At 67.8% G+C, this 46,899-nt stretch carries 45 protein-coding genes and 1 tRNA gene (1 of these 46 running past the window's edge); 19 read left to right on the forward strand and 27 right to left on the reverse strand.

The genetic code is table 11. The features are described 5' to 3' along the window. The 3 genes from Cte04_RS14385 to Cte04_RS14395 form a co-directional block, all read left to right on the forward strand. Window positions 1-470 carry the end of an aldehyde dehydrogenase family protein gene (locus Cte04_RS14385; protein ID WP_066479115.1) on the forward strand. It extends 970 nt beyond the left edge of the window, so 470 of the gene's 1,440 nt are visible here — the last part of the coding sequence; its start codon lies beyond the left edge, outside the window; it ends in the stop codon at window positions 468-470. A 22-nt stretch (window positions 471-492) separates the two neighbouring features. Beyond that, window positions 493-2,637 carry a TonB-dependent receptor family protein gene (locus Cte04_RS14390; protein WP_066479119.1) on the forward strand — a complete coding sequence of 715 codons (2,145 nt, stop codon included), beginning with the start codon at window positions 493-495 and terminating at the stop codon, window positions 2,635-2,637. A gap of 109 nt (window positions 2,638-2,746) precedes the next feature. Further along, window positions 2,747-2,983 carry a putative hemolysin gene (locus tag Cte04_RS14395; RefSeq protein ID WP_066479400.1) on the forward strand — a complete coding sequence of 79 codons (237 nt, stop codon included), beginning with the start codon at window positions 2,747-2,749 and terminating at the stop codon, window positions 2,981-2,983. A 153-nt stretch (window positions 2,984-3,136) separates the two neighbouring features. Here the strand turns inward: Cte04_RS14395 and Cte04_RS14400 are convergent, their stop codons facing one another. Next, window positions 3,137-3,544, reverse strand: coding sequence for a hypothetical protein (locus tag Cte04_RS14400; protein WP_066479128.1), 408 nt, complete (start codon window positions 3,542-3,544; stop codon window positions 3,137-3,139). Between the two features lie 310 nt (window positions 3,545-3,854). Between Cte04_RS14400 and Cte04_RS14405 the strand changes: the two genes are divergently transcribed. From Cte04_RS14405 to Cte04_RS14420, 4 genes are all read left to right on the forward strand, one after another. Beyond that, the gene (locus Cte04_RS14405; protein ID WP_066479402.1) at window positions 3,855-4,892 is read left to right on the forward strand and encodes a methionine ABC transporter ATP-binding protein; all 1,038 of its coding nucleotides are present in this window, start codon (window positions 3,855-3,857) and stop codon (window positions 4,890-4,892) included. A gap of 24 nt (window positions 4,893-4,916) precedes the next feature. Next, window positions 4,917-5,582 (forward strand): methionine ABC transporter permease, encoded by a 666-nt coding sequence (locus Cte04_RS14410; protein WP_066479130.1) that lies wholly within the window; start codon window positions 4,917-4,919, stop codon window positions 5,580-5,582. Window positions 5,583-5,728: 146 nt separating this feature from the next. Beyond that, window positions 5,729-6,037 (forward strand): single stranded DNA-binding domain-containing protein, encoded by a 309-nt coding sequence (locus tag Cte04_RS14415; RefSeq protein WP_066479135.1) that lies wholly within the window; start codon window positions 5,729-5,731, stop codon window positions 6,035-6,037. A gap of 205 nt (window positions 6,038-6,242) precedes the next feature. Then, complete coding sequence (locus tag Cte04_RS14420; RefSeq protein ID WP_066479138.1) at window positions 6,243-7,043, forward strand: MetQ/NlpA family ABC transporter substrate-binding protein; 801 nt, start codon at window positions 6,243-6,245, stop codon at window positions 7,041-7,043. A gap of 237 nt (window positions 7,044-7,280) precedes the next feature. Here Cte04_RS14420 and Cte04_RS14425 read toward each other — a convergent pair whose 3' ends face one another. From Cte04_RS14425 to Cte04_RS14465, 9 genes are all read right to left on the reverse strand, one after another. Next, the gene (locus Cte04_RS14425) at window positions 7,281-7,973 is read right to left on the reverse strand and encodes a nitroreductase (protein ID WP_066479140.1); all 693 of its coding nucleotides are present in this window, start codon (window positions 7,971-7,973) and stop codon (window positions 7,281-7,283) included. Between the two features lie 4 nt (window positions 7,974-7,977). Next, on the reverse strand, window positions 7,978-9,183 hold the full coding sequence (locus tag Cte04_RS14430) for a thiolase family protein (RefSeq protein WP_066479148.1): 1,206 nt from the start codon (window positions 9,181-9,183) through the stop codon (window positions 7,978-7,980). Then, window positions 9,180-10,703, reverse strand: coding sequence for an AMP-binding protein (locus Cte04_RS14435; RefSeq protein WP_066479152.1), 1,524 nt, complete (start codon window positions 10,701-10,703; stop codon window positions 9,180-9,182). Before Cte04_RS14435 ends, Cte04_RS14430 begins: the two co-directional genes overlap by 4 nt. Next, window positions 10,700-11,308 carry a biotin transporter BioY gene (locus Cte04_RS14440; RefSeq protein WP_066479155.1) on the reverse strand — a complete coding sequence of 203 codons (609 nt, stop codon included), beginning with the start codon at window positions 11,306-11,308 and terminating at the stop codon, window positions 10,700-10,702. The genes Cte04_RS14435 and Cte04_RS14440 overlap by 4 nt, the downstream gene beginning before the upstream one ends. Window positions 11,309-11,508: 200 nt before the next feature. Next, complete coding sequence (locus tag Cte04_RS14445; RefSeq protein ID WP_066479161.1) at window positions 11,509-12,102, reverse strand: CbiQ family ECF transporter T component; 594 nt, start codon at window positions 12,100-12,102, stop codon at window positions 11,509-11,511. After that, window positions 12,095-12,838 (reverse strand): energy-coupling factor ABC transporter ATP-binding protein, encoded by a 744-nt coding sequence (locus Cte04_RS14450; protein WP_066479163.1) that lies wholly within the window; start codon window positions 12,836-12,838, stop codon window positions 12,095-12,097. Before Cte04_RS14450 ends, Cte04_RS14445 begins: the two co-directional genes overlap by 8 nt. Before the next feature lie 724 nt (window positions 12,839-13,562). Then, window positions 13,563-13,653: transfer RNA gene (locus Cte04_RS14455), tRNA-Ser, on the reverse strand. A gap of 170 nt (window positions 13,654-13,823) precedes the next feature. Continuing rightward, on the reverse strand, window positions 13,824-14,234 hold the full coding sequence (locus Cte04_RS14460; protein ID WP_245633389.1) for a hypothetical protein: 411 nt from the start codon (window positions 14,232-14,234) through the stop codon (window positions 13,824-13,826). A 296-nt stretch (window positions 14,235-14,530) separates the two neighbouring features. Beyond that, complete coding sequence (locus tag Cte04_RS14465; RefSeq protein ID WP_066479167.1) at window positions 14,531-15,148, reverse strand: FMN-dependent NADH-azoreductase; 618 nt, start codon at window positions 15,146-15,148, stop codon at window positions 14,531-14,533. Window positions 15,149-15,354: 206 nt separating this feature from the next. Between Cte04_RS14465 and Cte04_RS14470 the strand changes: the two genes are divergently transcribed. Further along, window positions 15,355-16,269: a LysR family transcriptional regulator gene (locus Cte04_RS14470; protein WP_066479415.1), complete on the forward strand. Its 915-nt coding sequence runs from the start codon at window positions 15,355-15,357 to the stop codon at window positions 16,267-16,269. Between the two features lie 19 nt (window positions 16,270-16,288). Here the strand turns inward: Cte04_RS14470 and Cte04_RS14475 are convergent, their stop codons facing one another. Further along, on the reverse strand, window positions 16,289-17,299 hold the full coding sequence (locus tag Cte04_RS14475; protein ID WP_066479170.1) for a bile acid:sodium symporter family protein: 1,011 nt from the start codon (window positions 17,297-17,299) through the stop codon (window positions 16,289-16,291). Between the two features lie 135 nt (window positions 17,300-17,434). Between Cte04_RS14475 and Cte04_RS14480 the strand changes: the two genes are divergently transcribed. Next, the gene (locus Cte04_RS14480; RefSeq protein WP_066479173.1) at window positions 17,435-18,379 is read left to right on the forward strand and encodes a LysR family transcriptional regulator; all 945 of its coding nucleotides are present in this window, start codon (window positions 17,435-17,437) and stop codon (window positions 18,377-18,379) included. Window positions 18,380-18,389: 10 nt separating this feature from the next. On the opposite strand, the gene Cte04_RS14485 is transcribed toward Cte04_RS14480, so the two are convergent. From Cte04_RS14485 to Cte04_RS14500, 4 genes are all read right to left on the reverse strand, one after another. After that, window positions 18,390-18,695, reverse strand: a complete 306-nt coding sequence (locus Cte04_RS14485) for a hypothetical protein (protein WP_066479179.1) — start codon at window positions 18,693-18,695, stop codon at window positions 18,390-18,392. 224 nt (window positions 18,696-18,919) lie between these two features. Then, window positions 18,920-19,633, reverse strand: coding sequence for a sulfite exporter TauE/SafE family protein (locus Cte04_RS14490; RefSeq protein ID WP_066479183.1), 714 nt, complete (start codon window positions 19,631-19,633; stop codon window positions 18,920-18,922). Then, a complete protein-coding gene (locus Cte04_RS14495) occupies window positions 19,630-21,066 on the reverse strand; it encodes an amidohydrolase family protein (RefSeq protein ID WP_066479188.1) in 1,437 nt (478 codons plus the stop codon). Before Cte04_RS14495 ends, Cte04_RS14490 begins: the two co-directional genes overlap by 4 nt. Window positions 21,067-21,102: 36 nt before the next feature. Next, window positions 21,103-22,479 carry a uracil-xanthine permease family protein gene (locus Cte04_RS14500; RefSeq protein ID WP_066479198.1) on the reverse strand — a complete coding sequence of 459 codons (1,377 nt, stop codon included), beginning with the start codon at window positions 22,477-22,479 and terminating at the stop codon, window positions 21,103-21,105. A gap of 224 nt (window positions 22,480-22,703) precedes the next feature. Here Cte04_RS14500 and Cte04_RS14505 point away from each other — a divergent pair, with 224 nt between their 5' ends. After that, a complete protein-coding gene (locus Cte04_RS14505; RefSeq protein ID WP_066479207.1) occupies window positions 22,704-23,729 on the forward strand; it encodes a LacI family DNA-binding transcriptional regulator in 1,026 nt (341 codons plus the stop codon). 7 nt (window positions 23,730-23,736) lie between these two features. Here the strand turns inward: Cte04_RS14505 and Cte04_RS14510 are convergent, their stop codons facing one another. Continuing rightward, window positions 23,737-24,660 (reverse strand): LysR family transcriptional regulator, encoded by a 924-nt coding sequence (locus Cte04_RS14510; protein ID WP_066479210.1) that lies wholly within the window; start codon window positions 24,658-24,660, stop codon window positions 23,737-23,739. A gap of 132 nt (window positions 24,661-24,792) precedes the next feature. Between Cte04_RS14510 and Cte04_RS14515 the strand changes: the two genes are divergently transcribed. The 5 genes from Cte04_RS14515 (at window position 24,793) to Cte04_RS14535 (ending at window position 34,120) form a co-directional block, all read left to right on the forward strand. Further along, on the forward strand, window positions 24,793-26,811 hold the full coding sequence (locus Cte04_RS14515) for an alkyl/aryl-sulfatase (RefSeq protein WP_066479215.1): 2,019 nt from the start codon (window positions 24,793-24,795) through the stop codon (window positions 26,809-26,811). Between the two features lie 248 nt (window positions 26,812-27,059). Beyond that, a complete protein-coding gene (locus Cte04_RS14520) occupies window positions 27,060-28,385 on the forward strand; it encodes an efflux RND transporter periplasmic adaptor subunit (protein ID WP_066479216.1) in 1,326 nt (441 codons plus the stop codon). 32 nt (window positions 28,386-28,417) lie between these two features. After that, window positions 28,418-31,591: an efflux RND transporter permease subunit gene (locus Cte04_RS14525; protein ID WP_066479226.1), complete on the forward strand. Its 3,174-nt coding sequence runs from the start codon at window positions 28,418-28,420 to the stop codon at window positions 31,589-31,591. Further along, window positions 31,588-33,048 (forward strand): efflux transporter outer membrane subunit, encoded by a 1,461-nt coding sequence (locus Cte04_RS14530; protein WP_066479237.1) that lies wholly within the window; start codon window positions 31,588-31,590, stop codon window positions 33,046-33,048. Before Cte04_RS14525 ends, Cte04_RS14530 begins: the two co-directional genes overlap by 4 nt. A gap of 220 nt (window positions 33,049-33,268) precedes the next feature. After that, window positions 33,269-34,120, forward strand: coding sequence for a MetQ/NlpA family ABC transporter substrate-binding protein (locus Cte04_RS14535; RefSeq protein WP_066479247.1), 852 nt, complete (start codon window positions 33,269-33,271; stop codon window positions 34,118-34,120). Between the two features lie 9 nt (window positions 34,121-34,129). Here the strand turns inward: Cte04_RS14535 and Cte04_RS14540 are convergent, their stop codons facing one another. From Cte04_RS14540 to Cte04_RS14580, 9 genes are all read right to left on the reverse strand, one after another. Then, window positions 34,130-35,359, reverse strand: a complete 1,230-nt coding sequence (locus tag Cte04_RS14540) for a protein kinase domain-containing protein (protein ID WP_066479250.1) — start codon at window positions 35,357-35,359, stop codon at window positions 34,130-34,132. Window positions 35,360-35,391: 32 nt separating this feature from the next. Continuing rightward, entirely contained in the window at window positions 35,392-35,751 is a 360-nt protein-coding gene (locus tag Cte04_RS14545) for a copper-binding protein (RefSeq protein ID WP_066479253.1), read from the reverse strand. Between the two features lie 27 nt (window positions 35,752-35,778). Next, window positions 35,779-36,297, reverse strand: coding sequence for a DUF411 domain-containing protein (locus tag Cte04_RS14550; protein ID WP_066479266.1), 519 nt, complete (start codon window positions 36,295-36,297; stop codon window positions 35,779-35,781). Window positions 36,298-36,322: 25 nt separating this feature from the next. Further along, a complete protein-coding gene (locus Cte04_RS14555) occupies window positions 36,323-36,814 on the reverse strand; it encodes a cupredoxin domain-containing protein (RefSeq protein WP_066479268.1) in 492 nt (163 codons plus the stop codon). Window positions 36,815-36,834: 20 nt separating this feature from the next. Further along, entirely contained in the window at window positions 36,835-38,217 is a 1,383-nt protein-coding gene (locus Cte04_RS14560; RefSeq protein WP_066479271.1) for a multicopper oxidase family protein, read from the reverse strand. Between the two features lie 152 nt (window positions 38,218-38,369). Next, entirely contained in the window at window positions 38,370-39,824 is a 1,455-nt protein-coding gene (locus tag Cte04_RS14565; protein WP_066479278.1) for a TolC family protein, read from the reverse strand. Beyond that, the gene (locus Cte04_RS22015) at window positions 39,821-40,003 is read right to left on the reverse strand and encodes a hypothetical protein (RefSeq protein ID WP_066479282.1); all 183 of its coding nucleotides are present in this window, start codon (window positions 40,001-40,003) and stop codon (window positions 39,821-39,823) included. Before Cte04_RS22015 ends, Cte04_RS14565 begins: the two co-directional genes overlap by 4 nt. A gap of 293 nt (window positions 40,004-40,296) precedes the next feature. Continuing rightward, on the reverse strand, window positions 40,297-40,707 hold the full coding sequence (locus tag Cte04_RS14575) for a hypothetical protein (RefSeq protein ID WP_083526680.1): 411 nt from the start codon (window positions 40,705-40,707) through the stop codon (window positions 40,297-40,299). Window positions 40,708-40,850: 143 nt separating this feature from the next. Then, window positions 40,851-42,980, reverse strand: a complete 2,130-nt coding sequence (locus Cte04_RS14580; protein WP_083526681.1) for a heavy metal translocating P-type ATPase — start codon at window positions 42,978-42,980, stop codon at window positions 40,851-40,853. A 39-nt stretch (window positions 42,981-43,019) separates the two neighbouring features. Between Cte04_RS14580 and Cte04_RS14585 the strand changes: the two genes are divergently transcribed. From Cte04_RS14585 to Cte04_RS14600, 4 genes are all read left to right on the forward strand, one after another. Further along, entirely contained in the window at window positions 43,020-43,496 is a 477-nt protein-coding gene (locus Cte04_RS14585; RefSeq protein ID WP_066479303.1) for a MerR family transcriptional regulator, read from the forward strand. A 75-nt stretch (window positions 43,497-43,571) separates the two neighbouring features. Next, window positions 43,572-44,375 carry an MlaE family ABC transporter permease gene (locus Cte04_RS14590; protein ID WP_066479306.1) on the forward strand — a complete coding sequence of 268 codons (804 nt, stop codon included), beginning with the start codon at window positions 43,572-43,574 and terminating at the stop codon, window positions 44,373-44,375. 65 nt (window positions 44,376-44,440) lie between these two features. Further along, complete coding sequence (locus tag Cte04_RS14595) at window positions 44,441-45,469, forward strand: MlaD family protein (RefSeq protein WP_157082036.1); 1,029 nt, start codon at window positions 44,441-44,443, stop codon at window positions 45,467-45,469. Next, entirely contained in the window at window positions 45,466-46,182 is a 717-nt protein-coding gene (locus tag Cte04_RS14600; RefSeq protein WP_066479309.1) for a hypothetical protein, read from the forward strand. The genes Cte04_RS14595 and Cte04_RS14600 overlap by 4 nt, the downstream gene beginning before the upstream one ends. 108 nt (window positions 46,183-46,290) lie before the next feature. Here Cte04_RS14600 and Cte04_RS21775 read toward each other — a convergent pair whose 3' ends face one another. Further along, window positions 46,291-46,452 carry a hypothetical protein gene (locus tag Cte04_RS21775; protein ID WP_169798054.1) on the reverse strand — a complete coding sequence of 54 codons (162 nt, stop codon included), beginning with the start codon at window positions 46,450-46,452 and terminating at the stop codon, window positions 46,291-46,293. Window positions 46,453-46,707: 255 nt separating this feature from the next. Beyond that, the coding region (locus Cte04_RS14605; RefSeq protein ID WP_157082038.1) for a porin at window positions 46,708-46,899 on the reverse strand (192 nt) is incomplete at its 5' end.

Raw genomic sequence — 46,899 nt, forward strand, 5'->3', positions numbered from 1 at the left:
AAGCCCAGTTCCACAAGATCCAGGCCCTGATCCAGAAAGGGCTGGACGAGGGTGCCACGCTGGTGGCCGGCGGCACGGGCCGGCCCGAAGGGCTGGCCAAGGGCTATTTCGTCAGGCCCACGGTGTTTGCCGATGTGCGCAACGACATGGCGATTGCCCGCGAGGAAATCTTCGGCCCGGTGCTGGTGATGATTCCCTATGACAGCGAGGAAGAAGCCATCCGCATGGCCAACGACACCGTCTACGGCCTGTCCGGCTATGTGCAGTCCGGCAGCCTGGAGCATGCACGCCGGGTGGCTTCGCGCCTGCGCACCGGCATGGTCCATCTCAATGGCGCGGGGCCGGACTTCGGCGCGCCCTTTGGTGGCTACCGGCAGTCGGGCAACGGCCGCGAGTGGGGCGAGCACGGCCTGCGAGAATTCCTGGAGGTCAAGGCCGTGATGGGCTATGGGATCAAGGAAAAAGAATGAGCACAAGAGGCAAGCCCGCGCAATGGCGAAACACGTGAATGACCGGCCACCGCCTGGGTGCAGCAGCACGGCGCTGGCGCTGGCCGCCGGGCTTCTGGGGCTGCCCGGCATCGGCCTGGCGCAGGAGGCAGAGGCCCCCGGTCCATTGCCCGAGGTGACGGTGCGCAGCACCTTGCTGGCATCGCCGCTGGAGCAGGCGCCTGCTTCCGTGACGGTGGTGGACGGCGCGCGGGTGCGCGACCGCCAGTGGCAGGTCAACCTGTCGGAATCCCTGGCGGCGGTGCCTGGCCTGCTGCTGCAAAACCGTCAGAACTACGCGCAGGACCTGCAGCTGTCCATTCGCGGCCAGGGCGCGCGCTCCACCTTCGGCGTGCGCGGCATCCAGATCTATGTGGACGGAATTCCCGCCACCATGCCGGACGGCCAGGGCCAGACCAGCAACATCGACCTGGCCTCGGTGGAGCGCATCGAGGTGCTGCGCGGCCCGTATTCCGCGCTGTACGGCAATGCCTCGGGCGGCGTGATCAACATCTATACCGAGCGTGGCGAGGGCCGGCCCGAAGTGCACAGCAGCTTCACCGTCGGCAGCAACGGCCAGAAGCGCCTGGGCCTGAAAGCCAGCGGCGAGAGCCATGGCGTGGGCTATGTGGTCAGCGCCAGCCGCTACCTGACCGACGGCTACCGGCCCCAGAGCGCCGCCGACAAAAACCTCTTCAATGCCCGCCTGGACACGCAGCCCGATGAGGACAGTCACCTGACGCTGGTGGCCAGCCATACGGCGATAGACGCCAAGGACCCCGGCGGCGTCACGCCTGCCGAATGGCGGGCCGACCGCCGGGCCGTCGCGCAGGGGCCGCTGGACTACGACGCGCGCAAGAGCGTGAGCCAGACCCAGGCCGGCCTCGGCTACGAGCGGCGCATCGGCAGCGGCAGTGCCCTGCGCCTCATGGTCTATGCGGGCCGGCGCGAAACCACGCAATACCAGGCAACACCGGCCGCCGCGCAAAGGCCGGCCACCAGCGCCGGCGGCGTGATCGCGCTGCAGCGCGACTATGGCGGGCTGGACCTGCGCTGGGCCGCGAGCCGCGAAACGTCGGCCGGCCGTTTCGAGCTGGCCACGGGCCTGGCGGCCAATATCACACGGGAAGACCGGCAGGGCTACAACAATTTCATCGGCAGCCGGTACGGCGTGATGGGCGCGCTGCGCCGCGACGAGCGCAACACGCTGGGCAATATCGATCCCTATGTGCAGGCCTCCTGGGCCTTTGCACCGGCCTGGAAGATGCAGGCCGGGCTGCGCTGGAGCAATGTCAGCTTCGAATCGCACGACCGCTACATGGCGCCCGGCAACGGCGACGACAGCGGCAATGCCGCCTATCACCGCCTGCTGCCCGTGGTGACGCTGCAGCATCAGCTGGACGAGCGCACCCACGTCTATGCCTCGCTGGGCAGCGGGTTCGAGACGCCGACCTTCAATGAAATCTCCTACCGCCCGGCGGGCCTGCCGGGCCTGAACTTCGGCCTTCGGCCTGCCGTCTCGGCCAGCGCCGAAGCCGGCATCCGCCAGCGCTTCGAGGGCGAAAGCATGCGCGGACAATGGGCTGCCGCGCTGTTCCGGACCCAGACGCGGGACGAGATCGTTGCCGCGGAGAATGCCGGCGGCCGCGCCACCTACCAGAATGCCGGCCGGACCCGGCGCCAGGGCATGGAGCTCAGCGCCACGGCCTGGCTGACGCGGCAGCTCAAGATCGAGGCGGCGCTGACGCTGCTCGATGCCCGGTTGCGCGATGGCTTTTGCGATGCCCGGGGCGGCTGCATCGCTGCAGGCCGGCGCATTGCCGGCACGGCGAGAAGCCAGGCCTACCTGGCCCTGGACTGGCGCCCGGCGCAGGACTGGAGCCTGGGCCTGGACTGGCGCCAGGTGGGGCGCGTCGCCGCCAACGACGACAACAGTGTCCATGCGCCCGGCTATGGCGTGGCCGGCCTCAGCGTGGGCCATGCCATGCGCCTGGGAGCCTGGACGCTGAACGCCTTTGCGCGGCTGGACAACCTGGCCGACAGGAAATACGTGGGCTCGGTCATCGTCAACGAAGCCAATGGCCGCTACTACGAGGCCGCGCCGGGCCGGCAGTGGATGGCGGGCATGAACCTGGCGTACCAGTTCTGAGCGCCAGCTTGCGATCTCCCGGTCGCCGGCCGGCATTTGGCGCATGGCGCCGTGCTAGGCTGGGCGCTCTTTGTTTTCTGTTCGATTTGCCGTGTACAAGATCTTCTTTATGGCTGCTTGCCTGGCGGTGACCGCGTGCGGCACCTCGGCTCCCGGCCCTGCGCCGGCATCGGCGCCGGCGGTGCCCCCGGCCGTGGGCATGGCCAATCCGGCTTCGGTCCACTGCGCCAGGCTGGGCGGCCGCCTGGTGATCGAGGGCACGGCGCGGGGCCAGGTGGGCATGTGCCATCTGCCCGACGGCTCGGTGCAGGAAGAGTGGGCGCTGTACCGGCGCGACCACCGCTGAAGAAGAGCCTGTCTGGTGCTTTGAAATCGAGAGCAGGCAGCGCTTGCTTTCACTGATTTTCTGATTCTAAATGCCCTGAACCCAAGGCGCTTCACGCGCCAGCTGCTTTGATTTTTGAAGCGCGGCCTTCTTGGGCCGTATCGTCCTGTACGGCTAGGCGCCGGGCATGCCGAACAAATCGTGCGCATCGAGCAGCGCAAAGGCGATCTCGGGATTGCGCTCCAGTCCCTTGCGGATGGCCGCCGGAATGCTTTGCCGCGTCTTGCGGCACAGGCCGGGCAGGTCGGACAGCTCGATCTGTATGCCGCGCATGCTGCGCACCTCGCCGCTGCCGGGCGCGATGGTGATGGACAGGCCCAGCTGCTCCTGGATGCGCTGCTGCATATGGGCCAGATCCTGCAGGCTGCTGATGCGCTCCAGCCGCTCCAGCAGCTTTTTCTCTTCCTCGCGCGTGAGCCGCAGGATGCGGCAGTCGGCCTGCGGATCGCTCAGCAGCTGCTCGCGCTGGCAGACGCAGGCCCCGGGCGGGCATTCGACGCGGACAGGAAAGGGAAGCTGCATACCGGACGGCAAAGGGGCGGGGCACTTGGGTCCATGATGCTACGGGCAGCCCGCCCCCAGGGAAAAGCAGGGAAAGCGTGAGGTGCCGGCGTTGCTGCCTTGCCCGACTTGCTGCCAGGCTTGCCCGGTTTCAGGCATAGTTGCGGGTTATTACCAAAAAGACCGGCTGCAACCACCTGGGCAGCGGGTCGAGAAAATTCGGGTGAAGGCCTGCGTTGCACGCGCCGGCTCCAGCCCTTGTCTCCATTGACTTTTGATCGCGCACCGTCCGGCTCCTTGCGGGGGCTTTGTGCGGCGTGCCTATATCTTCATGATTGAAATTCGGGATCTGTCCCTGACTTACCAAGGCCCCAAGGGGCCTGTCCACGCCCTGCGCGGCATCGATCTGCAGGTCCGGTCGGGCGAGGTGTTCGGCATCATCGGCCGCAGCGGCGCCGGCAAGAGTTCCCTGGTGCGCTGCCTGAACCTGCTCAACCGGCCCACGGGCGGCCAGGTGATCGTGGGCGGGCGCGACCTGATGCAGCTGTCCGAGACCGAGCTGCGCGCCGCACGCCGCGACATCGGCATGGTGTTCCAGCATTTCAATCTGCTGTCCTCGCGCACGGTGTTCGACAACGTGGCGCTGCCGCTGGAGCTGGCCGGCATGGCCAAGAACGAGATCCGCCAGCGCGTGACGCCGCTGCTGGAACTGGTGGGGCTGGACCACCTGGCAGACCGCTATCCGGCCCAGATCTCGGGCGGCCAGAAGCAGCGCGTGGGCATTGCGCGCGCGCTGGCCAGCCATCCCAAGGTGCTGCTCAGCGACGAGGCGACCTCGGCCCTGGATCCCGAGACCACGCGCTCCATCCTGGACCTGCTGCGCAAGGTCAACCGCGAGCTGGGCGTGACCGTGGTGCTGATCACTCACCAGATGCAGGTGATCAAGCAGATCGCCGACCGCGTGGCCGTGATCGACGGCGGGCGGATTGCCGAGATGGGCTCGGTCATCGAGGTGTTCACGCGCCCGCAGCAGGCCATCACCAAGAGCCTGATCGACGAGATCGTGCCGCAGGAGCTGCCCGCGTCGGTGTCGGCCCGCGTGCACCAGCTGTCGCAGAAGCTGCAGGCCGGCCAGGTCGGCCAGCTGCTGCGCCTGTCCTATGCGGGCGAGAGCGCATACCAGCCCATCCTGTCGCACCTGATCCGCGAGCTAGGGCTGGACCTGTCCATCCTGCACGGCCAGATCGACGAGATCCAGGACCAGACCTTCGGCTCGCTGGCCGTGTATGCCAGCGGCGAGCCTGCCAGGATCGAAGCAGCCGTCACCCATCTGCGCGCCGGCGGCGTGCAGGTGCAGATCGTGCACTGAGCGTGACCTAAAGGATTGAGAGCGATGTTTGAGAATTTTTCGGAAATGATGCTGCAGCTGCTGCTGGATTCGCTGTGGGAGACCCTCATCATGGTCGGCGTCTCCGGCCTGATCGGCGGGCTGATCGGCATTCCCCTGGGCGTGTTCCTGCGCGTGACGGACCAGGGCGGCATTTTGCAGAACGGCCCGGCCAACAAGATCGTGGGCTGGATCGTGAATGCGCTGCGCTCCACGCCGTTCATCATCTTGCTGGTGGCCATCATCCCGCTGACGCGCCTGATCACGGGCTCGTCCATCGGCACCTGGGCCGCCGTGGTGCCACTGACCATTGCGGCCGCGCCCTTCGTGGCGCGCCTGGTGGAAACAGCCCTGCGCGAAGTGGACAACGGCCTGGTCGAGGCTGCCCAGTCCATGGGCGCGAGCACCGCGCAGATCGTGTGGAAGGTGCTGCTGCCCGAGGCGCTGCCCGGCATCGTGGCCGGCCTGACCATCAGCTTCGTGAGCCTGACCGGCTACTCGGCCATGGCCGGCGCCATCGGCGGCGGCGGCCTGGGCGACCTGGGCATCCGCTATGGCTACCAGCGCTTTCTGCCCGACGTGATGCTGGTGGTGGTGGTCATCCTCATCTTCTTCGTGCAGGCCATCCAGAGCCTGGGCGACTGGGTGGTGCGCCGCCTGAGCCACCGCTGACCGTGCCTGGCGAAAGATACGGCTGCCAAAAAAGCAGCAAGGCCGGCGCCGCGGTTGTTGGCGCTGGCCCTAAAATGAGTGCTTCAATTTTTTCCAGGCCACCCAGGCAATGCGGTGGCCGCTATTTTTTTGGATAGACAAAGCAAATGATGGATGGTCTGATCACCGGCCGGCTGACCGGTATTCCCGAAAGCCGCGTGGACCGCAACCGCCGCCCCTACATGGTGGCGCGCATGCGCGCCAACGCGGGCGACGGCTCTTCGATTCCGGTCAATATCGTGTCCTTCGACAATGCCCCCTGCGCGGTGCTGCGCAGCCTCTCCGAAGGCGATGCGATCGCCTTGCGCGGCAGCTTCACGCCCAAGGTCTGGATCGACCGCCAGGACCAGTCGCATGCCGTGCTCGACGTGGTGGCCCAGCAGGTGCTGGCCGCGCCCAGCCTCTCGGATCTCTGAGCACCCGCCCGGCGATTTCCGAAAAGCGCGCCCAGGCACTGCCGGCGCGCTTTTTTCATGCCCGCTGGCAGGCCGGGCGTTTTGCAGCGCCCTTGTGCCATTCGGTGCTTTGCATGTGAGCAATCTGTCTGAAGCGGCGGCGGAAAAAGGCGCTCTGCCGAAGTAAAGTGTTGCCACTCGTTATTTGCTCCCACAAGGATTTCCCATGCTGAACAAGCGCACACTCCTGCGCAATACCCTGGCCGTTGCAGCGGCTGCCACCTTGGCCTTTGCCGCCCAGGCACAGGACAAGACCATCAAGCTCGGCGTGACCGCCGGCCCGCACGCCCAGATCATGGAAGTGGTCAAGAAGGTGGCCGCCAAAAACGGCCTGAACATCAAGGTGGTGGAGTTCGGCGACTATGTGCAGCCCAATGCAGCCCTGGCCGCCGGCGACCTGGATGCCAACAGCTACCAGCACCGCCCCTATCTGGACGCCCAGGTCAAGGACCGCGGCTACAAGATCGGCTGGGTGGCCGATACCGTCAACTTCCCGATCGGCATCTACTCCAGGAAGATCAAGAAGCTGGCCGACCTGCCCACGGGCGCCAAGTTCGGCCTGCCCAACGACCCGACCAATGGCGGCCGCGCCCTGCTGCTGCTGCAGGCCCAGGGCCTGATCAAGCTCAAGGACAACGCCGGCCTCAAGGCCACGCCGCTGGACGTGGTCTCCAACCCCAAGAAGCTGCGCTTCGTGGAACTGGACGCTGCCCAGCTGCCGCGCTCGCTGGACGATCTGGATGCCTCGACCATCAACACCAACTTCGCCATCTCGGCCGGGCTGAACCCCAAGACCGACGCGATTGCGCTGGAGTCGGCGAAGAACCCCTACGTCAACATCCTGGTCGTGCGGGATGCCGACAAGAACCAGCCCTGGGTGGCCCAGCTGATCAAGTCCTACCACTCCGAGGAAGTGCGCCAGTTCATCGACAAGGAGTTCAAGGGCTCGGTGTTCCCGGCGTTCTAGGCTTCACCCCCTGAGCCGCTGCGCGGCCTCCCCCGGGGGACGACATCATCGCTGCAGGGCGGCGCGGCCGGCTCAGGCCCTTGCTGGATGCCCCCGGGTTGGGCTGCATCGGTTTTGGTGCATGTGCTCACTGACCCGGTTTCGTAAAAACATAGCTGCTTGCGCCGGTCAGCTCCAGGTTTTGGTTGGTTATCCATCTGGAACCAAGGAGTTGCCGTCGTCGGCAGCTATTGTTTTTTAACCGAGCATCTGAAACCACTCGCCCAGCGGCGCGCGCGCGGTGCGGGCCTGGTTGACGGGGGCCGAGGCATCGGCCCAGCCCAGGGCCAGGCCGCAGACGATATGGTGCTCGGCGCTCAGGCCCAGCACGCGGCGCACGGTTTCGGGGTAGGAGGCCAGGGCGCCGATGGCGCAACTGCCCAGGCCCTGGGCCGCGGCGGCCAGCTGCAGGCCGTACAGCGCCATGCCTAGGTCCATATAGCCGCCCGGGCCGAAGCTCGAGTCGATGGAGACCACCAGGGCCACGGGCGCATCGAAGAAACGGTAGTTGCGCGCGAACTGCGCATCGCGCCCCGCGCGGTCGTCGCGCGCCACGCCCAGGGCGCCGTAGAGCGCCTGGGCCGAGGCGACCTGGCGCTTGCGCAGCTGCATGGGCATGGGGCGTGGAAAGTAGGCGTAGTCCTCGCATTCAGGCGCCTGGCCGTGGAAGTCGGCCAGCAGGGCATCGGTGAGCTGCCGGCGCAGCTCGCCCTGCACGCCCCAGAAATGGCCGGGCTGCAGATTGCCGCCACTGGGTGCCTGGCGGGCCGTGGTCAGCAATTGCTCCAGCAGCGGCTGTGACACGGGCCGGTCCAGAAAGGCGCGCATGGAGCGGCGCTGCTGCATCAGCGCCATGGCTTCGGGGCTGGTGAATGTGTTTGCGGTATGCATCGTTTCAGGTATTTTTCATCGCCGGGCCGTGCAACAGCTTGCGCACCAGGCAGGCCGCGCCAATGCCGCCGGCGCCGGCAATTGCTGCCAGGCCCCAGGGACCGGCTTCAAGTTGTGTCTGTAGCTGGCTCAGCACGCGCACCAGCGCGATGGCGCCCGAGGCGCCTATGGGGTGGCCGCGCGCCAGCCCGCCGCCACCGGTGTTGATGGCTTGCGGATCGAGGCCCAGCTCCCGGCAGAACGCCAGGCCTTGAACGGCAAAGGCATCGTGCAGCTCGATGGCGGCGATTTCGCCGGGTGTGAGCCTGGCTTGCTGTCTGAGCGCCGCCCGCTCCAGCACGGTGCGCGCAGCCAGGGTGGCGGCCAGCAGCGGGGTTTCGGGGGCGGCGCCCACGGAGGCGCTGCCCACCCATTGGGCGAGCGGGCGCAGGCCGTGGCGCCGGCAGGCCTCGGGCGTGGCCAGCAGCACCAGGGCTGCGCCGTCGGCCTTGGTGGAGACGGTCAGGGCACTGAGGGCGTGGCCGTCGGTATGGTCTTGCGCGCTCCGTGCCACCACGGGCATGCGCGCGGCGCGGGCGGCCGTCATCGTGCGCGGATAGGCATCGCATGCCAGGCCGGCCACGGGCGCGATCTCCGGGGTTTGCAAGGGTTGAGCAGCCAGCGCGCGGGCATGCGATTGCAGGGCATAGGTCTCCTGCTCGGCGCGGGCAAAGCCATGCGCCAGCGCATAGTCGGCGGCCGATTGGAGCAGGTCCGGGTCGCGTGCGGGATCGGGCGCGAAAGGTGGCCGCTCGTAGCTTTGCGGCGCTTCGCCCGCATGGCGCGGCCGTGTCTGGCGGATGGGGGCACGGCTCCAGGCTTCGACGCCACCGGCCACCACGATGTCGGCCTGGCCCGATTGCAGCAGACCGGCTGCCAGCGCCACGGCATCCAGGCCGGAGCAGCACTGGCTGTCGACCGACTGGGCCGCGCAGCGCTCGGGCAGTCCTGCGGCCAGGGCCAGCATGCGCGCCGGATTGCCACCGGCGCCCAGGGCATTGCCCAGCACCACGGCATCCACGGCGTCGGGAGCGAGCCCGGCGCGGGCCAGCAAGGCCTGCAGCACCGGTGCGCCCAGCTCATGCGCGGCCAACTGCGCCAGAGCGCCGCCCACGGGGGCCACGGGGCTGCGCATCCAGCCGGCAATCAGTACCGAAGGCAGGGTGTTCATGGCGTCGCCGTGCCTGTCTTCCAGGGCTGCAGCCAGGGCAGGCCGGCATCTGCCAGGTCCTGCTCGCTGCGGCCGGCCAGGATGGCCGCCAGGGCCTGGCCCAGGCGCGCATGGTCGGTCTTGCCGCTGGCGGTGTGCGGCCAGTGCGGGCACACCCACCACTGGCGCGGAGCCTTGAAGGCTTCCAGCCGCTCGCGCACCCAGGCGGTCAGCGCCATGGCGTCGGGCCTGGCTTCACCGTGGCCATGCGCAGTCCAGTGCAGCACGGCGTGGACCTGCATGCCGCGCAGCGGATCGCCCTGGCCGTGCAGCGAGACCTGCGCGATCTGCGGGTGCGTGAGCAGCAGGTTCTCGACTTCCTCGGGAAACAGATTCTTGCCCTGGGTGACGATCATGCGGCTTTGCCGCCCGGCCAGGCACAGCATGCCGCGTTCGTCGATATGGCCCATGTCGCGCACCGACAGCCAGGGGCCGTCGCGCAGCACGGCGGTGCGGTCGTGCGCGTCGCCCAGGTAGTCCATGAACAGCATGGGGCTGCGCACATAGATCAGTCCGTCCTGCTCGCCGTGCTGGTCCGGCGACGGCTCGGCCAGCGGGCGGATGTCGATCTCCACATTGCTGAAGGGCCGGCCCACGGCCTGGGGCGAGCAGGGCTCGTCGGCCTCCATCCAGGCCACGAAGCTGGCTTCCGAAGCGCCATAGAACTCGATGAGGCGCGCCCTGGGGAACAGCGCCCGCAAGGCCGGCGTGTGCGCCCGCATCCAGCGCGCCCCGCTGATGGTGATCAGCTCCACCTGCGGGACGGGTTCCAGCTGGCGGTGCTCGGCCCACTGCAGCATCAGCAGCAGCTGGCTGGGCACGGCCACCAGGCAGGGCGCTTCGCCCGCGGCCAAAGTGGCCAGGCAGCGCGAGGCGGAGAATTTTTCCTGCACCACGGCGCCTGCGCCGTTCCAGAGCGCCTGCATGGCGCCGAACAGGAACAGCGAGTGCGAGATGCGTCCCGGCGACAGCGTGCGCCGGGCGGCCACGGCGCCGAAATCCTGCAGGCTCACACGAAAGCTCTCGGTCCAGGAGCGGTGGTGGCGCATGAAGCCCTTGGGCATGCCCGTGCTGCCCGAGGTGAAGCCCGTATAGAACGGGCTGGTGGGCGCGGCCGGGTTCATGGTGCAGGCTGCGGTGGGCAGCCAGCCGGTGATGCGCTCGCGCACGGCCTCGGGCCAGTCCGGGTCGGCCACGGCCGCGCAGCGCCCGCTGTGAATGATGGCGAGGAAATCGATCAGGCGCTCCAGCGTGCTGCGCTCGGCGTCCAGCAGCACCATGGCCGGCGCCTGGCGCGCCACCAGCGTGGCCGAGCGGCGCAGGACTTCCTCATGCACCTGGGCGAAGGTCCACTGCGTGGTTTCGTTCTGCAGCGCTATGGCCTCGGGGCGCTCCCGCGCCCAGTGCGCCAGCGGCCCGTGCACCAGTGTCCAGATGCCTTCCAGCGGCGCGGCCAATGGATGGGGGTGTGCTTGGGTCATGCGCGGCCACCGAAACGCCAATCGGGCAGGCCGCGCGCCACGGCATGCACGATGAGGGCGCACAGAATGCACTTGATGAAGTCGCCGGGAACGAAGGCCAGCGTCACCTTGAAGGCCTGGACCAGGCTCAGCTTGGCCATCAGCATCAGACCCAGCACGCCGAACGCATGCAGGCAGACCAGGCCGCCAAGCAGGGCGGCGATGAAGGCGCTGACGGCAATGCGGCGCGGCGTGGCCTGAGGCGAGCCCTTGAGCAATACGGCCATGAGGGCGCCCACGATAGCGGCTGCCAGTGAATAGCCGGCCAGATAGCCGGCGGACGGCGACATGAACACGGCAATGCCGCCGCGCCCTCCCGCCAGCAGCGGCAGGCCCACGGCCACGGCTGCCAGGAACAGCAGCATGGACTGGAAACCGCGCCAGGGGCCCAGCATGACGCCGGCCAGCATCACGCCCAGCGACTGGATGGTGATGGGCACGCCCAGGGGCAGGTCGATCTTGGGAATCAGGCCCATCACGGCCATGAGGGCCGCGAACAGCGAAACCTGGGCCATGGAGCGCGCGCCGCTGCGCGATACCGTGGGGGACGAAGAGGCGTTGGACATCGGAACTCCTGATGAAGCGTAATCGGTTGTCGGTTGATCCAGGTAGAAAAATGAATTCTTGCGGTGCTATGCATGAAACCGACGCGGCCCAGGTGCGAGACACCGAGAAAGGGCCCGAGCCGGCCGCACCGTCCCGCGCCGAGGGTGTCGTTCCCCTCTCGCGCAGCGAGAGAGGGGGAAGGCGCGAAGCATCTCAGGCGCTATCTCCCCAGCCTTGCCCACAAGGCATCGGCGACGCGGCGCGTGGCCTGCAGCATGTGGATGGTCAGCGGGGCGATCAGGCGCAGCCCGCCGGCGTGGCCCGTGCGCAGGCGATGGGCATCGTCCAGCTTTTTCCACTGCACGAAGAAGTGTTCGGTAAAGCGCAGCATCAGCGCGATCTGCAGGGCCACGCGCTCCGGCGAGACGCCCAGCGGCCGCAGTGGCCCGAGCAGGCGCTCCAGCACCTCGACCAGATCGCTGGGGCGTGTGGTCACCGTCAGCGCCACGCCCAGCGCCGAAGCGCAGACCAGGCGCAGCGCGCTGGCGGCTCCCAGCGCGTAGTGGTGCATCAGCGCATGAAAGCCGGCCACGAGCAGGGCAGCCATGATGACCGAGCGCATCAGGCGCCTGGCCACCTGGGTGGCCTCGCCCAGCGATGCCCAGAGCAGGGCGCAGGCCAGTGCCGCTGCAGCCAGGAGCCAGGGGGCATCCGTGAGAAACAGCAGGGTGCCGAGAACCGCCATGAGCAGCAGCTTGGTGCCCGCACCCCAGCCATGCAGCCAGGTGATCTGTTCGCTGTACAGACTACCCATGAATGCCGTCCATGGACGTATGTGGCATGGATGCCAGCCGCAGGGCCACGTTGGCCTCGTAGGCGGCGCAGACTTCGGCGCCAGGGCCGTCCTCGCGCACCTTGCCGCAGTCCAGCCAGATCACGCGCTCGAAGCCGCGCACATGGTCCAGCACATGGGTGGAGACCAGCACCTGCTGCGGCGCCTGGGCAATGTCCTGCGCCAGTCGGGCCTGGCCGGGCAGGTCCAGGCTGGCAAAGGGCTCGTCCAGCAGCAGCACCCGGGGGGCCGCAATCAGCAGGGACAGCCAGCACACCTGCTGGCGCTGGCCCTGGCTCAGGCTGGAGACGGCGCGCTCGGCCCAATGCGCCAGACCTCGCTGGGCCAGCAGGGCGCGGGCCTGTTCCTTGGCCTGCTGCCTGGAAAGGCCGGCCGGGCGCAGGCCCAGGGCCAGTTCTTCCTGCACGGTCGGAAAGATGATCTGGTCGTCGGGGTTCTGGAACATCAGCCCCACCAGGCCGGGGTGCTCGGCACGGGCCGCATGCAAGTCCTGGCCGCCGATGGAGACGCTGCCGGCCTGCGGCACATCCAGCCCGCACAGCAGGCGAAACAGGCTGCTCTTGCCGGCCCCGTTGTCGCCGATCAGGCCGATGCGCCGGGTATCCAAGGCGAGGTTCAGATTCTCGAACACCGTGGTGATGCCACGCCGCAGCGTGACGCCCTGCAGCTGCAGGCCATGGGGCGCGTTCATGGGCATGCCGATCCTGCAGATCGGGTCAAGAGTGCGCGGGCGGGCGGGTGCGACAGGGCAATCACGGAAGGCATAGATACATGATGTTCGGCGAAGGCGGATTCTAGCGCTGCCCATTTGCGCCAACTACCCTGCAATTTGTACTCTTTTTATGTGAATTTCGAAGAAAAGAAGCGTTCTTTCAGGGTTGTGGCATCGTGCCGGTGTCCAGGGTGCAGATGAATGCCTTTAGGGGGTAGATGGGAGGCGGTAGCCGGCAGTTGCTTGACTATGCCTGGAATCTGCACATATCTACCTTCATCTGCGTGCAAGCTGCAGGGAAGATGACCTGCAATTTGGGATGAATGCAGGCCGATCTTCGCTGGTTGCAGGCAAGAAGGGCATTGGCGGCTGCCAAAGCCGTTTCAGCAAGCTTGTGCCGCGGCCTTGAATGGAGGTGTCCACAATGGCCGGGAATCCTTCGAGAGGGTAAAAAATCGATGGATTTTCATTGCGCCGGGCCGCCCCGAGGCAATCGGCTGCCTCTTGGGAGCTGCGGGCCCTACGAAGTGGGCGCGTCTCGGATCTTTTTTATTGGGTTGCCGGATGTAGGCCGGCTGCTGGATGTTGTACGTAGTCGAGGCGTACGACGAAAAATGCCGCTCACTGGTTAAAGTGAGCGGCATTGTCATGAAAGCCGGATTTCAAGGCTGAGCGTACACGGATGAAATTCCATGCAGCAATATGTTGATGGCGGAAGGGGCGGGATTCGAACCCGCGGTGGGCTATTAACCCACACACGCTTTCCAGGCGTGCGACTTAAACCGCTCATCCACCCTTCCGCAGCAATTTGGACGATTCCCTTGCCAGGGAATGAAAAAGCCAAGCAATCTGAAGAAGGCTTGGCTTGCGATCCGAGGAAGATTGTAACCCGGTTTTCACTCTTCTCGGATGAAAAGCGCAACCGGCATCAAGGATGCGCATGCGGCCTGGCGTGAGCGCGGGCCGAAGGTTAGCGGCGGCGCGGTTTTTCTGCGGCCTGGGCCTGGTCGATGGCATCGATGACGAGCAGCCCTGTCGATTGCACGCCGGGGGCATTGAAGCCGGGGCCGGGCGTCACGCCAGGATGGCTGAGCAGGCGCTGGGCTGGCGTAGGCGGCATGGGCTGAGGTTGCGGCTGTGCTTCAGGGGTGGCAGGCTCGGCACGGGCTGCACTGCGTTCGCTGGCCTCCATATAGTCGTTGTACCTCTGGTAGATGCGCTGCTCGGAGCGTTGCTGCTCCTGGGTCTGGGTATTGCGCCAGTACATGTAGCCCAGCGTTGCCAGGACGGCGGCGCCGACCAGGAACACGGTCAGGACAGTGAAAACCAGGCTCTCATCCGAGCGCTGGACAGCGGGGCGGGTCATTGAAGAGGAAGACATGGGAGGAATGCTTCGCGCGGGGCAACTCCTGCATGGGCAAGAGAGCAAGGTTCTGGGCCAGGGCCTTGTGCCTGCGGGCGGCGCTGAAAAAATACCGGAGGCGCCAAGCCTATCAAAGAAGCCTGTGTGTTTTGCTGACAGCTGCGCGCAAATGGTGCTGAACCAGGCTTTCTGCGCTGTTTTTGATCCAGGGCAAACCGGTGTTACCGGATGTGGGATAACGGCGGGCCCGCAAAAAAAGCCAGCCCTGCGCGAACGCAGGGCTGGCTTGAACGCGGAGGCCGGGCGCAGACGCCTCAGGCGGCCACGGGCTCCAGGGCCTCGATCATGGCCTGGGCAGTTTCCAGGGCCTTGGCCTTGGCTTCGGGGCCCATGGCCACGCCTTCGGCACGCACGAAGTTCACGTCGGTAATGCCCATGAAGCCGAAGATGACCTTCAGATAGCTTTCCTGGTGTTCCATGGCCTGGCCCATGTCGCTGGACGAGTACATGCCGCCGCGCGTGGAAGCCACGATGACCTTCTTGCCGGTTGCCAGGCCTTCAGGGCCGCTGGCGGTGTAGCGGAAGGTGCGGCCGGCCTGGGCCACGCGGTCCAGCCAGGCCTTCAGCTGCGAAGGAATGGTGAAGTTGTAGAAGGGCGCACCCACCACCACCACGTCGGCAGCCAGGAACTGGCTCACCAGGGCTTCGGAGATGGCATTTTCCTGGCGCTCGATCTCGGTGGCGGCGGCCTGGCCGGTGCGGAAACCCAGCGACTGTGCGCTCAGGTGGGTCGGTGCGTTCACGGCCAGGTCCAGGTATTCGACCTTGGCGTCGGGATGGGCCTGCTTGAGGCTGTCCACCACCTGTGCGGTGAGCTGGCGGGAAACCGAGTTGGCGCCGGTGATCGAGGAGTCGATGTGCAGGATTTGCATAAGAAGTCTTCCGTTAAACAAGGCTGAAAAAGGCTGCATCGTGTGCGAATGCTTGGCTGCCGTTCCCTTGCGGGAGGCGCCGTTTCATGACTTTCATAACGACGAGCGATGGATAGATTGTGAATTTGATTAGAGTTCTCGATAAGTCATCGAAATTGCGATAGATTGTTCTATCTATGAATTCAATAATGCAGAAGAAATCGTGCATGGTGGATCTCAACGACATGCTTTATTTCGTCGAGGTGGTCGAGCGCGGCGGCTTTGCCGCGGCGGGGCGCGCGCTGGGCATTCCCAAGTCGCGCCTGTCGCGCCGCGTGGCGGATCTGGAGGCGCACCTCGGCGTGCGCCTGCTGCAGCGCACCACGCGCAAGCTATCGCTGACCCAGGTGGGCGAGAGCTATCTGCGCCACTGCCAGGCCATGCGCGATGCGGCCCTGGCGGCCGCCGATGCGGTGGCCGAGGTGCAGACCGAGCCGCGCGGCGTCATCCGCGTGACATGCCCCGTGACGCTGGCGCAGACGGTGCTGGGCGAGCTGATGCCGGAGTTCCTGCGCCGCTGCCCCCTGGTCCATGTGGAGATGCAGGTGACCAACCGGCCCGTGAACCTGGTCGAAGAGGGGGTGGACGTGGCCTTGCGTGTGCGCGCCAGCCTGGAGGACAGCGGCTCCATGGTGGTCAAGCGCCTGGACAGCTCGCGCCAGATCCTGGTGGCCAGTCCCGATCTGCTGGAGCGCCAGGGCACGCCGCGTTCACTGGACGACCTGCAACTGCTCGACAGCATGGCCATGTCGGCCGTTGACGGGCAGTTCAGCATGACGCTGTTCGGCCCCGAGGGGAAGGAGCAGCGCGTGCAGTTGCAGCCGCGCTATGTGGTGGACGACCTGCTGACGCTGCAGTTCGCGGCGCTGGCCGGCAGCGGCATGTGCTGGCTGCCCGACTACATGTGCCAGGATGCGCTGGCCCAGGGGCGGCTGGTGCAGTTGCTGCCCGAATGGGCGCTGCCGCCGGGCATCGTGCATGCGGTGTTTCCGTCGCGGCGCGGGCTGGCGCCGGCGGTGCGGCATTTCCTGGATTTCCTCGGCGAGATGATGCCGGGGCGCAACAGCCTGGGCCAGGCGTGAGGCCGGCCGGGGACAGGACTCAGCGGTTGGCCTGGATCATGGGCATTGCGCTGCCCTCGTCCTGTGCCTCGGGGCGGCGCGCATAGCGCTGGGCCAGCACGGCGCAGACCATGAGCTGGATCTGGTGGAACAGCATCAGCGGCAGAACGATGGCGCCGACCGAGGCGGCAGGGAACAGCACGTTGGCCATGGGGATGCCGCTGACCATGCTCTTCTTGGAACCGCAGAACACCAGGGTGATCTCGTCTTCCTTGTTGAAGCCCAGGCGGCGCGCGCCCCAGGTGGTGAGCGTGAGCACCACGGCCAGCAGAATGCAGCACAGCACGATCAGGCCGATCAGCGCGGGCACGGGCGTCTGCTGCCACAGGCCGCTGATCACCGCGGCGCTGAAGGCCGAATAGACCACGAACAGGATGGAGCCCTGGTCCACCAGCTTGACGATGGCGGCGCGGCGCTGCAGGAAGCCGCCGATCAGCGGGCGCATCACGTGGCCGACGATGAAGGGCAGCAGCAGCTCCATGGCGATCTTGCCCACGGCATGCAGCGCATCGCCGCCTTCGGCGTTCTTGTTCAGCAGGATCCCGACCAGGATGGGCGTGACCAGAATGCCCAGCAGCGTCGAGGCCGAGGCGCTGCACACGGCCGCCGGCACGTTGCCGCGCGCCATGGAAGTGAAGGCAATGGCCGATTGCACGGTGGCCGGCAGCGCGCACAGGAACAGCACGCCCGTGTACATGTCCGGCGTCACCAGCGGCGAGAGCACGGGGCGCAGCGCCCAGCCCAGGATGGGGAACATCACGAAGGTCGCCACGAAGATCCAGATATGCAGCTTCCAGTGGCCTATGCCCGCGAGGATGGCCTGGCGCGAGAGCTTGGCGCCGTGCAGGAAGAACAGCAGGCTCACGATGCCGGTGGTGATGTGCTCCACATAGCCGGCAAAGGCGCCGGAGGCCGGCAGGAAGCTGGCGAGCACCACGACGGCGATCAGCGCCAGGGTGAAGTTGTCGGGCAGGAAACGGGGGCGGGACATGGCGGATTCTCAAAGCTGGAAAACGGAGCAGGCAAGGCGCGCCGGGCGGCTTTCTGCCTGGGATTGCCGCGTATTGGACACGCTTTGAATTAAAAAGAGAAATGGATTTATTCGATAGTTTTATAATTTTTCGATATGAATGCGAGCCTGCGCCAATTGCGTGCCTTCGTCGCGGTCGCTGAAAGCAGCAGCTTCAGCCGCGCCGCCGACCTGCTGGCCCTGACCCAGCCGGCCGTGAGCCGCAATGTGACCGAGCTGGAGCAGGCGCTGGGCGTGCAGCTGCTGCACCGCACCACGCGCGAGGTGGAGCTGACCGAGGCCGGACGGCTGCTGTATGCCAATGTGACGCGCGTGCTGGAGGACCTGGATGCCTGCCTGCTGGAAGTGCAGGGCCTGGCCACGCAGCGCAAGGGCCGCGTCAGCGTGGCCAGCAGCCCCACGCTGTCGGCCAATCTGATGCCGCAGTGCATTGCGCGCTGCAGGCAGCAGGCGCCGGGCGTGAACCTCAAGCTGCTGGACCGCGTCCAGAGCGATGTGCTGCAGAGCGTGCGCAGCGGGGAGGTGGACTTCGGCGTGGTCATCGATCCTTCGGAAAAGCAGGATCTGCATGCCCAGACGATCCTGACCGAGCCGTTCTGCTTGGTCTGCCTGTCCTCGCATCCGCTGGCGCAGCGCAAGGAAGTGCACTGGGCCGAGCTGGCCGGCGCCTCGCTGGTGCTGCTCGACCATGCCTCGGGCAGCCGGCGCCTGATCGATGCGGCGCTGCAGGCCCATGGCGCCACGGCTTCGGTGGTGCAGGACGTGGGCCACACGGCCACGATCTACAGCATGGTGGAACAGGGGCTGGGGCTGAGCGTGGTGCCGCAGCTGGCAATTCCCGCGGCCTGGAAAAAGCAGGCCGCCACGCCGGCCGGAGACAGCCAGGCAAGCTCCTCGCCCGTGCTGGTCAGCCGCAAGCTCGTGCCGCAGGTGCAGCGCGGCATCATGCTGGTGCGCCGCCAGCACCGCGAGCTGTCTCCCGTGGCGCACATGGTCTGGGACCTGATTGCCGAGGAGGCGCGGCGCAGGCTGGAAGGCTAGGGCCGCCCGTTCAGGGGCGCAGCACGATGCGCGAGTCGATCACCAGGCCCTGGGGCTGGGGCGCCACATAGACGGGCTGGGGCGGCGCCACATACACGGGCGCGGCCTGGTAGACCACGGGACGGTCCTTGCACTTGCGCTTTTCCTTGTATTCGCCATTGCCCTTCCACTTGCGCTCGACCTTGCACTGGCCGTCCCAGTACTCTTCCTTGTAGTCGCGCTTGTGATGGTGGTGGTCATGGGCCTGGCTGGCCGATGGCGCGAGCGCGAACGCGGCGGGGATGCAGAGGGAGAGGAGGGCGAGAATTCGCTTCATTGTTCTATGGAGTGATTCAGGAAACAGCAAGCTTAACGGTTAAGCGCCGCCCAAGCTGTATCAAATCATGTGGGACAGTGGTGCCGGCAGGCGCGGACGGTGCAGCGGGATTTCAAAAAAGTGAGCTGCCAGCGCTTGATATGCAATGGTCTTGATATGAATCCATATTGAAACCAAGCAATGGAAAGCGCTGGCAGCTCCTCTTTCCAGGGCTGCATACCCGGTCAAAGCGCCTTGACCAGCAGCACCAGGCCCGAGACCACGGCAAAGATCTGCACGAACAGGCGCATGGCGCGCGCATTGATGCGGGTGTGCACATAGCGGCTGGCCACGGCGCCCAGGGCCAGCGCCGGCAGCAGCTGCACGGCCGCGACCAGGTGCGGCGACTGCACCTTGCCCATGACGAGCAGCACGGCCAGGGAAATCAGCTCGCCGACCAGAAAGCACAGCGCGATGGTGGCGCGCATCTCGGCCGGCGGGCGGTGCTGGTAGGTCAGCGCCAGCGGCGGGCCGCCGATGCCGGTGGCGGTTTCGGTGATGCCCGTGACCAGGCCGGCCGACACAAAGGCCGTCAGGCCCGGCGTGAAGGCCGGCATGACCCAGGTGGCCGCGGCCGCGGCGATGGTGGACAGGCCCACGAACACGGCCAGCGCCTTGGGGCTGAGCACCAGCAGCACGGCCAGGCCGCCGAAGGTGCCGACCAGGCGCCCGGCGCTGATCCAGGCCGCGCCGCGCTTGTCCAGCGCATGGCGTTCGCGCCAGGCCACATAGGCGTTCAGCGGCAGCATCAGGATCAGCACGCACACGGGCAGCAGGTCGGGCTGCAGCATGGTCAGCACGGGCGCGACGATGAGGGCGAAGCCCAGTCCGCTGGCGCCCTGCACGAAGGAGGCGATGATGACCACGGCCGCCGTGATGAAGAGGTGTTCCAGGCTCATCGCAGATCGCTCCGCGCCGGGTACACGCTGCTGCCGGCCAGCACGCGGCGGCGGTGCTCGCCAGCCGTGGGGTGCAGGCGCTGGATGGGCGCCCGGGCGATGGCGGCATGGGCCTTGTCGGCCACCTGGCGCATGAGCGCGCGCGCATCCCAGTCCACGGGCCAGCCCTTGAAAAGCCTCAGCCTGCCGCCGACGAAGCTGGCCACGATCTGGTCGCGCTGGGCCAGGCGCACCAGGTCCCAGGTCAGGTCCACACTGGTGCACAGCTCGGGCGTGTCCACATCCACGATCAGGAAGTCGGCCTGTTTGTCCGCGGCGATCTCGCCGATGCGCCCGCCCAGGCCGATGGCGCGTGCGCCCTCATGCGTGGCATGGTCCAGCCAGGTCCAGCCGCCGCCGCTCGATGTGTCTCCGATCTGCATGGCGAAAGCATACTTTTGCGCGGCCTCGGCAGCATCCAGCAGGCGGAAGGCGTCGCTGCGCGTCGAGTCGGTGCCCAGCGCAAAGCGTATGCCCATGGCCGCCATCAGCGTGGCCGGCGCCACGGCATTGCCCTTCCAGGCACTGGCCACGGGGTTGTAGCTCACGGCCGTGTCCGTGCTCTTGAGCAGCAGCAGCTCGGCCGGCGTGACCATGGTGCCGTGGGCGATCAGGGTCTGCGGGCCCAGCGCGCCCACGCTTGCCAGGTGCTCCAGCGGGCGCATGCCGCGCGCGACCACCGAGCGCTCCACCGAGGCTAGGTGCTCGTTCACATGGGTCTGGAAGATGATGCCGGCCTCGGCGCACAGGCGCGTCACCGTGGCCAGCATGGCGTCGCTGGCGGCCTCGGGAATCGAGATCGCCAGCGAGGGATGGACCAGCGCATGCGTGCCGTAGTCGGCCATGAAGCGCTGGGCCTGGGCCAGGATGGCCTCGCGCTGCCCGGGCGTGCTCTGGTTGCCGCCGTCGTTGCAGATGATGCCCAGCACGCAGCGCAGGCCGGCCTCGGCCGTGGCGCTGGCGACGGCGCCGATCTCGCCCTTGGCGCGCGTGCCCGCGTCGCAGACCGTGGTGAAGCCGCCGCGCAGCGACTCCAGCGCCGCCAGCTTGGCGCTCTGGTGGACGAACTCGTCGTCCAGGCTGGATTCCAGCGGCACCCAGACGCGGCGGAAGATCTCGGAAGGCTCGCCATAGGCCAGCGACTTGCCGAAGGACTGGGTGAGGTGGTGGTGGCCGTCGATCATGCCCGGCATGACCAGCTTGCCGGGCAGGGCCAGCGCCGGAATAGGGGCGTAGCGCGCGTCGAGCAGCGCGCGCGGGCCCACGTCCCTGAACCGGCCGTCCTCCACGAGCACGGCATGGTCGGTGGCCAGGCCGCTCTTGAGCAGCACATATTGGGGGTGCAGCAGCAGGGTGTCGGCCTGTAGCTGCGAGGCATGTAGTTCTGTATGCATGGGATTCTCGGATGCCGCCCCTCGGGGCGGCGGTTCTCAATGGTTGGGGGCGGCGCCGGGCCGGACGGCGGGCGTGGCCGCCGTGGCTGCAGCCGCTGCCTGGGCCGGCGCGGCATGGGGGCGCCAGATCTGGAAGACCAGGTTCAGCACCACGGCCGTCATCGCGCCCATGGCCAGGCCGTTGCCCAGGATGGGCTGCAGCGCTTTCGGGAACTGGCTGTAGATGCCGGGAACGAGAATGGGCAGCAGCCCCATGGTGAGGGCGCCGGCCAGCACGTACATGTTGCTGCGCTCGTGCAGGTCCACCTTGCGCAGGATGTCGATGCCGATGGTGCCGATGATGGCAAACACCACCAGCGCCGTGCCGCTGACCACCGAGGCCGGGATGGCGTTGGCAAAGCGGCCCAGCGGCGCCAGCAGCGCCACGACGATCAGCAGCGCCCCGGCCACGGCCGTCACATAGCGCGAACGCACCTGGGTGGCGCGCACGATGCCGATGTTCTCGCCGCTGGTGATGATCATCGAGGTGCCGAAGAAGCCGCCGAGCAGCGACATGACGGCGTCGCCGCGGATGGTGCGCGGCACCAGCGCGCAGGGTTCTTCCTTGCTGCCCACGATCTCGGCCACGGCCATGGTCTGGCCCGTGGCCTCCACCATGGAGATCACGCTGAACACCAGCAGCGGCACGGTGGCCGCCAGATCGAAGGTGGGCATGCCGAAGGGCAGCAGCGTGGGCAGGCTGAACAGGGGGCCGTTGGCCACGGCGCTCATGTCCAGCTGGCCCAGCAGCGCGGCCAGCGCCGTGCCGGCAACCAGGCCCAGCAGCACGGAAAGCTGGCCCAGCATGCCCTTGAGCAGGCGCGCGAACAGCAGCGTGAAGCCGATGGTGGCCAGGGCCAGGCCGATGTGCAGGGGGCTGGCGAAGTCCGGCGTGCCGGGCTTGCCGGCGATGATGCCGCCATAGACCTTGAGCAGGTTGACGGACACCAGCAGCAGCAGGGTGCCGATCACGATCTTGGGGAAAAAGCGCAGCAGCCGCGTGAAGACCGGCAGCACCAGGAAATAGAACAGCGCCGTCAGGATCACCGCGCCGCAGGCCGTCTGCAGGTCGCGCTGCTGGGCAATGCCCAGGAACATGACGATGGGCGCGCCTCCCGGCACCATCACGAAGGGCAGCCTGGCGCCCAGCCTGGCCGGCCCGAAGGACTGCAGCAGCGAACCCAGGCCGCACATCAGGAAGGTGGCGCTGATCAGGTTGACCGTGAGCGCCGTCGAAAGATCCAGCGCCTTGGCCACCAGAAACACCGAGGTGATGGGCACGGCCGCCATGACCAGCACATGCTGCAGGCCGAACAAAAGCAGCTGGGGCAGCGGCAGAACGGTGTCTACGTCGTGGTGTTCAGAGTCTGTCATGGGCTCAGCTTTTCTGAATGAAGTCATGGTTGCAGGCTTTCCCCAAATCGTTTTGGGTCAAGTCCGAGAAAAACCGCCGACCGTTGCCCGGAAATAGCGCGTCACGGTGGCGGACTGAGGCCCAAAACGTTTTGGCTCATGTAAAGTAGTATACGAAAACTTTGTTTTTCCGGATGCGGGTTTTCACTGCGCTTCCGGACCGGTCCACCCAAGGAGCATCCACCATGGCCGTTTCGCCGCCTTCTCCGCGCGTCACCATCTCCGACGTGGCGCGGCATGCGGGCGTGTCGGTCACCACGGTATCGCATGCGCTCAACGGCCGCGGCCAGGTGGACCCGGCCACGCGCCGCAAGGTGGAGGAGACCGCGCGCGCGCTGGGCTACCGGCCCAACCGCCATGCCCAGCGCCTGCGCACCGGTGGCTCGTCCATGATCGCGCTCATGTCTTCCATGCCGTTTGCGGTGGCGGGTGGCCCGTCGCGCCTGGGCTTTCTGATGGAAGTGGCCTCGGTGGCGGCCTCCTCGGCGCTGGAGCGCGGCATGGCCATGGTGCTGGTGCCGCCGCTGGAGTCCGGCCAGTCGCCGCTGGACATCCTGGACGTGGACGGCGCGCTGATCATCGAGCCTTCGGCCGACGACCGCCAGCTGGCCGACCTGACGGCCCGCGGCCTGCCCGTGGTCTCCATCGGCCGCCCCGGCGGCGATGCCCATGGCGCCGTGCCCTATGTGGACCTGCTGTCCGGTCCCACGGTGCAGATGCTGCTGGCCCACCTGCAGGCCCGGGGAGCGCGGCAGATCGCGCTGGTGCTGGGCGCGGCGCAGCGCACTTCCTATGCCCAGGCGGAGCTGGCCTACCGGCAGATGGTCGATGCCAGCGGCATGGACCATATTGCATTGCGACTGGACGAGGCCCGTGGCGAAGCCGGCGGCCGCGATGCGGCGCGCCTGCTGCTGGCCGCGCATCCGCAGATCGACGCCTTTCTGGTGCTGGTGGACGTTTTTGCCGTGGGCGTGGCCCAGCACCTGCAGCAGGCCGGCCTGCGCGTGCCCGAGGATGTGATGATCGCCACGCGCTACGACGGCATACGGGCCCGCACCTGCGAGCCGCCGCTCACGGCCGTGAACCTGCACCTGGACCAGGTGGCGCGGCTGGCGATCGACCTGCTGTTCGAGCGGCTGCGCGGCAACGCCGGGCGGCAGGCGGTGCAAAGTCCCATGCCGGAGCTGGTGGCCCGGGCTTCCACGCGCTGAGCGAAGGTCAGGACCCCACCAACGGGGCGTCGGCCTGCACCTGCGCCAGTTCGCGCAGGTGTTCCACCAGCCACTGCGCCACCGGCGAAAGGCTGCGCCCCTGCTGCCAGACCACGCCGGCCGAGGAGGGAATGGCCGGGAGCTTGCCCACGGCCAGCGGCTGCAGCGTGCCCGCGGCCAGCTCCCGCGCCACGGCAGGATAGACGGCGGCCAGCACGGTATTGCTGTTCTGCGTGACCTGCACCAGCGTGGCGACATTGTCGCATTCCAGGGCCAGCAGTTGCCGCTCGTCCGCCAGGCCCAGCGTCCGGCTCAATGCGCTGCGCACGCTGGCCGGCAGGCGCACGGCGGCCAGCCCGCAGGCATGCAGCTGCGCGAGGCTGGCCTGCTTGTGCGCGGCCAGCGGATGGCCGGGACGCACGAACATGCCGCCGCGCATGGCCGGCAGCGGATGGATTTCGAGCGCTGCGCTGGGCGGCAGCTCGCGCGTGTCGGCCACGAAGAACTCGATCTCCCCGGCCTTGAGGCGCTGCAGCAGCTGCTCCCAGTTGCCCACCAGCGCGCGCAGATGCACTTGCGGGAATTCGGTGCGCGCTGCCTGCAGCAGGGGGGCCAGCAGGGTTTGCGTAGGCAGGGGCCCGAAGCCGCAGGCCGTGTCGCCCACCTGCCGGTTGCGAAACAGCTCCACATCGCGCTTGAGGCAGCGGCTGTCGAACACCATGCGCCTTGCGCGCTCCAGCACGAATTCGCCGGCCGGCGTGGGGCGCACTTCGCCGCTGCCCCGGTCGAAAAGCCGCAGCCCGAACTCTTCCTCGGCCGCCTGGATGCTGCGCGTGAGCGCGGGCTGGCTCAGGTGCAGCTGCTCGGCCGCGCGCGCGAAGTTGCGCCGGTCGGCCAGGGCCACGATGTGCTGGAGGCGCCGTATGTCCATGTTCTCCGTGCATTGCCATGCAATGAGGGCAATGAATCCAGTGCATTGAATTTCAATTCATTATGCATTGGACTCAATTGGCGGCGCTGCCCAGAATGCCTTGCCATGCATCACAAAGCAAGGAGAACGCACATGCCCCCTCTTTTCCGTACCGGAGACCGGACCGTCGTGCCCGGCAAGGCGCTGTGGCTGGCGCTGGCCGCCAGCGGCCTGCTGTCGGCCTGTGCCGGCTTGCAGGCTGAAAGCGGCTCGGGTGTGCTGCAGGCCGGTGTGGCCAGTGCGCGCACCCAGGCCGCACAGCAGGCGGCGCGCGAGGCCTTGCCCGCCGACGAAGCGCAGGACCGGCAGGATGCCGAGCGCGGCCTGATCGCGCGCCCCACGGGCCGCGTCGTGGCGGCCGACGGTCGCGTGCTCAAGGATTTCGATGCCTACGGCTTTGTGCAGGGCGCGGCGCCCGACACCGTGAACCCCAGCCTGTGGCGCCATGCCCAGCTCAATACCCAGGCGGGCCTGTTCAAGGTGGTGGATGGCATCTACCAGCTGCGCGGCTTCGACATGGCCAACATCACGCTGATCGAGGGCCGGACCGGCTGGATCGTCGTGGATGCGCTCACCAACCGCGAGATCGCCGCCTACGCCATGCAGTTCGCGCGCCGGCACCTGGGCGACAAGCCGGTCACGGCGCTGATCTTCACGCACAGCCATGCCGACCATTTCGGCGGTGCGCTGGGCGTGATTTCGCGCGAGGAGGTTGCGCGGCGCAAAGTCCCCGTGGTGGCGCCCGCGGGCTTCATGGACGAGGCCACCAGCGAGAACCTGCTGGTGGGCGGGGCCATGTCGCGCCGCGCCATCTACCAGTTCGGCACCCGGCTGCCGCTGTCGCCCACGGGCAATGTGGACACGGGCCTGGGCAAGGACCTGGTCAGCGGCCATGTGGGCATACTGCCGCCCAATGTGACCATCGACCAGCCGCAGCAGGAGCTGGTGCTCGACGGCGTGCGCTTTGTCTTCTACAACGTGCCGGGCGCGGAGGCGCCCTCGGAGCTGACCTTCACCCTTCCCGAGCGAAAGGCCTACGGCGGGGCCGAGAACCTGGCGCAGACCATGCACAATCTGCTGCCCATACGCGGCGCCAAGGTGCGCGACGCGCTGCGCTGGGCCGACTACCTGCAGCAGGCGCTGGAGCAGTCCCGGGGCAGCGAGGTGTATTTCGGCCAGCACAACTGGCCAGTGTGGGGGCAGCAGCGCATTGCGGGCTTCATCAGCCGGCACCGCGACATCTACAAATACACGCACGACCAGACGGTGCGCCTGATCAACAAGGGCCTGGTGCCGTCCGAGATCGCCGACCGGCTGCGGCTGCCGGCCTCGCTGGCGGACTTCTGGGGCGGTCGCGGCTACTACGGCGATCTGCGCCACAACGTCAAGGCCGTGTACCAGCTCTACCTGGGGGCCTACGACGGCAATCCCGTGAACCTGGACCCGCTGCCGCCGGTGCAGCGCGCGCAGCGCTATGTGCAGGCACTGGGCGGCGCGGACAAGGCGCTGGACCAGGCCCGCCAGGCCGCGGCCGGAGGCGACTACCGCTGGGCTGCCGAGCTGCTGCAGCATGTGGTGTTTGCCGTGCCGGAAGGAACGGACGCCGGCAAGGAGGCCAGGGAGCTGATGGCGCGCTGCTATGAGCAGCTGGGCTTTGCGGCTGAATCGGCCACCTGGCGCAACAGCTACTTGACGGCGGCGCAGGAACTGCGCCAGGGCACGCGGCAGCTGTCCCAGGACCGGGCCGCCATGGTCGAGATGATGGCTCAGGTGCCGACCGAGCGCTTCCTCGAGGTGCTGGCCACGCGGCTGGACGGCAGCAAGTCCGAAGGCCGGCGGTTTGCGATGAACCTGGACCTCAGCGATGTGGGCGAGCAGTACCGGCTGTGGCTGGAAAATTCGGTGCTGCATTTCCGCCGTGGAGAACCCGACCCCAGCGCCCTGGTGAGCCTGCGGTTGACGCGCCCGGCTTTCCTTGGCCTGCTGGCCGGTGCCAAGCCGGGTCAGGCAAAGGAGCCTGCCGTGCAGGTGCAGGGCGACAAGGCGGCGCTGGCCGGGTTTCTGCAACTGTTCGACAAGAGCGAACCGGGCTTTCCCATCGTCACGCGCTGAAACGCGCGAATGTGTCGGCAGATCCGCCTGCCCGGGTCTGTAAACACTTTGCAACACTTTTGCGCAATAGGTGCAAGTGCCCGGCGATTTACCGCACGCCCGTGCCTGGCTGGGGGCAATGTGCGGGCATGATGGATGGCGGGGCCCTGCCGGCTGCCAGAGGGCGGCCTTCGGCAAGGCGCTTTACAAAGAAGAAATATTGGCGTCGCACAATGGTGGGGCGTTCCAGTTTGATCATTTGCCCGCGTATGAATCTCGTCTTGCCCACTTCGCTGAGTCCGCGCCAACAGGCGCGTTTTTGTTTTTCTGCCAGCGCAAGTCCTGAGCAAGCGAAAGCCCCGCGAATCACTTCGCGCCTGCGCTGGGCATTGGGCGCCCTGGTGGTGGCCGGGGTGCTCGCCGGCTGCTCCAAGCCGGGCGACGAGAAGGCTGCGGCGCCCAAGGCGCTGGCCGAGGTCGGCGTGGTCACGCTGCAAAAACAGAGCCAGCAGCTCGATGCCAGCCTGCCGGGGCGCACGCGCGCCTTCATGACGGCCGAGGTGCGGCCGCAGGTCTCGGGCATCATCCAGAAGCGCCTCTTCACCGAGGGCGCTTTCGTCAAGCAGGGCCAGCAGCTCTACCAGATCGACCCCGCCACCTTCCAGGCCGCCCAGGCCAGTGCCGCCGCTGCCCTGGCCAAGGCCGAGGCCAGCCAGCGCACGCTGGCCGCCACGGCGCGCCGCAATGCCGAACTGGTCAAGATCGACGCCATCAGCCGTCAGGCCTACGAGGAAAGCCAGGCCGCCGCAGCCCAGGCCCAGTCGGATGTGGCCGTGGCCCGCGCCAACCTGGAAACCGCGCGCATCAACCTGCAGTACAGCCGCATCCAGGCGCCGATCAGCGGGCGCATCGCGCTGTCGTCGGTCACGCCCGGCGCTCTGGTCACGGCCAACCAGACCAATGCGCTGACCACCATCGTGCAGCTCGATCCCATGTATGTGGATTTCACCCAGGCCAGCACGGAGCTGATCCAGCTGCAGCGCGAGATCGCGGCCGGCCGCTTCGCCAAGGTGGACGGCGACAAGATTCCCGTGCGCATCCGCCTGGACGACGGCACCGAGTACGCCCATGAGGGCAAGCTGGCCTTTGCGGGCGTGATCGTCAACGACACCACGGGCACGGTGACGCTGCGCGCCGTGGTGCCCAACCCGGCCGGCCAGCTCATGCCCGGCATGTATGTGCAGGCGCTGCTGCCCACGGCGCTGGCGCCCGATGCGTTGCTGGTGCCCCAGCAGTCGGTGACGCGCGACCTCACCGGTCGCCCCAGCGTGCTGGTCGCCAAGGAAGGCAAGGATGGCACCGTGGTCGAGAAGCGGGACGTGGAGCTGGACCGCGCCATCGGCAGCCAGTGGCTGGTCCAGGCCGGCCTGCATGCCGGCGAGCGCGTGGTGGTCGAAGGCTTCCAGCGTGTCAAGCCCGGCGACAAGGTCAAGGTGGCGGAGGTAGACCTCAAGGCCAAGGCCGAGCGCAAGAGCCCGCCCGGCCAGCCTCCGGCCCTGGCCGCCGCTGAAGCAGCTGCCCGCTCCCCCCAATGAATCGCAGAGACAGATAGGGCAGGACAGCGCACATGGCTCAGTTTTTCATCAACCGGCCCATCTTTGCCTGGGTCATCGCCATCGTCATCATGTTGGCCGGGGCTTTGTCGATCTCCAAGCTGCCGCTGGAGCAGTATCCCGACATCGCCCCCCCGCGCGTGACGATTTCGGCGCAATACACGGGCGCCTCGGCCGAGACCGTCGAGAACTCGGTCACCCAGATCATCGAGCAGCAGATCAAGGGCATCGACAACATGCTCTACATGAGCTCGACCAGCAATGCGTCGGGCCAGGCCCGCATCACGCTGACCTTCGCGCCCGGCACGAATATCGACGTGGCCCAGGTGCAGGTGCAGAACAAGATCCAGGGGGCGCTCAACCGCCTGCCCGATTCCGTCAAGAGCCGCGGCGTGTTCATCAACAAGGGCGGCCAGGATTTCCTGGTCACCTACAGTTTCTACTCGCTCGATCCCGAGATGGACGAGGTGGACATCGGCGACTACATCAACAGCAACCTGGTCGATGTGATCGGCCGCATCGAAGGCGTGGGCGACATCAACGTCTTCGGCACCTTCTATGCGATGCGCATCTGGATGGACCCGGCCAAGATGGAGAAATACGGCCTGATGCCATCCGACATCGCGAATGCGCTCAATGCGCAGAATGCCCAGGTCTCGGCGGGCCAGCTGGGCGCGCTGCCGGCCGTGAGGAACCAGCAGCTCAACGCGACGATCACGGCGCGCACCAAGCTCAAGACGCCCGAACAGTTCGAGGCCATCGTGCTCAAGTCGGCCACCGACGGCTCGGTCGTGACCATCAGGGACGTGGCCCGCGTGGAGCTGGGGGCGGACAACCTGTCCATCCAGGCCAAGCTCAACGGCATGCGCGGCGCCGGCATGGGCATCATCCTGGCCGACGGCGCCAACGCCATGGCCGTCTCGGACGCCGTGGCCGCCAAGCTGGCCGAGCTCAAGCCGTACTTTCCGAACAAGATCGAGTATTTCGTGAGCTCCGACTCCACGCCCTTCGTGCGCGCCTCCATCCACGAGGTGGTCAGCGCGCTGGGCGAGGCCATGGTCCTGGTGGTGATCGTGATGTTCATCTTCCTGCAGAACCTGCGCGCCACGCTGATCCCCGCGATCGCCGTGCCCGTGGTGCTGCTGGGCACCTTCGGCGTGCTGTCGGCAGCCGGCTACTCCATCAACACGCTGACCATGTTCGCCATGGTGCTGGCCATCGGCCTGCTGGTGGACGATGCCATCGTGGTGGTCGAGAACGTGGAGCGCGTGATGCACGAGACCGGCAAGTCGGCCAAGGAGGCCACGCGCCAGTCCATGCGCGAGATCACGCCGGCGCTGGTGGGAATCGGCGTGACGCTGTCGGCCGTGTTCGTGCCCATGGCCTTCTTCGGCGGCTCCACGGGCGTGATCTACCGCCAGTTCTCCATCACCATCGTCGCGGCCATGGCGCTGTCGGTGTTCGTCGCGCTCACGCTCACGCCTGCGTTGTGCGCCAGCATCCTCAGGCCGCCCGCGGCCCAGGGCCATGGCCCGGCGCGCACGGGCCTGCTGGGCGTGAATGACCGCTTTTTTCGCTGGTTCAACCGCAACTTCGATGCCACGGCCGCGCGCTACCAGGGCTCGGTGGCCTATGTGCTGCGCCGCACCAAGCGCATGGCGCTGATCTTCCTGGCGGTCTGCGCGGCGGTTGCGCTGCTGATGCACCGCCTGCCGACCTCCTTCCTGCCCGACGAGGACCAGGGCTTTGTCTACGTCAACGTCAACCTGCCTTCGGGCGCGGCCGATGTGCGGCTGCAGGACGTGCTGGACCAGACGCGGGACTACCTGCTCAAGCAGCCCGAAGTCATCAGCTTCAACCAGGTCTCGGGCCTTAACGGCGACCAGAGCTCGGCGCGCGGCTTCGTGCGGCTCAAGCCCTGGGCCGAGCGGCCCCTGCCTTCGCAGTCGGCTGCGGCCCTGGCCCACCGCGCGACCAGGGACCTGGCCTCCATCCGCGATGCGCGCGTCTACGTGATGCAGCCGCCGGCGGTGCGCGGCCTGGGCGCCAACGCGGGCTTCAACTTCATGCTCAAGGATATCAACGGCATGGGCCATGCAGCCTTGCTGGCCGCCGCCAACTACGTGCAGGATGCCGCGCGCAAGCGCCCCGAGCTGACAGCCGTGCGCACCACCAACCTGGAGGATGCGACCGAGCTGCGTGTGGACATCGACGACCGCAAGGCCGGCGCCCTGGGTCTGTCGTACAGCGACATCAACAGCGTGCTGTCCAGCGCCATGGGCGGCACCTACGTCAACGACTTCCTGAACAACGGCCGCGTCAAGCGCGTCTACATCCAGGGCGATGCGCCGCACCGGATGCTGCCGCAGGACATCGCCAAGTGGACGGTGCGCAACAGCAAGGGCGAGATGGTGCCGTTCGGAGCCTTCTCGCGCTCGTACTGGGCCTACGGCTCGCCGCAGCTGGTGCGCTACAACGGCGCGCCGTCCTATGAGTTCATCGGCAGCGCCGCACCCGGCGTGAGTTCGGGCGTGGCCATGGCCGCGGTGGAGGACATCCTCAAGGCGCTGCCGGCCGGCATAGGCTACGAATGGACCGGCGCCTCGCTGCAGGAGCGCCAGTCGGGCGCGCAGGCGCCCATGCTCTACGCGATCTCCATCCTGTTCGTGTTCCTGTGCCTGGCGGCGCTGTATGAAAGCTGGACCGTGCCGCTGTCGGTGATGCTGGCCGTGCCGCTGGGCGTGGTCGGCGCGCTGCTGGCCACCTATCTGCGCGGGCTGACCAACGACGTGTACTTCCAGGTGGGCCTGCTGACCACGGTGGGCCTGGCCTCCAAGAACGCCATCCTGATCGTGGAGTTCGCCGTGCAGCTGCAGGAGCAGGGCAAGAGCGTGTTCGATGCCACGGTGGCCGCCGTGCGCCTGCGCCTGCGCCCGATCCTGATGACCTCGCTGGCCTTCGGCTTCGGCGTGATCCCGCTGGCCATAGGCACGGGCGCCGGTGCCGGCGGGCGCAATGCCATCGGCACGGCCGTGCTCGGCGGCATGGTGGCCTCCACCGTGCTGGGCATCTTCCTGGTGCCGGTGTTCTTCCTGCTGATCCGCAGCTGGTTCAAGAGCCGCTCGCGCCACGACGATGCGCAAGCCTCGCCGGCGGCACCGCATTCAACCCCGGAGAGCGCCGCATGATGCGCCCGATGATGAGAACCACGCTTCACGCCCTGCCGGCCGCCCTGGCTCTGCTATTGGCCGGCTGCAATCTGGCACCCACCTACCAGACGCCGCAGTTGCCGGTGCCCGAAACCGTCGGCACCGATGGCGCTCCCGCGCAGGCCGGCGAAGCCGGGCTGCAGCAGGCCGAAAGCCTGCAGTGGCTGCAGTCGCAGAAGCTGCGCCAGGTCGTGGCCCTGGCGCTCACGCACAACCGCGACCTGCGCGTGGCCGTCGAGAGCATCGAAAAGGCACGGGCCCAGTACGGCATCACGCGCGCCGACCTGCTGCCCGGCGTCAATGCCCAGGCCCAGGCCAACCGCGCACGCACGGCGGCCGACCTGAATGCCAGCGGCCGCTCCACGCTGGCCACGCAGTACACGGCCCAGCTGGGCTTTGCCAGCTACGAGCTGGACCTGTGGGGCCGCATCCGCAACCTCAGCGATGCGGCGCTGCAGCAGTTTCTGCAGAGCCAGGAGAACCGGCGCAACGTGCAGATCGGCCTGGTGGCCGATGTCGCCAACGCCTGGCTCACGCTGGCGGCCGACCAGGCCCGCCTGCAGCTGGCCAGGGACACGCTGGCCAGCCGCGTCAAGGCGCTGGAGCTGACGCAGCGCATGTACGAGATCGGCTCGACCTCGGGCCTGGTGCTGGCACAGAACCAGACCACGGTGGACACGGCCCGCGGCGACGTGGCCAGCTTCACCGCCCAGGTGGAGCGCGACCGCAATGCGCTGCAGCTGCTGGTGGGCGGGCCCGTGCCGGCCGATCTGCTGCCTGACGCCGGGACATTGGCCCGGACGCCGTCCGCCGGCGTGGCCGCGCTGCAGGCCGTGCCCGCGCCATTGCCCTCCAGCGTGCTGCTGCAGCGCCCCGACGTACAGGCCGCCGAACGCAATCTGCGCGCCATGAACGCCAATATCGGCGCGGCGCGTGCAGCCATGTTCCCCACCATCAGCCTCACGGCCAGCGTGGGCACGGGCAGCACCGACCTGGACCGCCTGTTCGGCGCCGGCAACGGCACCTGGAGCTTCGTCCCGCTGGTGCGGCTGCCCATTTTCGACGCGGGCCGCAACCGAGCCAACGTGCAGGTGGCGGAGAGCAACCAGCGCATTGCGCTGGCGCAATACGAGAAGGCCGTGCAGACGGCGTTCAAGGAAACCGCCGACGTGCTGGCCGACCGCGCGCAGTGGAACGAGCGCCTGGAGGCCCAGAACAGCATGGTCGAGCACACGCAGAAGGCCTACGACCTGTCGAATGCGCGCTTTCGCACGGGGGCCGACAACTACCTGACCGTGCTCGATGCCCAGCGCAGCCTTTATGCCGCGCAGCAGACGCTGATCGGCCTGCGCCTGTCCGAGCAGCTCAACCGCGTGACGCTGTGGAAGGTGCTGGGCGGCGCCGAGGGCACGGCGCAGCAGCCTGCTCCTCAATAAGGAGCGACCGGCGCTGATGGGGCAAGGGAAGCAGCTCATGCCGAGCAGGTGGTGCGGGAGCGGCGCAGGCCGGCGCGCTGCCTGCCGGCGGCTGCCCGGGACAGTGCTTATTCGTATTGCGGAATAAGCAGAGAGTTTTTTATTTGTTGGCAATTGGGCAGGCTATCGGGATACTGGCACATCCCGTTACGTTCCATCCGTTTCAAGAAAGCCAGCCTCCATGTTCCGTTCCGCCACCCGTTTCCTTGCTTGCGTAGACAACACCCGCCGCCAGGCGCTGGCCGTGGCCGCCCTGGCCGTGGCCGGCGCGTTTACCCTGCCCGCCATGGCCCAGGATGCCGCCAAGAAGCAGCTGGTGATCGGCGGCACGGCCGGCTCCAACATCGACCAGCTGCAGGCCGGCATCGTGCCGCTGCTGCAGAAGAAGGGCTACAAGGTCAAGCTGGTGGAATTCAACGACTATGTGCAACCCAACCTGGCGCTGGCCGACGGCTCGCTGGACGCCAACTTCTTCCAGCACGAGGTGTATTTCAACCAGTTCAAGGGCGACCGCAAGCTGGACCTGACCGCCCTGGTGCAGGGGCCCATCGCCCCCATGGGCGTGTATTCCAAGCAGCGCAAGTCGCTGGCCGAGCTCAAGGAAGGCGACCGCGTGGCCCTGCCCAACGACGCCAGCAATCTGGCGCGCGGCATTTTGCTGCTGCAGCAGGCCGGCCTGGTCAGGATCAAGGACGGCGTGAACCCGCTGCGCGTGTCGGAGCTGGACCTGGCTGCCAACCCGAAAAAAATCAAGCTGGTGCCGCTGGACGCGGCCCACCTGCCGCGCGCGCTCGACGATGCGCAGTACGCCATCATCAACGGCAACTTCGCCATCTCCTCGGGCCTGAAGCTCTCGGACTCCGTGCTGCTGGAAAAGACGCCCGAGCAATACCTGAACATCGTGGCCGTCAAGACCAAGGACAAGGACGCGCAGTGGGCCAGGGACCTGGCTGAGGCCTTCCGCTCCGCCGAATTCAAGGCCGTGGTGGACAGCAAGTTCGCCGGCTACGCCAAGCCGGCCTTTCTGCAGTAAGCAGGCCTGTCAGGGCCGGGAGGGCGTGGCGATCCTGGCCTGAACCTCCGCCTCCAGATGGCGCAGCGCCCGCAGCTCGATCTGCTGCAGCTGCGCCGCCTGCTTTTCCGGCAGTTCATGCAGCAGCGCGGCTGCGCCGAAGTCGCTGAGCACCATGTCGCCCGTGGCGGGGTTCCAGAGAACATTGTGGGCGTAGAGGTCGCCATGCAGCAGGCCGCGCCCATGCAGGTGGGCGACGGCGCCGCGCAGCCCGTCGAGCAGGCGCCGGGCGGCAGCAGGCGCGAAGCGCGCATCTGCGGCATAGACATCCCGCGTGCAGCTTTGCAGGCTGGGCGGCCCGGCCAGCGGCTGCATGGCGGACGCCAGCAGCGGCAAGGCCATGGCCAGCGCGCCGCCGGGGCAGCCGTGCACGGCGGCAAGCGGCGTCAGCAGCTGCGGGTGCCGGCCCGCGGACAGGCCGGCGGCCAGCTCGGACTGCGGCGTGCCGTCGCTGGTCTGCCCGGCCTTGAAGACCTTGAGCGCCATGGCCCGCTCCACGCCGCCGCGGAAATGGCTGGCGCGATGGATATGGCCGCTGGCGCCTTCGCCCAGCAGTTCATGCACTTGAAGGTCTTGATGGAAAAAGGCGTTTCCCTCATGTGAAGCAAGCGCAAGCTGCTCGCTTTTTTGCGTCATCGGGTTGCCGGCCAGGGCCAGCCAGGCCAGAGAGGGCAGCGCGAATACCACGGGCGGAACGGCCTCGAAGCGGTTGCCGGCAATGCGCAGCAGCTCCAGCCGCCCGCATTGCGCCAGGCTGCCGGGCAGCGTGTCCAGCCGGTTGCAGGCCAGCATCAGCTTTTGCAGGCGCGCGCGCTCGCCCAGGGCCGCAGGCAGGGCGCTGATGCGGTTGTCGGTGAGGATGAGCCAGCGCAGTCGCGGCGGCAGGCTGTCGGCGGACACATGCGTGATCCGGCAGGCCTTGAAGCCCACCATCTCCAGCTGCGGCATGCGGCCCAGCACGTGCGGCAGCTCGGTGAACGGATTGCCCGAGCCGAACAGGATGCGCAACCTGGAAAAGCGCGTGAAGTCATCGGGCAGGGCGGTGAGCCGGTTGCCCGAGAGATCCAGGCTTTCCAGCGTGCCGGCCAGTTCGTAAAGCGCGGGTGGAAAGCGGGTCAGTCCATCCGAGAGCCGGATATGGCGCGCGCCGGCCAGCTCGCCGCTGGCGAGCTGTGCATGAAGCTGGTCGAGTGTAAGCATGGGGCCCGCAGTCTACGCGCCTTCACCAGGCTCTAGGGATGGGCGGCCTTGTTGATATGCGTGATGCTCAGGGTGCCGCCGTCATCCTCGGCGTGGAACAGCACCTTGTCGCCGGCCTTGAAGTCCGCCGCCGCGCCGGGGTTCTTCAGCGCAAACACCATGGTCATGGCCGGCATGTCCAGATTCCGGATGTCCTCGTGGCGGATGGTGAGCTTGCCGCCGCGGGTGTCGACGCGCGTGATTTCGCCGGCCGTGAGCACGGTGTCCTGGCCGGCGGCGGCAGGCGTGGCGCCGTGGCCGGCATGGCTGGAATGGTCCTGGGCCGCGGCGGGCGCGGCCAGGGCGGCGCAAAGGCCCAGGGTTGCCACGAGAGAGAGCAGAGTGTGGTTCATGAGGTGTTCTCCGGTATCTGGGCGGGCTCAGCCGCGGTAGCTGGTGAAGACGCTGGTGGCTACATCGCTGTTCATCAGGCTCCTGGTGACCAGCAGCACGTCATACGGGTCCTTGCGGCCCCGGTATTCGGGGCCGTCCATGCCCGGGCTGCCCACAGGCATGCCGGGCACGGCCAGGCCCAGGGCCCTGGGCTTTTGCGCCAGCAGCCTGTGCACGTCGGCCGCCGGCACATGGCCTTCGAGCAGATAGCCTGCGACCAGGGCCGTATGGCAGGAGCCCAGGCGCTGCGGCAGGCCCAGCCTGGCGCGCACGGCGTTGTTGCCCGTGTCGTGCACGGTCACGGCAAAGCCGTTGGCCTCCATGTGGACAACCCAGTCCTTGCAGCAGCCGCAGTTCGGGTCTTTCCAGACCTCGACGGGTATCGGCTTGGCGGGCGTCACTGCCCAGAGGGCTGGGGTGGCCAGCGCGGCGCAGCCGGCGGCAATGCGGCCCAGCACGCGGCGGCGCCCGGCAGTGGCGATGGAGGGGAGTTGTGTATACGTCATGGAAAATCCTTGGTGGGAGTGGATATCAGGGTGTCACGGTGATGGTTCCGCGCATGCCGGCCTGGTAATGCCCGGGGATGAGGCAGGCAAAGTCGAATCGGCCCGCGCGGTTGAACGTCCAGACCAGGTCGCCGGCATGGCCGGGCGCCACATGGGCCATATGGGGCTCGGCATGCTCCATGGCGGGAAAGCGCTGCATCAGCCGTGCGTGCGCGTCCAGCGAGGCCGGTGTGCCGAGCACGATTTCGTGCATGGCCTGGCCCTTGTTCGCCACGCGCAGCCGCACGGTCTCGCCAAGCCGCACGCTGATGTGCGCCGGCGTGAAGCGCATGTCGTCGCCCATGTCCAGCGTGACGGTGCGCAGGGCGGGCTCGGCCTCACCCGCAATGCCCCAGGGCTTCTGTTCCCCGAGAGGTGTGGCGGCAGCGGTCCGTTCGTGAGGCAGGCTGCCGTGAGCGAGGGCCGCGGCCGGGCCGGCCAGCAGCGCTGCGGCGCAGACCAGGTGCAATGTTTTCATGGTGTGTTCCTTGCGCGGATTCAGTGATGTTCGTGGCCTGAGGCGGGCTTGCGCACGCCGGGCGCGCCTGGAGCCCGGCCGGGCGCCGTCTGGCGGGGGGCCGGTGGCGCCCCCCGTCCGTCGGCCGCGTATTCGTAGGCCACGGTGCCCGCGGGGTGCCGGTACCAGCCCGGGTCGCGGTAGTCGCTGGCGCCCAGGCCCTTGCGTACCTTGAGCGTGGTGAACATGCCGCCCATTTCCAGGCTGCCGAACGGGCCCTTGCCGCTCATCATCGGAAAGGTGTTGTCGGGCAGGGGCATCTGCATATTTCCCATGTCGGCCATGCCGCGCTCGCCCATGACCATGTAGTCGGGCACGATCTTCTGGATCTTCTGCACGAGGCCGCTATGGTCCAGGCCGATCATGGTGGGCACATCGTGGCCCATGGGGCCCATGGTGTGGTGGCTCTTGTGGCAGTGCAGGGCCCAGTCGCCCGCCTCGTCGGCCACGAATTCCATCTGCCGCATCTGGCCCACGGCCACGTCGGTGGTGACTTCGGGCCAGCGCGCGCCGGGGGGCACGGGGCCGCCGTCGGTGCCCGTGACCTCGAACTCGTGGCCGTGCAGGTGCACGGGGTGATTGGTCATGGTCAGGTTGCCCACGCGCATGCGCACCCGGTCGCCCTGCCGTGCCACCAGCGGACTGATGGCCGGGAAGGACCGGCTGTTGAAGGTCCAGATATTGAAGTCCGTCATCTCGTTGACGCGTGGCGTCATGGCGCCGGGCTCGACGGCGAACGAGCCCAGCAGCCAGGCGTAGTCGCGCTGCACCTCGGCGATCAGCGGGCTCTGCCCTTTGGGGTGGGTGATCCAAAGGCCCATCATGCCCATGGCCATCTGCACCATTTCGTCGGCATGCGGGTGGTACATGAAGGTGCCGGGCCGGCGCGCCGTGAATTCGTAGACGAAGGTCTTGCCGGGCGCGATATGCGGCTGGGTCAGGCCGCCCACGCCGTCCATGCCGTTCGGCAGGCGCTGGCCGTGCCAGTGCACCGTGGTGTGTTCGGGCAGGCGGTTGGTGACGAAGATGCGCACCCTGTCGCCCTCGACCACCTCGATGGTGGGGCCGGGGCTTTGCCCGTTGTAGCCCCACATGTTGATGGAAAAGCCCGGTGCCACCTCGCGCACCACGGGCTCGGCCACCAGATGGAATTCCTTGGTGCCATCCTTCATGCGCCAGGGCAGGGTCCAGCCGTTGAGGGTCACCACGGGGTGGTAGGGGCGGCCGTTGGGCGGCACCAGGGGCGGGGCGGTTTCGGCCGAGGACTGGCTCGCGGCTTCGGGCAGGGCCGCCATGGCCACGCGATTGACGGCCGTGGCGGCAACGGCGCCGGCTGCCGCTGTAAAAAAATTACGGCGTTGCATATCAGTCCTCCATGGCGCTTGGGCACCGTCCGCAGGTCATGAAACTGGCGGATCTCAAGCCAGGGACACCGAGGAAGGGCCGCCCCGCACCGAGGGTGTGGTCCCCCTTGCAGGGAGAAGCGGCAAAGCCGCTCAGGGGGTGATGTTTCATCTCAGTGGCTTTCATTGTTGGTGCTGGGGATGGATGCGGAAGCCTGCGGCGCGGGGGCACCTGGCGGTGTACCGGGGGATGTGCCGGTCAGGGCCAGCTGCAGATCGGTATCGGCCAGCCAGAAGTCGCGCTGCGCTTCGGTGGCCGCGGCCACGGCCCGGGTCGTGGCGCGGGCCTGGGCCAGCAGCTGCCAGACGCTGGCAAACATGCCGTTGTAGCGGTAGACGGTCTCTTCCTGGACCAGGCGGGCCAGGGGCAGGACCTCGGCCTGCTGCTGGTGGGCCAGGTCCCAGGCCGTGCGGTAGCGCAGCCAGCTGGTGCGGGCCTCGCTGCGGGCGGCGATGGCGTTTTCGCGCAGCAGGGCCGCGCTGCGCTCCATGCCGGCCCGGGCCTGGCCGCGCGCCGCGCCGCCCCAGTCGAACAGGGGGATGGGCAGCGCCACTTCCCAGCCATGCTTGCGGCTTTGCTCTCCGGTGGAGCGGTCCGTGCTGCGGTTGTGGGTGTAGGCCAGCCCGATGTCGCCGAACAGGGCGTTGACACCGGCCACGCCGTGCCGCTCGGCCATCACGTCCAGGTCGCGGCGCAGGGCGCGCAGGTCCAGGCGCTCGCGCAGCGCCGTGGCTTCGGCATCCTGGCCCTGGCGCAGCGCCTGGGCCCCGGGCAGGGCCGGCAGCTTTTCGGGCAGCTCGAAGCCCGCCTGCAGGCCCCACAGGCCCATGGAGCGCGCCAGGGTCTCATGCTCGATCTCGGCCGCCAGCCGGGCCCGGGCAAGGGCGGCGCTGGAGGCCTGCTGGGCGGCAATCTCCCGCGCCTGCTCCAGCTTGTTGAAGTTGCCGATGGCGCCCATGCGGCCGGCCAGTTCGGCGCCCAGGCTGGCGGCTTCGCTCATGCGCTCGTTGGCGGCCAGTACCTGGCGGGCCGCTACGGCGCGCAGCCAGGCCCGGCGCGTGTCGGCCGCCACGGTCAGCACCTGCTGCGCGGCGGTCAGCGTGGCCTGCTCCATCTGCCAGCCCTGCCAGCGTGTGCGCCAGGGAAGGGTGAGGATGTCGATCAGGCCGAAGCCCAGCTGGCGCTCCAGTTCCCGCTCGGAAGCGCTGGTGAAGCGCCCCAAGGTCAGGCTGGGGTTGACCAGGGTGAGCGCGCGCACGCGTTCGGCATCGCGTATGCCCAGCTCCGCCAGGCGTGCCTGCAGGCCCGGATTGTTGAGCAGGGCAATGCGTACGGCAGTGTCGGCATCGACTGGCTTTTCCAGCCATTGGGCGATCTGTGCCTGGGCCTCGGCCCGGGCTTGCGGATCGGTGCCGGGCAGACGACTGTCCGGGGGCAGGCGCTGTTCCAGGTGCCTGGCGACGGCACTGCGCTGGCCGTCGGCGGACAGGCTGGCGCAGCCGGCCAGCACCAGGGCGGCGGCCAGGGCGGCCAGCGGGCGTATGGAGGCCAAGGACTGCAATGTCATGGCTGCTCCTTGCGGTGCATCGAATGCTCCTGGGTCGGGGACGGAGTGGGCTGGGGCCTGCCCGCCTGGCTTTTTTCCCAGCGCACGATGTCGGCATGGCCGCGCGCAAAGCGGGCCACGGCGGCATTGGCGGCCTTCCAGTCGGCGTCGGCATTGAGGACTTTCCTGCCCGCCGCCATGGGTGAGGCGTCAAGCGGCCGTGTCGGCGCTGCCGGGTCGAGCAGGGAAGGAGGGGCCGATGGCGAAGAGGGCGGCTCGGCGGCGGCCGGCAGGGGCAGGCTTGCCGCGATGAGCGGGAGACAGTGAAGAAGCTGCGCAAAGCGCATGGCGTTTTCCTGAAAACATGAAAAAGATCACGTTCCGCGAGCAGCCTGCGGCCATGCCTGCTGTTAGGGGCCAGAATGGCCCTAAAGCAAGCAGTATCCAGCGTTGGTTGCTATGAAAATTGCGGACGCACCAAGGGTGTGTGCGTTCAGGGGATGGGGGGTTTGGTGGCCCGCGCGGGTGCCGCGCTGGCAAAGCGCGTGTCGGCCGTTGCGTTCAGGCCGGCTTCGGGGCCGAGGCCGGGCAGGCCCGGCAGGGCCGGGTGGGCCAGCGCCGAGTGGCAGATGCCGCAGGCGCTGCATGAATGGCCCAAATGGCCGGCGCAGCCCGGGCCGGAATCCGCATCGGCATTGCAGTGCTCCGCAGCCTGGGCTGTTTGCGCGTCCTCATGCAGGGCATGGCCGCCGGCGTGCATGCCATGCCCCGTGGGCATGTCGGTGGCCTGGGCAATGGCGGGGGGGGCATCATGCGGCGTGGCCAGGCCCATGGCCATGGCGTCGCCCAGCAGGCCGCGGGCGGCCAGCAGCAAAACCATGAAGAGGGCGAGAAAACGACGCATGGGCGCAATGATACTGGCAGAGAAGGGGGCAATGGCCTATGGCATTGATGCATTGCAAGCCAGGGACGGCCAGCGAAGGCCTGGGCGCGCCGCGCCGCCCCGAAGCAAAGGCCGTCGTTCCCTGCGGGAAGACGGACAGCGTCTCAGGGCGACCATTTTCTCAGGCGCAAGCCGTTGGCCACGACCAGCAGGCTCACGCCCATGTCGGCCAGCACGGCCAGCCACATGCTGGCATGGCCGCTGACGGCCAGCAGGAAAAAGGCCAGCTTGATGCCCAGCGCCAGGCCGATGTTCTGCCACAGCACGCCGTGGGAGCGCCGGGACAGGTCGACCACTTCGGGAATGCGGCGCAGGTCGTCGTTCATCAGCACCACGTCGGCGGTTTCCATGGCCATGCCGGTGGCATGCATGCCGCCCATGGCAAAGCCGATATCGGCCTGGGCCAGGGCCGGCGCATCGTTGATGCCGTCGCCCGTCATGGCCGTGGGGCCGATGTCGCGCTGCATCTGCGCCAGCGTGGCGAGCTTGTCCTCGGGCAGCATGTTGCCGCGCGCGTCGGCAATGCCCGCCTCGGCGGCCACGGTGCGCACGGTGGCGGTGTTGTCGCCGCTCAGCACCACGGGCTGGACGCCCAGGGCCTGCAGCCGGGCCACGGCCTCGCGGGCCTGGGGGCGCAGCGGATCGGCCACGGCAAACAGCGCCTGCACGCCCCGGCTGTCGGCCAGCAGCGTGACGGTGCGGCCCTGTTCTTCCTGCCGGATCAGCGCGGCCTTGAGGGCGGCATGCGCTCCGGCGGATTCATGGCCCCAGCCCTGTTCTTCCACCCAGCGCAGATTGGCCAGCGTCCAGGTCTCGCCCAGGATGCAGGCCTGCACGCCGCGTCCTGGCAGGGCCTGCAGCGACTGGGCTTCGTCGAAGTTGTGGCCGACCTGATCGGCCAGGCCTGCTGCAATGGCCCGGGAAACCGGGTGGTCCGAACGCGACGCCAGCGCATAGGCTCGCTGGGCCATGGTGTCCGCCGGGGCCTGGTTCCAGGCCTGCCAGTCCACCAGCCCGGGCGTGCCCGTGGTCAGCGTGCCGGTCTTGTCCAGGGCGATGGCCTTGAGCTGGCGGGCGCTTTCCAGCGCGCTGCCGCCCTTGATCAGGATGCCGCGCCGGGCCGCTGCCGTGAGCGCGCTGACCACGGTGACGGGCGTGGACAGCACCAGTGCGCAAGGGCAGGCGATGACCAGCAGGGCCAGTGCCTGGTAGGCGGCCTGCTGCCAGCTCCACTCCATGACCCAGGGCGCCAGCAGGCCCAGCGCCACGGCCAGCAGCAGCACGACGGGGGTGTAGACCTGGGCGAAGCGGTCCACGAAGCGCTGCGTGGGCGCCCTGGACGCCTGGGCCTGTTCCACTGCATGGACGATGCGCGCGATCAGGCTGTCGTTGGCGGGGGCCGTGACGCGCACATGCAGCTCGCCGTCCTGGTTGATGCTGCCGGCATACAGCGCGTCGCCAGGACCTTTGTGGGCCAGGGCGCTTTCGCCGGTGATGGGGGCCTGGTTGACCGAACTTTCGCCTGCGGTGATCTCGCCGTCCAGCGGCACGCGTGCGCCGGGCGCGATGCGCAGCACGGAGCCCAGCGGCACCTGGCTGGCGGCCGTGCGGCGGGTGCTGCCATCCTGCTGCAGCACATCGGCGGTTTCGGGCGCCAGCTGCAGCAGGCTGCGGATGGCCATGCGGGCCTTGTCCATGGCCTGGTCCTCGATGCGCTCGGCGGCGGCATACAGGGCCATGACCATGGCGGCCTCGGGCCACTGGCCGATGATGAAGGCGCCGGTGACGGCCACGGTCATCAATGCGTGGATGCCCAGGCGCAGGCGCAGCAGGTCGCGCAGGCCCGCCTTGTAGACGCCCAGGCCGGCCAGCGCGATGGCGACAACGGCCAGGCCCATGCCCAGGTAGTGGAGCAGGTCGGCATAGGCACTGCTGCCGTCGCCGCTCAACCAGTGGCAGGCCTCGGCGGCCAATGCGGCAGCCAGCGCCGCATAGATGCGCGGCCAGCCGGGCAGCACGCCGTGGTCGTGGCCGGCATGGTCGTCGCCTGCGGCGTGATCGTGCTCGTGGTCATGTTCCTCGTGGCCATGGCCGTGCGCAGGGGCGGTGGGTGCCGGCGCGATGCTGAACGGCGTGCAGCAGCCGGTGCCGCAGGAGGCGTCTTGCCCGGCAGGCACCGCGCGCGGCAGTGCGCCAGACAATGCACCGGAGGAGGTCGGGTGTTCTTGCTTCATGGCAGTATTGAAAACAATGAAGTCACTTCAAGGTCAAGCATGTCCGGCAAAGATCTCGCCGCACCGCGCTGGCGCATTGGCGAAGCCGCCAGGCGCTCGGGGGTGGCGGCCCCCAATATCCGCTACTACGAGCGCGAGCAGCTGCTCTCGCCCGGCGTGCGCGAGGACAACCAGTACCGCCTCTACAGCGACGCAGACCTGCACCGGCTGCGCTTCATCCGCCTGTGCCGTGCCATGGACATGTCGCTGGACGAAGTTCGCAGGCTGCTGGCGCTCGACGGTGCATGCAAGGCCGACTGCGTGGCCGCGCGAGAAACGCTGGACGCGCACCTCGAGCATGTGCGCGAGCGCCTCAAGGAGCTGCGCGCGCTGGAGCATGAGCTCGAACACCTGCGCAGCCAGTGCGACGGCACCGACAGCTACTGCCACATCATCGAGACCCTGCATGCCCAGGCCGACGAGCCGCTGCCCGAAGCCCTGCACGGCAATGCCGCCGCAGGCAAGCGCCATGTCTGACGGCCGGATGCCGGCCGCCGCGCATCCTGGTGGGTCCTCGGCTGCCGCGTTGGGGGCTGGCGCTATCATTTCAGCATGAGCTGGAGCGAGATCACCCTGCGCACGCCGGGCCGCATGTGGGCGTCCCTGGGCCGCCATGCGCTGGCCTGGTGGCGCAGCATCTATCTGGCGGCCGTGATGCTGGTGCTGGTGGCCTCTCCCTCCAGCTATGGCCACGGTGCGCGCACGCTGATGGCGCGGCAGATCTATGTGCAGACGGCCCCCGTCCTTGCCGGGTTCACCGCGCTGGCCGCCCTGTTGTGCGCGGTGATTGCGCGCATCGTGATCGTCACTGCACAAAGCTACGGGCTGTCGCGCTACGCGCTGGACCTGGTGGTTCGTGTCATGGTGATCGAGCTGATTCCGCTGACGGCTGCGCTGTTCGTGGCCATGCGCTGCACCATACCCGCCGGCGTGCAGGTGGTGCAGATGCGCGCCAGCGGCCAGCTGGCTGCATGGAAGGCTCGTGGGATCGATCCCATCCGCGCAGCCCTGGTACCGCGCGCGGCGGCCGGCGTGTTTGCGGCCATCACGCTGGCGGCGCTGAGCTGCGCGGTGGCGCTGGTCACCGTGTATCTCAGCGTCTACGGCTTCAGCCTGGCAGGCTTTGGCATCTACACGCGGGTGTTCGGGCAGGTGTTCACGCCGTCGCTGACGCTGGTGTTCGTGCTCAAGACTTGGTTTTTCAGCCTGACCGTGGCCATCATGCCCATGGCTTCGGCGCTGTACATGCCGCTGGCGCGTCGGCGCCAGGGCGGCGAGGAACTGGGCGGCTTCGCACGCATGTTTGCCGTGCTGCTGCTGATCGAGGTGATTTCCCTCATGGGCAACTATTACTGACGAGGACGGGATGACCCGAAACCAACGACATGGCCTGTGCTGCACAGGCGGGCTGGATGGCCGCAATGACGGACGCTAGGCCGGATAACCAGGCGGGCACCCGGTCGGATGCCCCGCTCGATGCCGGCCGGCACGACACGCCGGAGGAGCTGCTGGGCCTGAAGCCTGTCGCGCATCTGCGCGCCAAGGCGACGGCACTGCTGCTGTTCACGCTGGGCCTGATCCTGGCCGCCGTGCTGTATCTGCTGTATGCGCGCGGCGTGTTCGAGCCCACGGATCTGTTGGTGCTGACGGCCGACGACTCCCAGGGCGTGACTGCGGGCATGGACATGACCTTTTCCGGCTTTCCCATAGGCCGGGTGCGCAGGATAGAGCTGGCAGAGGACGGTTCGGTGCGCATACTGGTCGATGTGACCCGCAAGGACGCGCACTGGCTGCGCGAGTCCAGCGTGTTCACGCTGGTCAAGGGCATCGTGGGCGGCACCACCATCAAGGCCTACAGCGGCATCATGAGCGATCCGCCGCTGCCGCCGAACTCGGTACGCCCCGTGCTCAGCGGCGATGCCACGGCCGAGCTGCCGCAGATCCTCAACTTGGCCAAGGAAGTGCTGGCCAATGTGGCGCAGCTGACGGCCCAGGACTCGGCGCTGGGCGGCTCGCTGGCCGAGGTGCGCAAGCTGGCCGAACGCATGCAGGGTCAGGGCGGCATGCTGGGCGTGGCCCTGGGCAGCGACGAGGAGGCCAGGCGGGTGCTGGCGCTGGTGGAGCGCGCCAACACGGTGCTCACGCGCATGGACCGCATGGTGGCACGGGCCGACAGCCAGGTATTCGATGCCAACGGCGTCATGCCGCAGGTGCGCGCCACCGTGGAGCAGCTCAATGGCCTGCTGGCGGACACGCGCAAAACCCTGTCCAAGGTCGATGCCGTACTGGCCGAGGCCCAGGCCGTGGGCGCCAATGCCCGCGAGGCCACGGCGGATCTGGGTGCCTTGCGCGCCGAGGTGGAGAGCAATCTCATGCGCCTGGAGTCGGTGCTCAATGATCTGCAGCGCAAATGGCCTTTTGCGCACAAGCCGGAGCTCAAGCTGCCATGACGCATTCCATCAGGTTCCTGGAAAAATGCATTGCGGTCCATACCAGGTGTGTGCTGGCAGCTATCTCCTTTGTAGCGCTGGCCGGCTGCGGCAGCCAGCCGCCGGCGCCCGACTGGGCCATCGGCGCCGAAGCTGCGGCACAGAAGGCGTCCACCGCTTACCTCCAAGGCCAGCAGAGGGTGGAAGGCCTGCAGTGGCAAAAGGCCAGGGATGCCGTAGCCGGGACCGGGCGCCTGGACCTGGCGGCCCGCATGGAACTGATGCGCTGCGCAGCCCAGGTCGCCAGCCTGGAGTGGAACGGCTGTCCCGCCTACCAGTCACTTGCGCAGGACGCGGCTGTGCCCGAGCAGGCGTATGCCCGCTACCTGAATGCCGAGCCGCGTGCCGAGGATGTGGTGCTGCTGCCTCCGGATCAGCAGGCTGCGGCCCGGCATATCGTGGCCCGGGCCGGAAGGCCGCTGGCAGCGGAGGAGATGCGGCAACTGATCCCTGCGGGCGAGCCGCTGCCGCGCCTGCTGGCCGTGGCCGTGCTGTTGCGAGCGGGGCATGCCTCGCCCGAGCTGCTGCAGGCGGGAGTGGACATTGCGTCGGCCCAGGGCTGGCGGCGTGCGCTCATGGCCTGGCTGCTGCTGCAGGCCCAGGCGGCCGAACGCGCGGGAGATGCGGATGCCGCATCCCACATCCGGCGCCGGCTGGACTTGCTGCAAAAATGAAGGCTTGCCCAGGCACGCTATGGGACAGGATTCAAAAATAGCGCTTGCGGTAGAGCCGCTATGGCTTGCAGGTGTTTTTGGCCGGGAAGACCCAAGGGCACCCGGCCGTTACAGCACGGAATTCAGCGTGGCGGCGTCGGTGAGCAGGGTGTCGGCAGCGGAAGCGGCATGTTCCATCGACAGCAGGCTCAGAGCAGCAATCACGGCCAGCACGACCGTGACGGTGAATGCGATGACAGGATGGCGAAAGAATGCTTTGGAGCCGGGCATGATGCTCTCCTTTCTCTAGGCCGGAAAAGGAATGCCGTCGCAACCATGTCCTAGAAAAAGCAGCGCGGCACCCTCATTGCAGCATGGGCGCTTGCCTGCGGCTGTCGGAAAAGGCCACTCGCCTGTGACGTCAGCGTGTCGGGTTCCCGTCGGAAAAACGCGCTGCGGTTTTTCGTAGTTCTCCCCATTCCATAAAAAAAAGCGAGGACCAGGCCTCGCTCGGGTTATGTGCCGGATGGCGATCCGGCCAGGGCATCAGAAGCGGTGGCGGATGCCGGCGATCAGGCTGGTGCCTGTCTTGGGGCTGGCATCGCTCACGCGGTCGTACATCAGGGCGGTGTACACATCGGTGCGCTTGGACAGGAAGTGGTCGTAGCCCAGCGTTGCGGTGGTGCGGGTGGCCTCGGTGGCCGCTTCGTACTTGGTGCGGGCCACGGCCGCCTTGAT

Origin of the sequence: Comamonas terrae (assembly GCF_001544075.1) — a bacterium.
GTDB lineage: Bacteria > Pseudomonadota > Gammaproteobacteria > Burkholderiales > Burkholderiaceae_C > Comamonas > Comamonas terrae.

Excerpts from the sequence above, each read along its gene's own strand:
- Cte04_RS14390 (WP_066479119.1), top strand. The coding sequence starts at position 493 with ATGGCGAAACACGTGAATGACCGGCCACCGCCTGGGTGCAGCAGCACG.
- Cte04_RS14395 (WP_066479400.1), top strand. The coding sequence starts at position 2,747 with ATGGCTGCTTGCCTGGCGGTGACCGCGTGCGGCACCTCGGCTCCCGGC.
- Cte04_RS14400 (WP_066479128.1), bottom strand. The coding sequence starts at position 3,544 with ATGCAGCTTCCCTTTCCTGTCCGCGTCGAATGCCCGCCCGGGGCCTGC.
- Cte04_RS14405 (WP_066479402.1), top strand. The coding sequence starts at position 3,855 with ATGATTGAAATTCGGGATCTGTCCCTGACTTACCAAGGCCCCAAGGGG.
- Cte04_RS14410 (WP_066479130.1), top strand. The coding sequence starts at position 4,917 with ATGTTTGAGAATTTTTCGGAAATGATGCTGCAGCTGCTGCTGGATTCG.
- Cte04_RS14415 (WP_066479135.1), top strand. The coding sequence starts at position 5,729 with ATGATGGATGGTCTGATCACCGGCCGGCTGACCGGTATTCCCGAAAGC.
- Cte04_RS14420 (WP_066479138.1), top strand. The coding sequence starts at position 6,243 with ATGCTGAACAAGCGCACACTCCTGCGCAATACCCTGGCCGTTGCAGCG.
- Cte04_RS14425 (WP_066479140.1), bottom strand. The coding sequence starts at position 7,973 with ATGCATACCGCAAACACATTCACCAGCCCCGAAGCCATGGCGCTGATG.
- Cte04_RS14430 (WP_066479148.1), bottom strand. The coding sequence starts at position 9,183 with ATGAACACCCTGCCTTCGGTACTGATTGCCGGCTGGATGCGCAGCCCC.
- Cte04_RS14435 (WP_066479152.1), bottom strand. The coding sequence starts at position 10,703 with ATGACCCAAGCACACCCCCATCCATTGGCCGCGCCGCTGGAAGGCATC.
- Cte04_RS14440 (WP_066479155.1), bottom strand. The coding sequence starts at position 11,308 with ATGTCCAACGCCTCTTCGTCCCCCACGGTATCGCGCAGCGGCGCGCGC.
- Cte04_RS14445 (WP_066479161.1), bottom strand. The coding sequence starts at position 12,102 with ATGGGTAGTCTGTACAGCGAACAGATCACCTGGCTGCATGGCTGGGGT.
- Cte04_RS14450 (WP_066479163.1), bottom strand. The coding sequence starts at position 12,838 with ATGCCCATGAACGCGCCCCATGGCCTGCAGCTGCAGGGCGTCACGCTG.
- Cte04_RS14460 (WP_245633389.1), bottom strand. The coding sequence starts at position 14,234 with ATGTCTTCCTCTTCAATGACCCGCCCCGCTGTCCAGCGCTCGGATGAG.
- Cte04_RS14465 (WP_066479167.1), bottom strand. The coding sequence starts at position 15,148 with ATGCAAATCCTGCACATCGACTCCTCGATCACCGGCGCCAACTCGGTT.
- Cte04_RS14470 (WP_066479415.1), top strand. The coding sequence starts at position 15,355 with ATGGTGGATCTCAACGACATGCTTTATTTCGTCGAGGTGGTCGAGCGC.
- Cte04_RS14475 (WP_066479170.1), bottom strand. The coding sequence starts at position 17,299 with ATGTCCCGCCCCCGTTTCCTGCCCGACAACTTCACCCTGGCGCTGATC.
- Cte04_RS14480 (WP_066479173.1), top strand. The coding sequence starts at position 17,435 with ATGAATGCGAGCCTGCGCCAATTGCGTGCCTTCGTCGCGGTCGCTGAA.
- Cte04_RS14485 (WP_066479179.1), bottom strand. The coding sequence starts at position 18,695 with ATGAAGCGAATTCTCGCCCTCCTCTCCCTCTGCATCCCCGCCGCGTTC.
- Cte04_RS14490 (WP_066479183.1), bottom strand. The coding sequence starts at position 19,633 with ATGAGCCTGGAACACCTCTTCATCACGGCGGCCGTGGTCATCATCGCC.
- Cte04_RS14495 (WP_066479188.1), bottom strand. The coding sequence starts at position 21,066 with ATGCATACAGAACTACATGCCTCGCAGCTACAGGCCGACACCCTGCTG.
- Cte04_RS14500 (WP_066479198.1), bottom strand. The coding sequence starts at position 22,479 with ATGACAGACTCTGAACACCACGACGTAGACACCGTTCTGCCGCTGCCC.
- Cte04_RS14505 (WP_066479207.1), top strand. The coding sequence starts at position 22,704 with ATGGCCGTTTCGCCGCCTTCTCCGCGCGTCACCATCTCCGACGTGGCG.
- Cte04_RS14510 (WP_066479210.1), bottom strand. The coding sequence starts at position 24,660 with ATGGACATACGGCGCCTCCAGCACATCGTGGCCCTGGCCGACCGGCGC.
- Cte04_RS14515 (WP_066479215.1), top strand. The coding sequence starts at position 24,793 with ATGCCCCCTCTTTTCCGTACCGGAGACCGGACCGTCGTGCCCGGCAAG.
- Cte04_RS14520 (WP_066479216.1), top strand. The coding sequence starts at position 27,060 with ATGAATCTCGTCTTGCCCACTTCGCTGAGTCCGCGCCAACAGGCGCGT.
- Cte04_RS14525 (WP_066479226.1), top strand. The coding sequence starts at position 28,418 with ATGGCTCAGTTTTTCATCAACCGGCCCATCTTTGCCTGGGTCATCGCC.
- Cte04_RS14530 (WP_066479237.1), top strand. The coding sequence starts at position 31,588 with ATGATGCGCCCGATGATGAGAACCACGCTTCACGCCCTGCCGGCCGCC.
- Cte04_RS14535 (WP_066479247.1), top strand. The coding sequence starts at position 33,269 with ATGTTCCGTTCCGCCACCCGTTTCCTTGCTTGCGTAGACAACACCCGC.
- Cte04_RS14540 (WP_066479250.1), bottom strand. The coding sequence starts at position 35,359 with ATGCTTACACTCGACCAGCTTCATGCACAGCTCGCCAGCGGCGAGCTG.
- Cte04_RS14545 (WP_066479253.1), bottom strand. The coding sequence starts at position 35,751 with ATGAACCACACTCTGCTCTCTCTCGTGGCAACCCTGGGCCTTTGCGCC.
- Cte04_RS14550 (WP_066479266.1), bottom strand. The coding sequence starts at position 36,297 with ATGACGTATACACAACTCCCCTCCATCGCCACTGCCGGGCGCCGCCGC.
- Cte04_RS14555 (WP_066479268.1), bottom strand. The coding sequence starts at position 36,814 with ATGAAAACATTGCACCTGGTCTGCGCCGCAGCGCTGCTGGCCGGCCCG.
- Cte04_RS14560 (WP_066479271.1), bottom strand. The coding sequence starts at position 38,217 with ATGCAACGCCGTAATTTTTTTACAGCGGCAGCCGGCGCCGTTGCCGCC.
- Cte04_RS14565 (WP_066479278.1), bottom strand. The coding sequence starts at position 39,824 with ATGACATTGCAGTCCTTGGCCTCCATACGCCCGCTGGCCGCCCTGGCC.
- Cte04_RS22015 (WP_066479282.1), bottom strand. The coding sequence starts at position 40,003 with ATGGCGGCGGGCAGGAAAGTCCTCAATGCCGACGCCGACTGGAAGGCC.
- Cte04_RS14575 (WP_083526680.1), bottom strand. The coding sequence starts at position 40,707 with ATGCGTCGTTTTCTCGCCCTCTTCATGGTTTTGCTGCTGGCCGCCCGC.
- Cte04_RS14580 (WP_083526681.1), bottom strand. The coding sequence starts at position 42,980 with ATGAAGCAAGAACACCCGACCTCCTCCGGTGCATTGTCTGGCGCACTG.
- Cte04_RS14585 (WP_066479303.1), top strand. The coding sequence starts at position 43,020 with ATGTCCGGCAAAGATCTCGCCGCACCGCGCTGGCGCATTGGCGAAGCC.
- Cte04_RS14590 (WP_066479306.1), top strand. The coding sequence starts at position 43,572 with ATGAGCTGGAGCGAGATCACCCTGCGCACGCCGGGCCGCATGTGGGCG.
- Cte04_RS14595 (WP_157082036.1), top strand. The coding sequence starts at position 44,441 with ATGACGGACGCTAGGCCGGATAACCAGGCGGGCACCCGGTCGGATGCC.
- Cte04_RS14600 (WP_066479309.1), top strand. The coding sequence starts at position 45,466 with ATGACGCATTCCATCAGGTTCCTGGAAAAATGCATTGCGGTCCATACC.
- Cte04_RS21775 (WP_169798054.1), bottom strand. The coding sequence starts at position 46,452 with ATGCCCGGCTCCAAAGCATTCTTTCGCCATCCTGTCATCGCATTCACC.